General features: G+C 71.5%; 45 protein-coding genes and 2 pseudogenes (1 of these 47 only partly in view). 23 read left to right on the forward strand and 24 right to left on the reverse strand.

The window, feature by feature from the left end:
• Both CW359_RS07030 and CW359_RS07035 read right to left on the reverse strand, forming a co-directional pair.
• The coding region (locus CW359_RS07030; protein WP_157968503.1) for a maltotransferase domain-containing protein at nt 1-754 on the reverse strand (754 nt) is incomplete at its 3' end.
• Nucleotides 755-804: 50 nt separating this feature from the next.
• Complete coding sequence (locus CW359_RS07035; protein WP_105969232.1) at nt 805-1,101, reverse strand: DUF5133 domain-containing protein; 297 nt, start codon at nt 1,099-1,101, stop codon at nt 805-807.
• A 264-nt stretch (nt 1,102-1,365) separates the two neighbouring features.
• On the opposite strand from CW359_RS07035, the gene CW359_RS07040 reads away from it, so the two are divergent.
• On the forward strand, nt 1,366-1,872 hold the full coding sequence (locus CW359_RS07040; RefSeq protein ID WP_105968915.1) for a pep a2: 507 nt from the start codon (nt 1,366-1,368) through the stop codon (nt 1,870-1,872).
• A gap of 36 nt (nt 1,873-1,908) precedes the next feature.
• Here the strand turns inward: CW359_RS07040 and CW359_RS07045 are convergent, their stop codons facing one another.
• Entirely contained in the window at nt 1,909-2,724 is an 816-nt protein-coding gene (locus CW359_RS07045; RefSeq protein WP_198655120.1) for a VOC family protein, read from the reverse strand.
• 169 nt (nt 2,725-2,893) lie between these two features.
• Here CW359_RS07045 and CW359_RS07050 point away from each other — a divergent pair, with 169 nt between their 5' ends.
• Nucleotides 2,894-3,253 (forward strand): ANTAR domain-containing protein, encoded by a 360-nt coding sequence (locus CW359_RS07050; RefSeq protein ID WP_105968917.1) that lies wholly within the window; start codon nt 2,894-2,896, stop codon nt 3,251-3,253.
• A 25-nt stretch (nt 3,254-3,278) separates the two neighbouring features.
• Here the strand turns inward: CW359_RS07050 and CW359_RS07055 are convergent, their stop codons facing one another.
• Nucleotides 3,279-4,211, reverse strand: coding sequence for a SigB/SigF/SigG family RNA polymerase sigma factor (locus CW359_RS07055; protein ID WP_408647459.1), 933 nt, complete (start codon nt 4,209-4,211; stop codon nt 3,279-3,281).
• A gap of 240 nt (nt 4,212-4,451) precedes the next feature.
• Between CW359_RS07055 and CW359_RS07060 the strand changes: the two genes are divergently transcribed.
• The 4 genes from CW359_RS07060 to CW359_RS07075 all read left to right on the forward strand — a co-directional run bounded on the left by CW359_RS07060 (nt 4,452) and on the right by CW359_RS07075 (nt 7,389).
• The gene (locus CW359_RS07060) at nt 4,452-4,907 is read left to right on the forward strand and encodes a MarR family winged helix-turn-helix transcriptional regulator (RefSeq protein WP_105968918.1); all 456 of its coding nucleotides are present in this window, start codon (nt 4,452-4,454) and stop codon (nt 4,905-4,907) included.
• Nucleotides 4,908-4,972: 65 nt separating this feature from the next.
• The gene (locus tag CW359_RS07065; protein WP_105969233.1) at nt 4,973-5,818 is read left to right on the forward strand and encodes an ATP-binding cassette domain-containing protein; all 846 of its coding nucleotides are present in this window, start codon (nt 4,973-4,975) and stop codon (nt 5,816-5,818) included.
• Complete coding sequence (locus tag CW359_RS07070) at nt 5,778-6,629, forward strand: ABC transporter permease (RefSeq protein WP_105968919.1); 852 nt, start codon at nt 5,778-5,780, stop codon at nt 6,627-6,629. Before CW359_RS07065 ends, CW359_RS07070 begins: the two co-directional genes overlap by 41 nt.
• Before the next feature lie 202 nt (nt 6,630-6,831).
• Entirely contained in the window at nt 6,832-7,389 is a 558-nt protein-coding gene (locus CW359_RS07075; RefSeq protein WP_105968920.1) for a hypothetical protein, read from the forward strand.
• Nucleotides 7,390-7,424: 35 nt separating this feature from the next.
• On the opposite strand, the gene hemC is transcribed toward CW359_RS07075, so the two are convergent.
• A complete protein-coding gene (hemC, locus tag CW359_RS07080) occupies nt 7,425-8,360 on the reverse strand; it encodes a hydroxymethylbilane synthase (protein ID WP_105968921.1) in 936 nt (311 codons plus the stop codon).
• A gap of 229 nt (nt 8,361-8,589) precedes the next feature.
• Between hemC and CW359_RS46310 the strand changes: the two are divergent.
• A pseudogene (locus tag CW359_RS46310) lies at nt 8,590-9,035 on the forward strand (cytochrome P450); the annotation flags it as partial.
• Between the two features lie 28 nt (nt 9,036-9,063).
• Here CW359_RS46310 and CW359_RS07090 read toward each other — a convergent pair.
• Nucleotides 9,064-10,113 (reverse strand): zinc-dependent alcohol dehydrogenase, encoded by a 1,050-nt coding sequence (locus CW359_RS07090; protein WP_105968922.1) that lies wholly within the window; start codon nt 10,111-10,113, stop codon nt 9,064-9,066.
• Nucleotides 10,114-10,525: 412 nt separating this feature from the next.
• Between CW359_RS07090 and CW359_RS07095 the strand changes: the two genes are divergently transcribed.
• The 5 genes and pseudogenes from CW359_RS07095 to CW359_RS07115 all read left to right on the forward strand — a co-directional run bounded on the left by CW359_RS07095 (nt 10,526) and on the right by CW359_RS07115 (nt 13,062).
• Complete coding sequence (locus CW359_RS07095) at nt 10,526-11,053, forward strand: MarR family winged helix-turn-helix transcriptional regulator (protein ID WP_105968923.1); 528 nt, start codon at nt 10,526-10,528, stop codon at nt 11,051-11,053.
• Nucleotides 11,054-11,176: 123 nt separating this feature from the next.
• Nucleotides 11,177-11,887 carry a response regulator transcription factor gene (locus CW359_RS07100; RefSeq protein ID WP_232838265.1) on the forward strand — a complete coding sequence of 237 codons (711 nt, stop codon included), beginning with the start codon at nt 11,177-11,179 and terminating at the stop codon, nt 11,885-11,887.
• Between the two features lie 102 nt (nt 11,888-11,989).
• Nucleotides 11,990-12,187 (forward strand): ferredoxin, encoded by a 198-nt coding sequence (locus CW359_RS07105; RefSeq protein ID WP_105969234.1) that lies wholly within the window; start codon nt 11,990-11,992, stop codon nt 12,185-12,187.
• Nucleotides 12,188-12,195: 8 nt separating this feature from the next.
• Nucleotides 12,196-12,354: pseudogene (locus CW359_RS07110) on the forward strand (NAD(P)/FAD-dependent oxidoreductase); the annotation flags it as partial.
• 150 nt (nt 12,355-12,504) lie between these two features.
• Nucleotides 12,505-13,062: a MarR family winged helix-turn-helix transcriptional regulator gene (locus tag CW359_RS07115; RefSeq protein WP_105969235.1), complete on the forward strand. Its 558-nt coding sequence runs from the start codon at nt 12,505-12,507 to the stop codon at nt 13,060-13,062.
• 45 nt (nt 13,063-13,107) lie between these two features.
• On the opposite strand, the gene CW359_RS07120 is transcribed toward CW359_RS07115, so the two are convergent.
• Both CW359_RS07120 and CW359_RS07125 read right to left on the reverse strand, forming a co-directional pair.
• A complete protein-coding gene (locus CW359_RS07120; protein WP_105968925.1) occupies nt 13,108-14,814 on the reverse strand; it encodes an MGH1-like glycoside hydrolase domain-containing protein in 1,707 nt (568 codons plus the stop codon).
• A 107-nt stretch (nt 14,815-14,921) separates the two neighbouring features.
• A complete protein-coding gene (locus tag CW359_RS07125; RefSeq protein ID WP_105968926.1) occupies nt 14,922-15,695 on the reverse strand; it encodes an SDR family oxidoreductase in 774 nt (257 codons plus the stop codon).
• 122 nt (nt 15,696-15,817) lie between these two features.
• Here CW359_RS07125 and CW359_RS07130 point away from each other — a divergent pair, with 122 nt between their 5' ends.
• The 4 genes from CW359_RS07130 to CW359_RS07145 all read left to right on the forward strand — a co-directional run bounded on the left by CW359_RS07130 (nt 15,818) and on the right by CW359_RS07145 (nt 19,950).
• The gene (locus CW359_RS07130; RefSeq protein ID WP_105969236.1) at nt 15,818-16,525 is read left to right on the forward strand and encodes a TetR/AcrR family transcriptional regulator; all 708 of its coding nucleotides are present in this window, start codon (nt 15,818-15,820) and stop codon (nt 16,523-16,525) included.
• A gap of 84 nt (nt 16,526-16,609) precedes the next feature.
• Nucleotides 16,610-16,990: a DoxX family protein gene (locus CW359_RS07135; protein WP_105968927.1), complete on the forward strand. Its 381-nt coding sequence runs from the start codon at nt 16,610-16,612 to the stop codon at nt 16,988-16,990.
• Nucleotides 16,987-17,454, forward strand: a complete 468-nt coding sequence (locus tag CW359_RS07140; protein WP_105968928.1) for a peroxiredoxin — start codon at nt 16,987-16,989, stop codon at nt 17,452-17,454. The genes CW359_RS07135 and CW359_RS07140 overlap by 4 nt, the downstream gene beginning before the upstream one ends.
• 129 nt (nt 17,455-17,583) lie before the next feature.
• Nucleotides 17,584-19,950 carry an ATP-binding SpoIIE family protein phosphatase gene (locus tag CW359_RS07145; protein ID WP_105968929.1) on the forward strand — a complete coding sequence of 789 codons (2,367 nt, stop codon included), beginning with the start codon at nt 17,584-17,586 and terminating at the stop codon, nt 19,948-19,950.
• Nucleotides 19,951-19,980: 30 nt separating this feature from the next.
• Here CW359_RS07145 and CW359_RS07150 read toward each other — a convergent pair whose 3' ends face one another.
• The 3 genes from CW359_RS07150 to CW359_RS07160 all read right to left on the reverse strand — a co-directional run bounded on the left by CW359_RS07150 (nt 19,981) and on the right by CW359_RS07160 (nt 22,564).
• The gene (locus tag CW359_RS07150) at nt 19,981-20,415 is read right to left on the reverse strand and encodes a cupin domain-containing protein (RefSeq protein ID WP_105968930.1); all 435 of its coding nucleotides are present in this window, start codon (nt 20,413-20,415) and stop codon (nt 19,981-19,983) included.
• A gap of 180 nt (nt 20,416-20,595) precedes the next feature.
• The gene (locus CW359_RS07155; protein WP_232838266.1) at nt 20,596-22,077 is read right to left on the reverse strand and encodes an MFS transporter; all 1,482 of its coding nucleotides are present in this window, start codon (nt 22,075-22,077) and stop codon (nt 20,596-20,598) included.
• A gap of 64 nt (nt 22,078-22,141) precedes the next feature.
• Nucleotides 22,142-22,564, reverse strand: a complete 423-nt coding sequence (locus CW359_RS07160; protein ID WP_105968931.1) for a DUF3291 domain-containing protein — start codon at nt 22,562-22,564, stop codon at nt 22,142-22,144.
• A 130-nt stretch (nt 22,565-22,694) separates the two neighbouring features.
• Between CW359_RS07160 and CW359_RS07165 the strand changes: the two genes are divergently transcribed.
• Nucleotides 22,695-23,324: a MerR family transcriptional regulator gene (locus CW359_RS07165; RefSeq protein WP_105968932.1), complete on the forward strand. Its 630-nt coding sequence runs from the start codon at nt 22,695-22,697 to the stop codon at nt 23,322-23,324.
• 9 nt (nt 23,325-23,333) lie between these two features.
• Here the strand turns inward: CW359_RS07165 and CW359_RS07170 are convergent, their stop codons facing one another.
• The 10 genes from CW359_RS07170 to CW359_RS07215 form a co-directional block, all read right to left on the reverse strand.
• The gene (locus CW359_RS07170) at nt 23,334-24,620 is read right to left on the reverse strand and encodes an NAD(P)/FAD-dependent oxidoreductase (RefSeq protein ID WP_105968933.1); all 1,287 of its coding nucleotides are present in this window, start codon (nt 24,618-24,620) and stop codon (nt 23,334-23,336) included.
• Between the two features lie 59 nt (nt 24,621-24,679).
• Nucleotides 24,680-25,390 (reverse strand): 4'-phosphopantetheinyl transferase family protein, encoded by a 711-nt coding sequence (locus CW359_RS07175; protein WP_105968934.1) that lies wholly within the window; start codon nt 25,388-25,390, stop codon nt 24,680-24,682.
• Nucleotides 25,391-25,402: 12 nt separating this feature from the next.
• Nucleotides 25,403-27,193: an acyl-CoA dehydrogenase family protein gene (locus CW359_RS07180; RefSeq protein WP_198655121.1), complete on the reverse strand. Its 1,791-nt coding sequence runs from the start codon at nt 27,191-27,193 to the stop codon at nt 25,403-25,405.
• A gap of 14 nt (nt 27,194-27,207) precedes the next feature.
• Nucleotides 27,208-28,956: an acyl-CoA dehydrogenase family protein gene (locus CW359_RS07185; protein WP_105968935.1), complete on the reverse strand. Its 1,749-nt coding sequence runs from the start codon at nt 28,954-28,956 to the stop codon at nt 27,208-27,210.
• Nucleotides 28,953-30,569, reverse strand: coding sequence for a PfaD family polyunsaturated fatty acid/polyketide biosynthesis protein (locus CW359_RS07190; protein ID WP_105968936.1), 1,617 nt, complete (start codon nt 30,567-30,569; stop codon nt 28,953-28,955). Before CW359_RS07190 ends, CW359_RS07185 begins: the two co-directional genes overlap by 4 nt.
• A 26-nt stretch (nt 30,570-30,595) precedes the next feature.
• Nucleotides 30,596-37,978 carry a beta-ketoacyl synthase N-terminal-like domain-containing protein gene (locus tag CW359_RS07195; RefSeq protein WP_105968937.1) on the reverse strand — a complete coding sequence of 2,461 codons (7,383 nt, stop codon included), beginning with the start codon at nt 37,976-37,978 and terminating at the stop codon, nt 30,596-30,598.
• 85 nt (nt 37,979-38,063) lie between these two features.
• On the reverse strand, nt 38,064-45,026 hold the full coding sequence (locus CW359_RS07200) for a type I polyketide synthase (protein WP_105968938.1): 6,963 nt from the start codon (nt 45,024-45,026) through the stop codon (nt 38,064-38,066).
• Nucleotides 45,027-45,166: 140 nt separating this feature from the next.
• Complete coding sequence (locus CW359_RS07205) at nt 45,167-46,048, reverse strand: thioesterase domain-containing protein (RefSeq protein ID WP_105968939.1); 882 nt, start codon at nt 46,046-46,048, stop codon at nt 45,167-45,169.
• On the reverse strand, nt 46,032-46,298 hold the full coding sequence (locus tag CW359_RS07210) for an acyl carrier protein (RefSeq protein ID WP_105968940.1): 267 nt from the start codon (nt 46,296-46,298) through the stop codon (nt 46,032-46,034). The genes CW359_RS07205 and CW359_RS07210 overlap by 17 nt, the downstream gene beginning before the upstream one ends.
• Before the next feature lie 406 nt (nt 46,299-46,704).
• Nucleotides 46,705-47,541, reverse strand: coding sequence for a helix-turn-helix transcriptional regulator (locus CW359_RS07215; RefSeq protein WP_232838267.1), 837 nt, complete (start codon nt 47,539-47,541; stop codon nt 46,705-46,707).
• Nucleotides 47,542-47,745: 204 nt separating this feature from the next.
• On the opposite strand from CW359_RS07215, the gene CW359_RS07220 reads away from it, so the two are divergent.
• On the forward strand, nt 47,746-48,534 hold the full coding sequence (locus tag CW359_RS07220; RefSeq protein ID WP_105968942.1) for an IclR family transcriptional regulator: 789 nt from the start codon (nt 47,746-47,748) through the stop codon (nt 48,532-48,534).
• Between the two features lie 160 nt (nt 48,535-48,694).
• Nucleotides 48,695-49,693 carry a TauD/TfdA dioxygenase family protein gene (locus CW359_RS07225; RefSeq protein ID WP_105968943.1) on the forward strand — a complete coding sequence of 333 codons (999 nt, stop codon included), beginning with the start codon at nt 48,695-48,697 and terminating at the stop codon, nt 49,691-49,693.
• 7 nt (nt 49,694-49,700) lie between these two features.
• On the opposite strand, the gene CW359_RS07230 is transcribed toward CW359_RS07225, so the two are convergent.
• Genes CW359_RS07230 through CW359_RS07240 form a run of 3 tightly spaced genes read right to left on the reverse strand, consistent with a single transcriptional unit; the run spans nt 49,701 to nt 53,302 of the window.
• Entirely contained in the window at nt 49,701-50,771 is a 1,071-nt protein-coding gene (locus tag CW359_RS07230; protein WP_105968944.1) for an LLM class flavin-dependent oxidoreductase, read from the reverse strand.
• 30 nt (nt 50,772-50,801) lie between these two features.
• Entirely contained in the window at nt 50,802-52,358 is a 1,557-nt protein-coding gene (locus CW359_RS07235) for a metallophosphoesterase family protein (protein WP_105968945.1), read from the reverse strand.
• 20 nt (nt 52,359-52,378) lie between these two features.
• Nucleotides 52,379-53,302 carry an MHYT domain-containing protein gene (locus CW359_RS07240; RefSeq protein ID WP_105968946.1) on the reverse strand — a complete coding sequence of 308 codons (924 nt, stop codon included), beginning with the start codon at nt 53,300-53,302 and terminating at the stop codon, nt 52,379-52,381.
• A gap of 278 nt (nt 53,303-53,580) precedes the next feature.
• On the opposite strand from CW359_RS07240, the gene CW359_RS07245 reads away from it, so the two are divergent.
• From CW359_RS07245 to CW359_RS07260, 4 genes are all read left to right on the forward strand, one after another.
• Nucleotides 53,581-54,681: a substrate-binding domain-containing protein gene (locus CW359_RS07245; RefSeq protein ID WP_105968947.1), complete on the forward strand. Its 1,101-nt coding sequence runs from the start codon at nt 53,581-53,583 to the stop codon at nt 54,679-54,681.
• 160 nt (nt 54,682-54,841) lie between these two features.
• The gene (locus CW359_RS07250; RefSeq protein WP_232838268.1) at nt 54,842-56,137 is read left to right on the forward strand and encodes an ABC transporter substrate-binding protein; all 1,296 of its coding nucleotides are present in this window, start codon (nt 54,842-54,844) and stop codon (nt 56,135-56,137) included.
• Nucleotides 56,138-56,193: 56 nt separating this feature from the next.
• Nucleotides 56,194-57,183 (forward strand): carbohydrate ABC transporter permease, encoded by a 990-nt coding sequence (locus CW359_RS07255; RefSeq protein WP_105968949.1) that lies wholly within the window; start codon nt 56,194-56,196, stop codon nt 57,181-57,183.
• A protein-coding gene (locus CW359_RS07260) for a carbohydrate ABC transporter permease (protein WP_105968950.1) crosses the window boundary here: on the forward strand, nt 57,180-57,531 show its beginning. It continues 512 nt past the right edge of the window; 352 of the gene's 864 nt are visible here — the first part of the coding sequence; its start codon is at nt 57,180-57,182; the stop codon falls past the right edge of the window. Before CW359_RS07255 ends, CW359_RS07260 begins: the two co-directional genes overlap by 4 nt.

Raw genomic sequence — 57,531 nt, forward strand, 5'->3', positions numbered from 1 at the left:
GGAAGGTGTGCCCGATGGGGTGGATCGGGGGGAGGTAGAGGACGTCGAAGCCCATCGCGGCGATGGCGGGCAGCCTGCGGACGGCTGTCCGGAACGTGCCGTGAGGCTCCTCGGCAGTGCCCTCGGAACGGGGGAAGAACTCGTACCAGGCCCCGTACAACGCCCGCTCCCGCTCCACGACCAGCGGCAAGGTGTCGGACGCGGTGACCAGCTCCCGCAGCGGATACCGGCGCAGCACCTTCTCCACCGCCGGCGTCAGCGCGGGCCCGAGGCGGTTCGCCACCGGGAGCGAGTCGTCGCCCAGGGCCCGCGCTGCGGCCAGTACGACAGCCCGGCCCGCCTTCCGTGGCACACCCTCGGCGGCACGCTCGTACAGGAGCGCGCCCTCCTCCAGCACCAGACCCGTGTCGATCCCGGCCGGGATCTTGATGCCCGCGTGGTGGCGCCAGGTGGTGATCGGGTCGCCCCACGCCTCGACCCGGTAGGTCCACCGGCCCGTCGCGTCCGGGGTGACGTCCGCGCCCCAGCGGTCGGTGCCCGGGGCGAGTTCGCGCATCGGTGTCCAGGGGCCCGGGCGGCCCTCCGGGTCGCACAGCACGACGTTCGCGCCGACCGCATCATGGCCCTCACGGAAGACCGTCGCGGTGACCTGGAAGGTCTCTCCCGCGACGGCCTTCGCCGGGCGCCGGCCGGCCTCGACGGCCGGGCACACGTCCCGGATCGGGATGCGGCCGATGGCCGGGGTCGGGCTCATGGGTCTCACCTCTGCCGTGCTCGGGGTCGGGGCGGGAGTCGCGGGCGGGGCTATCCCCCTGCGGTGCTGCGCTGGGCGACCGGGGGAACATGCCCGGCGAAACGGTCCGTGTGGGTCCAGCCGGCCTGTTCACGGAGGTAGGCGACCAGGCTCGTACGGAGATAGCGCTCGGCGGCGTGCGCGGCCTCCCGCGCGCACCGCTTCCCCATCAGCACGCACAGGGTGTAGCCCGAGTCCTCGAAACTGTCGCGCGCCGAACGGTCGGACGGGGCCGCGAGCATGACACGTTCCCACGCCCGGTACTTGTTCAACTGCCGGGCGACCTCGGCTTTGGCGGGCAAGAGCATGGTGCTGGTCACCTTCCTGTGACTGCTTCTGCTTCTTCTGCTGCTTGTACTCGTACCTGTGCTTCTTCTTCCGGCTTGTGCGGTGAGAACTTCACTCATGGTGCACGCGCGACGACCCAGCGTCTTGTTGGGTCTTCAACCACCACAGAGGTCGCTCGTGTTGCACGAATGGACTAGCGCTCCCACTCTGGAGCTGACTCAGAAGCGAACAGTGCTCACGCTTCGCGTTCGGCAGCGTGGGTCCGCCGTGAGGAGCCAACGACGATGAAGACCGCATCGCCCTGCTACTACCACCTCGACGTGGAGGTCTGTCCCGAACGGGTCGGCCAGGTCGAACGCATCCTGGCCGCCCACCTCCGCCTCTGGGACCTGGAGCACCTGGTGGGACCCGTCTGCCATGGCACCGAGGTGCTGCTGCGTGCCATCGACGAGCACGCGACCGACAAGCGCGCGGTGATCGAGATGTGGTGGAACGGCCAGCACCTCATCACCGCCATCGCCGAGAACGACCGCGCCCTGCGCCCCGACCAGGAACTCCGCGGCTGTCTGGCGTGGATCGCCGCCCTGAGCGACGGCTGGGGCTGCTGTGCCACGGACACCGGTGCCAAGGTCATCTGGTTCTCCCGCCGGGCCCGCTCCTGCGAGGGCGTCCCCCTGATCCGGACCGGGCCCTCGCCGACCTTGCGGGAGGTGCGCCAGGTGCCGCGAGCGGTCCCGTCCTTCGCCGGTACGGCGGACCGGGCACAGGACGCCTTCGTGAACGTGCAGTAGGAACGGTCGGACACCGGGTCCGGGCGGCCGGCGGGCTCAGCGCGTGACGCGTGACGTCACCGTGAACTGGGCGCCGTCCGGATCGCGCAGCACCGCCTCGAACGGCCCCGAACCGGTGTCGTACCGCAGGACGCTGCCGCCGTTGTTCTCCGCGGCCTTGACACAGGCACCCACGTCCTCGACCGCGAAGTGGACCTGCCAGTGCGGGCGGATCGTCGGGTCCGGCGCCGCCTCCAGCGCGCCCGAGCCGATCCGGGCCACGACGTCGCCCCGGCTGCGCAGGACGACCTCGTCACCCTCGTAGTCGACCTCGCAGCAGCCGGGGCGGCCCGAGGCCCACTCCAGGATCTCGCCGTAGAAGATGGCCGAGTCGAAGGCGTCGCGGGTGTGCAGCCGGACGAACGCGGGGGCGGCGCGGCGCCAGGCCTCCCAGCCGGCCGGCAGTTCGCCCTCCCAGATGCCGAAGGTCGCCCCGTCCCGGTCGGCCAGCAGGGCGGCACGGCCGGGCGGGAAGGAGATCGGGCCGACCGCCGTCGTACCGCCGCGCTCGCGGGCCCGGCTCACCGCCTCGTCCGCGCTCGGCACCGCGAAGTACGGGATCCAGGCGACCGCGACCTGCCAGACGGAGGCCACCGCGGCGATCCCCGCGACCGGCGTGCCCTGCGCCAGTGCGACCCGGAAGCGGTCGCCCAGCCGGGCCGAACGCCACCGCCAGCCCAGTACGGCGCTGTAGAACGCCTCGGTGGCCCGCAGATCGCGGCTGGTCAGGCTCACCCAGCAGGGGGCGCCGAACTCGGAATGGGTCGAGACGGCGTCCGTCGCGCCGGTGGATGGTGTCGTGTCGTGGTTCATCGCCCTCGCGTCCTGGTTCCGTACACCGGCGGGCACCGGCCGGACACCAGTCTCCGGCCGAATCCCGTCCCGGTGCCTGTCGAGTACCCCGATCGGGGCTGTTGGCACCCGGCGGGCTCAGTGGCGACGATGGAGGGGCCAGCCCGGACGCGACGAACAGGAGGTGGCCATGCCGACGGACGGCGGCTCGACGGACGAAAGTTCGAAGGGTGACGGTTCCAGGGACGACGATCAGATCTTCGCGCTGCGGGCCGAGGTCGATCAGCTCAAGCAGGCCGTCACCTCGCACGCCGTCGTCGACCAGGCGATCGGCATGATGGTCGCGCTCGGGCGGGTCACCCCGGACCAGGGGTGGGAGGTGCTGAAGGAGGTCTCCCAGCACACGAACGTCAAGCTGCGCGCTGTCGCGGAGATGATCCTGATCTGGGGACGCGACGGGGACATGCCGTCCGGCATCCGGGCCGCGCTGGAGGACGCCCTCGACCGCCACGGACCGACCCAGATTCCGGGTGGCGGCGCGAACACGTAGCGCCTTTCCCGGCCGGAAGGGTGTTTCAATCCCGCCCCTTCGGTGACACCGAGGAGCAGGGCACGCCGGTGAACCGCTCCCGGGAGGGTTCGGCAGTGAGCCCGCCCCGCAGTCGCCCGGCCGCTGATGAATTGTCCGGGCGACTGCGGTGCTCGTCGCCGGGCCCGGGGTCGAGTTCCTCGCGGATGCGCGCACAGCAGGTGCTGAGCAGCCGGGAGACGTGCATCTGCGAGATGCCGAGCTGCCCGGCGATCCGGCTCTGCGTCATCCCGCGGAAGAACCGCAGGTAGAGGATGGTCCGCTCGCGCTCGGGCAGCGCCCGCAGACAGGGGCTGACGGCCGCGCGGTCGACGATCAGGTCGAACCCGGGATCGGCCCCGCCGACGGTGTCCGCGAGCGCGTACCCGTCCGTGCGCGGCAGCTCCGCCTCCAGCGACAGCACGGCGAAGCACTCCAGGGCCTCCATGCCCGTACGGACCTCGCTCTCGGTCAGCTCCGTGTACGCGGCGATCTCGGCGACGGTCGGGGGCCGGCCAGGGACGGTCGCGGACAGCTCCTTCGACGCGTTGCGCACCCGGTTGCGCAGATCCTGCACGCGGCGTGGCACGTGCAGTGCCCACAGGTGGTCGCGGAAGTGCCGCTTGATCTCGCCGGTGACGGTCGGCACGGCGTACGCCTCGAAGGCGGCGCCGCGCGCGGGGTCGTAGTGGTCGACCGCCTTGACGAGGCCGACCGCCGCGACCTGGTACAGGTCCTCCAGGGTCTCGCCGCGGCCCCGGAAGCGGACGGCGATCCGCTCCGACATGGGCAGCCAGGCCCGTACGAGGTCGTCGCGGAGGGCGTGCCGCTCGGGCCCCTCGGGCAGCCGGGCCAGGCGTTCGAACGCGGCGGCGGTGTCGGGGGCGTCGTCGTGGGGGTGGCGGTTCGTTCTCGGTGCAGTGCTCGTGGCGATGCGCATCGCGCGCACCTTCCTCCGTCGGCGCGGCTCTCAAGGACGTGCCTGCTGGCCGAAGCACTGCAAGGAAAATTCCCGCCCCCGGCAGCGTGGAAACAAATCGACATGAATCGCTACTAAACGGGTCTGTCCGGTCGCCGCATGCATGCGCGGCGGCACGGAACATGCGGCATGCACGTTCTTGACCCGGCCTTTCCTTCCCCGTTCCCCGAATACCTCTGACACAGAGCTAATCTCGGCCCTGTGGAACCAGCGAACTTCGCCGACGAACTGGCCGACGCGCTTGTCGGAGTGCAGCGGCTGATCCGGCGCCGACTGCGCGGCGGGACGAGCGTGCCCCGGCTGCGGGGCGCCGAGGTCGAGCTGCTGCGCCTGGTCATGGACCGGCCCGGCATCGGGATCTCGGACGCGGCCAGGGAGCTGTACCTCGCGGGCAACTCCGTGTCGACGCTCGTCAACCAGCTGGTCAAGGACGGTTATCTGATCCGGGGCACGGACCCGGCCGACCGGCGGGCCGCCCGCCTGCTGACCACCCCGGCGGCCGAGGCCCGCCTGAGGGACTGGCGGGAGCGACGCACCGCGCTCGTCCGACGGCAGGTGGCGCGTCTCGACGACGCCGACCGGGACGCCCTGCGCGCCGCGCTCCCTGCCCTGCGGAAGCTGGCCCGGAACCTGCGCGAGGAGACGGAGGAGACGTGACGTACGACAGGCTCACCAAGGCCGACAGGCTCACCGAAGCCGGCGGGAGCGCCGAGGTCGGTGACATCGCCGAGAGCCGGGAAGCCGTCAGCTGTACCGGACTCGTGTACGCCTTCGGTGACACCAACGCCGTCGACGGACTCGACCTGAGCGTCCGCGAGGGCGAGGTGTTCGGCCTCCTCGGGCCCAACGGCGCGGGCAAGACCACCGCCATCCGCTGTGTCACCACACTCCTGCCGGTACCAGTCGGCATGGTCCGCGTCTTCGGGAACGACGCCGCCGGGGACCGGATGGCGGTGCGCCGGCTGCTCGGCTACGTACCGCAGCAGCTGTCCGCCGACTCCGGGCTGACCGGACGCGAGAACGTTGTCCTGTTCGCCCGGGTCTTCGACGTCCCGCGCCGCGAACGCGCCGAACGGGTCGGCCAGGCGCTCGCGGCGGTCGGGCTCAGCGACGCCGCCGACCGGCTCGCCGGGACGTACTCCGGTGGCATGGTGCGCCGGCTCGAACTGGCCCAGGCGCTGGTCAGCGCGCCCCGGCTGCTCATCCTCGACGAACCCACCATCGGGCTCGACCCCATCGCCAGGACCGGCGTGTGGGAGCACATCGACGCCGTGCGCGCCGCCACCGGCATGACGGTCCTGGTCACCACGCACTACATGGACGAGGCCGACCAGTACTGCGACCGCGTCGCCCTGATGCACCACGGCCGCATCCGCGCCCTCGGCACCCCCGACGAACTCCGGGCGGGACTCGGCGAACGGCGCCGGGCCGAGGGCGCGTCCGACACCGCACCGCCGCCCACGCTGGAGGACGTCTTCCGGGACATCGCCGGCAGCGGCCTCGACGAACGGTCAGGAGACTTCCGCGATGTCCGCAGCACCCGCCGCACCGCTTCCCGCGTCGGCTGACCCCGCCGCCCGCAACCTCCTGCTCGTACCGCCCACGCCCCGAACGGGCTGGCGGCTGCTGCCCGCCAGGGTCGGCGCCATGTGCGCCGTCGAGCTGCAGAAACTCCGCCACGACCGCACCGAGCTGTACACCCGGGCCATCCAGCCCGCCCTCTGGCTGCTGATCTTCGGCGAGACCTTCACCCGGATCAGGGCGATACCGACCGGCGGCATCCCCTACCTCGACTATCTGGCGCCCGGCATCATCGCCCAGTCCGCGATGTTCATCGCCATCTTCTACGGCATCATGATCATCTGGGAGCGGGACGCCGGCATCCTCACCAAGCTCCTCGTCACCCCCACCCCGCGCGCGGCCCTCGTCACCGGCAAGGCCTTCGCGGCCGGGGTGAAGGCGCTCATCCAGGCCGTCGTCGTGATCGTCATCGCGGCCCTGCTCGGCGTGGCCATGACCTGGAACCCGCTCAAGCTGCTCGGCGTCGCGGCGGCCGTCGTCCTCGGCTCCGCCTTCTTCTCCTGCCTGTCGATGACGATCGCCGGGATCGTCCTCACCCGCGACCGTCTGATGGGCATCGGCCAGGCCATCACCATGCCGCTCTTCTTCGGCTCCAACGCCCTCTACCCGGTCAGCGTGATGCCCGGCTGGCTCCAGACGATCAGCCGGATCAACCCGCTCAGCTACCAGGTGAACGCCCTGCGCGGACTCCTCCTCGGTACGCCGTCCAACCTCCTCGTCGACTTCGGGGTGCTGCTCGTCGCAGCCGCCCTGAGCATCGTGGCGGCCTCCTCGCTCCTCGGTCGGCTGGCCCGCTGAACACCGGTCACGACCTTGCACCGGAACGTGATGTGCGGCACGCGGCCACCGTGTGTGGGACGGCTCTTCGGCGGATTTCCGCTGCACACCGCTTGATCAGTGATCAAGGGGGCGAATTCGCTGGCCACAGCGCATTCCGCTCATTTGACTGTGCGCCGGGCACAAGGATAGGAAGCAGCCATCCGAGGTCGAGAGGTGGACTGTGCGCGAGCCGAACGTGGTCGGGGACTGGCATGAGTACGACGAGCATGCCGGCCTGCGTGTCCGCGTCCACCGTCTGCTGGCGGCCGAACCGCCGCGCGGACGCGACGACGCAGCCGACGGCCTGACCTATTTCAGCCTCCGGGTCACCGTCGAGAACCGTGGCGACCGGCACTACGGCGTCCACCTGGAGGACGGCCAGATCGACGTCCGGGTCGGCCCCGACGGCGAGGGCGCCTTCATCGACTGGCGGAACTCGCAGTTCATCGAGGGCTTCGACGTCCACCCGCTGCGCCGCGCCACGGCCGTCCTGTACGCCGCCGGCCCCGAAGCCGCCCTGACGCAGGTGGACGTACAGATCCAGCTGCGGGTCGAGGAGGAGTGGACCGCCCGGCACCTGTGGGCGGGCGGGATCGGCCTCCCCGAGGACTTCACCGGCACCGGCGCCCACCATGGCACCGCCCGGGACGGCGTGGCCGTACAGGCCAGCGACTTCCTGAAGGCCCAGCGGGAACTCAGGGAGCAGCGGGACCAGAAGGGCCAGACGGAACCCACCTGAGCGGCCCGCCGCTCGCCCCCGGCTCTCAGTGCCTCTCAGTGCGCGATGTCGTCGATCAGCTCGCGCGCGCCCTGCCGCAGCAGCGCCACCGCCACCGACGTGCCGAGCGTGGCCGGGTCGAGACGGCCCGCCCATTCGTGGGCGTTCAGCTGGACCTTGCCGTCCGGGGTGAACACACAGGCGCGCAGCGAGAGTTCGCCGCTGCGGGACACGCGCGCGTACCCGGCGATCGGGCTGTTGCAGTGGCCCTGGAGGACGTGCAGGAACATTCGTTCGGCCGTCGCCTCGCGCCAGGTGTCCGGGTCGCCGAGGCCGCTGACCGCGTCGATCACCTCGGTGTCGCCCTCGCGGCACTGGAGGGCGAGGATGCCCGCGCCGATCGGCGGCATCATCGTCTCGGGGGAGAGGACCTCGCTGGCCACGTCCATCCGGCCGATGCGCTCCAGCCCGGCCACGGCGAGCAGCAGGGCGTCCGCCTCGCCGGCCGCGAGCTTCTCCAGCCGCCGGTTGGCGTTGCCGCGGAACGGCACGCACTCCAGGTGCGGGTGGGAGGCGGCCAGCTGGGCGATGCGGCGCACCGAGGACGTACCGATCCGGGTGCCGTCAGGCAGCTCGTCCAGGGTCAGGCCGCCCGGGTGGATCAGGGCGTCGCGGATGTCGTCCCGCTTGAGGAACGCGGCGAACATCGTGCCCTTGGGCAGCGGCCGGTCGGCGGGCACGTCCTTGACGCAGTGCACCGCGAGATCGGCCTCACCGGCGAGCAGCGCGGCGTCGACCTCCTTGGTGAACGCCCCCTTGCCCTCGACCTGGGACAGATCGCCCATCCACTTGTCGCCGGTCGTCTTCACGGGGACGACCTCGGTGCGCGTGTGCGGATGGACGACGGCCAGTTCGGCACGTACCCGCTCCACCTGGGCCAGGGCCATGGGCGAGTCGCGGGAGACGATACGGATCAGTTCAGGGACGGACATGCCGACACGATAGACCCTCAGAAGCCCCCTCCCGCTCCGAATCCGTCGCTTCGCCGCGGGAGTCCGCACCCGGCCCGGCAGCCACCAGCCGCCCCGCAAGGGCCTTCGCGAGGACCGGGCTCCCCGAGCGAACGGTTTCCGTCGAGTTTGGACCGGTGTCTCCGACCGCCGGGTCGGCGGGGCGGCCGGCCAGGGCTCCGACCCGGCGACCCCCTCCGGCCTGGTCGGCCGGATCGAGGCGGGCGAGTCGACCCGCGACGAGGCGGACCGGTTGGGCTTCCTGCTGCTGATCGCCGGCCACGAGACCACCGCCGACATGAGCGCCCTCGGCACCCTCGCCCTGCTCCGGCACCCGGGCCGGCTCGCCCTGCCGCGCGACCCGGACGACCCGAAGCCGGTCACTTCAGCGGTCGAGGAACTGCTGCGCTGCCTCAACATCGCCCACGGCGGACGGCGCCGCGCGGCCCTGGCGGACATCGGGTTCGCGGCAGCGCCTTCGCCTTCGGGGTCCACCAGTGCCTGGGCCGGCCGCCGGCCAGGCTGGAGCTGGAGATCGTCCACGGCACGCCGTACCGCCGTATCCCCGCCCTGCGCCTGGCCACCGGCCTGGAGAACATCGCCTTCAAGCACGACGGACCGGTGTACGGGGTCCACGGACTCCCCGTCGAGTGGTGACCCGCCGTACCGGTCGCCGCCCCGACCGCTAGAGGTCGTTCTGCCCGTCGAAGGTGACGACGACCTTCTCGGCCGCGCCGGGGGTGAGGGCGAGGGTGAAGGCGGTGTCGACCTCGTCGAAGGGGACGCGGTGGCTGATGAGCTTGGCGAAGCGCTCGTGGTGCTCGACGAGTTCGGGGGTGACCTCGAAGATCTCGGTGGGGTAGCCCTGCGAGGCGATGAGGGTCAGCTCGCTGCGGAGCATGCCGCCGAGGTCGATCTGGTCGGACTTCTTCTGTACGGCGACCATGACGAGCTTCGCCTTCCACTTCGCGGAGTCGACCACGGTCTGGATGACGGCGGGTGCGCCGGCGGCGTCGATGTAGATGTCGGTGCCCGGCCGGGGCTGGCCCAGCGCGTTGGCGGCCTGGCCGTGCAGCTCGGTCAGCCGTTCGGTGACGTTCTCGGTCCTGGAGTTGATGACGGCGTCGGCGCCGACGGCGAGGGCGGTCTCCAGGCGCTCGGGGATGACGTCGGCGACGACGACGTGCTTGACGCCGCGCAGCTTGAGCCAGATGGTGGCGCCGAGGCCGATGGGTCCGGCGCCGAAGACGATCACGGTGTCCTCGGGCGTGGCCTCGGAGCGGTTGACGCAGTGCCGGGCCACCGCCATCGGCTCGTTGAGGGACGCGATGTCGAAGGGGACGGTCTCGGGGAACACGGTGACGGTCCTGCCCACCTCGCAGTCGTCGAGGAGCAGGTACTCGCTCATCGCGCCGTGCTCGCCGCCGCAGCCGATGATCCCGGACGACACCCCCTGCGGATTCACGACCACCCGGTCACCCGCCTTGAGGCCCGTGACCTCCGCGCCGACCTCCACGACCTCACCGGCCGGCTCGTGGCCGAGCGGGATGGAGACCATCGACCCGTCGGGACCGAGCGGGCTCCCGCCGATGTGCACGAAGAACGTGTCGGTGCCGCAGATGCCGCAGGCGCGGACCCGCATCAGGACGTCCTTGGGCCCGGGCACCGGACGCTCGACCTCGACGACCTCGATCTTGCCCTGGGGGCCGGTCTTGACGGACTTCATGGTGGTCATGGGATGGCTCGCCTTCTGCGTAGGGAATCGCTGTTCGGGTGGGGGAGATCCAAGGGTCGGGGCCGCTCGCCCCGATGTGCCGAGGGCGCGCGGGGCGGCATCGGCCGAACCTTCCGTCTCCAGGTGTCCCGAGCCCGGCACCGGACGGGGGGAGTTGTCCGGTGCCGGGCCCGTGGACTGCGCCGATCCCCGTCCCCACGGGTTCGACGCGGCGGGGCCTCCTCCGCTCAAGGCGGCCCCGGTCGGGGGGGTCGTGCGGTTCCGAGGAATCCGACGAGCCGTTTTGCTTGAGTAAGGCAAGCACATGTGAATTACTTGAGTCAAGCAAGCTAAATCGACCAGTCGCCGATCGCGGCGAGGGGAGTGGGTAATTTTGCTTGAGTCACGCAAGCAGAATGCTAGGGTGGCGCGCATGCCCAGACCACCGTCAGCGGAAGTCCCCGCTCCGGCGGCGACCGACGTGGCCGAGATCGACCGCAATCTCAACCGGATGGCTCATCTGGCCAACCACGCCAGAGAGCACGGACGGCTGAGAGAGCTGGCCGGCATCCCGCTGGAGCGCTCCGCCGTGGTGCTCCTGCGCCAGATCGCCGACTCCGAACCCCTGCGCCCGGGGGAGCTGGCGAACCTGCTGGCCGTGGAGGCCTCGCACATCACCCGACAGGTGCAGCGCCTCCAGGACGCCGGTTACGTCACCCGCGTACCCGACCCCGTCGACCGCCGTGCCCAGCGCATCCGGCTCACCGCGGCGGGCGAGGAGGCGGTCGGCCGCATCCGTGCGGTCAAGTGCCGGTCCATGCGGATGGCACTGGAGGACTGGTCACCCCAGGAACTCCGGCGCCTGGCCGCCTTCGTCGACCGGATGGTCGACGACCTCCTCGCGTACGCCATCGCCTCGGACGGCGGCCGTGAGACCGCCGTACCCCACCGCACCCCCTGACCGCACCGGGCGGCACCGGGCGTCCCCCGCCCGCCTTGCCGTCCGGTCCCGCCGGACGGCCGGCCACGGGGCTCGCGCAGTCGTCAGGACGGGAAGCGTGGAACCAACATGAACGGTCCTTCCATGGTGAGCAGCAGCGACGAACCGGCGCCGGTCCAGGACGGCGGACAGCACATCCTGGTCGTCGCCGGTGATCCCGCGACCGTCGAGCTGCTGTCCACGACCCTGGAACTGGCGGGCTACCTGGTAGCCGTCGCCTACTCCGGGACCGAGGCCCTGAGCCGACTCGGCGGCTTCCGCTTCGACCTCGTGGTCCTCGACCTGACTCTGCCGGACCTGGACGTCCTGGCCCGCCGGCACCGCGTCACCGGCGAACGTCCCGCCGTCCTCTTCCTGGCCCCCGCCGACTCCCTGGGCATGCTGCTGACGGCGATGGGCCGGGCCGGCCAGGACTACGTGACCACCCCGCTGCGCATCGCCGAGGTGCTGGTCCGCGTCCAGGTACTGCTGCGCGCCTGGAGCCCGGCCCGGCGGCTGAGGGTGCTGTCGTACGGCGACCTGGCCCTGGACGACGCCAGCTGCGAGGCGCGCAGGGGGCCGCGTCCGCTCGAACTGACCCCGGCGGAGTACCGGCTGCTGCGCCATCTGCTGGTCAACTCCGGAAAGGTGCTGTCGAAGGAGCAGATCGCCGGGCACGTCTGGGGCGAGTACCGGGGCGGCAACGCGATCGAACAGCTCGTCTCCCGGCTGCGCCGCAAGGTGAACCAGGAACGCCCGGCGCTGATCCACACCCGCCGGGGCTTCGGCTACTGGCTCGGCAGCCCCACCCCGTGACCCGCAACGGCCACCGGCCACCGGGATCGCGAGACGTACGACCCGACCGACCGCGCACGACGAGGAACTACCCGACGACGAACTCGGAGCGCCGACATGACCATGCGTGTGGAACTCGACGAACCGAAGTGCGTCGCCTCGGGCCAGTGTGTGATGGCCTCGCCGGAGGTCTTCGACCAGCGCGACGAGGACGGCATCGCCGTCGTCCTGGAGGAGACCCCCGGGGACGGACTCCTCGACGGCGTCCAGGAAGCCGTCGCCATCTGCCCGGCGGCGGCCATCCGGCTGGTCGAGCGGTGAGGCGGATCCTGGACGACGGTCCGGTCTGCGACGAGTGCTGCGCGGCGGCCCCCTATGTGTACGCGGCCGGTGATGTGGCCCGCAATCTCCTCGCCCCGGACGCCCGCAGGCCCTTCGCGCCCGTGCCCTACTTCTGGTCCGACCAGTACGTCATGTTCCTGGCCGCCTAGCGCACGGCGACCGGCTGGTGGGCGTCCTGGTGGGAGCCGACCCGGTGGTGGTCGGCCGAGGTGCGGCGGTCGCTCGGCGGCCGTGACGGCGGACTGCCGGCAAACCAATTTAGTTGAGTTACGCAACGAGATGGTAAAGTGGAGGCCATGTCCACACCGCCACCCAAAACCGCTCCCGCCCCGAAGGATGTGGCCGAGATCGAGCGAGCTCTCACCCGCATCTCCTATCTGGTCAGCCGTGCCCGACAGCACGACCGTCTGATGGCGGTCGCCGGAGTGCCGCTCGACCGGGCCGCCACCGCGCTGCTGCGGCAGATCGCCGACTCGGAACCGATGCGCCCGGGCGAACTCGCCAACCGGCTCGCGGTCGAGGCCTCCCATGTCACCCGCCAGGTGCAGCAGCTCCAGAAGGCCGGTTACGTCACGCGCGTGCCCGACCCCGACGACCGCCGTGCCCAGCGCATCGAGCTGACCGCCACGGGCGAGGACGCCGTCGAGCGCATCCGGGAGGCGAGTATTCGAGGGATGCGGATGGCCCTCGGCAACTGGTCCGCCGAGGAACTCCAGCAACTCGCCGGCCTCTTCCACCGGATGGTCGACGACTTCCTCGCCTACTCCTTCGAGGAGGAGGGCGAGCCGACCGACGCGACCGAGGGGGCCGCAGCGGGCGGGACGGGCGTCGTCCAGTCGGTGCCCAGTACCTGACGCACCACCCCATGCCGTGTCGCACCGTCCCCGCGGTGCGATCGGCTACTCCCCATCGAGTCCTTCGAGCCCTTCGAGTACCAGCTCGACCGTATGGCGGCCCCTTCCGGCCGCGCTGAGAACCGGGGCGCCCGGCCGGCCGTCCACCGTGCAGGAGCGCACCCGGTTCCCCGCGCCGCTCAGCGTGATGTCCAGCGTCAGGTCCCGCCAGCGCAGGCCGTGCAGCCGGACCGGACCCCAGTGCCGGGGCAGGCACGGTCTCAGCCGCACGGTGTCCGCCGAGTGCACCAGGCCGACCATCCCCTCATGGATCAGGCGCAGATACGCGGTCGCCGACCAGGTCTGGTGCGGTTGTGAGACGAAGTGCTCGGGTCTGCCGCTCGCACCGCTCTGCCAGCCCCCGTCGACTTTTCCGCTCACCGAGTCGTACACCTCGTAGAAGTCGCCCCCGCTGCCGGTGACGAGGTCCGCGAAGGTCTCCACGGCCCGCGCGAACTCCTCGGTCCGTCCTGCCATGGCCGCCGCCAGCCCGTACAGGCCGTGCACCATCGGCCACACCATCACGTTGTGCCGCCCCGGACGGCTCGCGCCGAACCGGGCGAAGTGCGGCCAGACGTTCACGATGCCGTGCGGCTGCCAGTGCGCGCCGGCCAGGAGCTGCCGCGCCCGCCGCTCGTCGGCCACCCCCAGCAGCACCGCGAGGGCCAGCCCGGCGCCCTCCTGCGAGGTGTCGACCCGCCCCGCGAACGGCCCGCTCCCGTGCACCAGATACGCGTACGTCCCCGCTTCCGGCCGCCACAGCTGCCGGTCTACCGCCGCCCGCAGCCGCCCGGCCGACGTCCGCCACGCCTCGGCCTCCTCCGGTCTGCCCAGGGCGTCGGCCATGGCCGCCAGCGCTGTCCGGGCGCCGTAGTACAGGCAGTTGGTCGACAGGCACATCAGGTCGGCGGCGTGCGGATGGTCCAGGACGAAGGACGAGCGGACCTCCGGGGCGGAGGGCGGCTCGGGATAGCCGGAGATCCCGTCGTTCATGAACCCCGGCCCCCGGAAGAGCCCGTACGCAGCGTCGAAACTGTGCTTCTCGCGCTCCCTCATCGTGTGCACGGACGTCTCGTACGCCTTGGCCAGGAAGTCCCCGTCGTCGGTGACCAGATGGTGGTGCCGGGCGGCCACGATCCACACGACCTGGTCCCACCACTGGTTGTCCTGCTGCACGACCAGCCCGCCCGGCCCCCGGTCCACCACCGACCACAGGGTGTTGCGCCCGACGTCCGGTGCCAGCAGCGAGGCCGCGCTCCAGGCGTTGACGGCCGCGTCCCGGGTCCACCGCTGGGGCGTCGGATAGCCCGCCCCGGCCCGCACCAGGGTGCCGGGAGGGTCGGTGAGCAGTCCGGCCCTGTCGTAGACCGCCGGATCCGCCGCGATGGTGTTGCGGTCGGTCATGTCCGTGAGCGCGGAGGCGTAGAGCCTGCCGAGCCGTTGCTGGGTGGTCGGGTCGTCGAAGGCGAGTGAGGGCATGGTGTCCCCGATCTGCGGGATCACTGCACGGGCACGGGTAGGGGTCATGGTGCGGGTGGGGGCGCTGGTCGGGGCCGGTGGCGGTGCTTGTACCGGGGTGCGGGTTGGTGCCGGGGCCGCGCCGACTGCCGCCGCCGTGAGCGCCGTACCGCTCGCGGCCTTGAGGAACCTCCGTCGGTGGAGCGGGCCTCCGCCGCCGGCCCGGTCGCCGGTGTCCTGCTCCGCAGCCGTCATGGTCGTTCCTCTCCGCGCCCCGTGAGCCCTGTGACTCCCGGAGCCTGGAGAACGACGGCCCGGCGCGGTCGGTGACGCGGTGGTGCCGGTCGTACGCGGGCGGCGGATCAGACGATGCCTCCGTTCGCGCGCAGCACCTGGCCGTTCACCCAGTGGCCGGTCGGGCCGACCAGGAAGGCGACCACCGAGGCGATGTCCTGGGGTGTGCCCAGGCGCTCCAGCGGGGGCTGGGCGGCCAGGCGGGCGACGGTCTCCTCGTCCTTGCCGTCGAGGAACAGGTCGGTGGCCGTCGGTCCGGGCGCGACCGCGTTCACCGTGATGTCCCGGCCGCGCAGCTCCCGGGCGAGGATCAGGGTGAGGGCCTCGACTGCGCCCTTGCTCGCCGCGTAGGCGCCGTACCCCGGGAAGGACAGCCCGAGGACCGAGGTCGAGAAGTTGACGAGCGCGCCGCCCGGCCGCAGTCGGCGTGCCGCTTCGCGGTCGACGACGAACGTGCCCCGGATGTTGGTGCGGTGGACGGCGTCCAGCTCGTCCAGGTCGAGGTCCGCTATCGGGGACAGGGCCATGCGGCCGGCGGCGTTGACGACGGCGTCGACACCGCCGTACGTGCTCTCCGCCAGCTCGAACAGGGCGCTCACGTCGGACTCGTCGGCGACGTCCGCGCGGGCGGGGAGCGCGGTGCCGCCGGCGGTCACGATGTCGCGTACGACATCCTCCGCGGCCTCCTTGCTGCCCGCGTAGCCGACCACCACGGCGAAGCCGTCGGCGGCGAGCTGCCGGGCGACCTGACGGCCTATGCCGCGCGAGCCGCCGGTGACGATCGCGACGCGCGGGCCGGTGGTGGGGCGGTCGGAGTGGGTGGAGCCTGGCTGGCTGGTCATGACGGTTTCCTTCCCATTGCTTCGTAGCGACGCTACGGCCGACTCGTATCGACGGTATCACGGAATCGTAGCGATGTTAAGAGTTGCTCGTAACGGCGCTACGGATGGCGTACCGTGAACGCATGGACGCGAGAGAGAAGATCCTGGACGCCGCCACGGAACTGCTGGCCGGAGCCCCCGCCGCCGATGTCTCGACGCGCGCCGTGTGCGAGGCCGCGGGTGTCGGGGCGCCGATGCTCTACCGGCTCTTCGGCGACAAGGCGGGGCTGCTCGCCGCCGTGGTCGACCGGGGATTCGAGCAGTACCTCGCCTCCAAGCGCGCCGCCCGCCCCAGCGCCGACCCGGTCGCCGACCTCAAGCGCGGCTGGGACAACCACATGCGGTTCGCGCTGGACCACCCGAATCACTACCGCCTGATGTACTCGCCCGAGCTGACCGCACCCCCCGCCGCCGCCAAGGAGGCCCACGCCCTGCTGCACGGCGTGCTGGAGCGGTGCGCGGCGGCCGGAGTGCTGACCGTGCCTCCGGAGGCCGCCACCCGGGTCGTCATGGCGGCGAACGTCGGTGCGGCCCTGTCCATGCTCACCAGACCCGAGCAGTACCCCGACATCCGGTTCGCCGCCCGGCTGCGCGACTCGGTGATCGACTCCCTCACCCGCACCGCCGGCGAACCGCACGACTCCGGCCCGGGGAGCGCCGTACCGGCGGCGGCGGCCACCCTCGCGGCCCGGCTGCGCGCCGAACCCCCGCAGCGGCTCACCGCGGTGGAGGCGGCCCTGCTCCAGCAGTGGCTGGGCACCCTGGCCGACTCCGGCGAGCCCCCGGCCTGACCTCGGGCGGCGGTCGAACACCCGCCTCCCCAGCGTCTTTTACCGTCCAGTAGGATCGCCCGGCACACCATCCGAGGAGGAAGCGTGTCCGGCTCCCAACGCTCACCCCTGCTGCTCGCCGGTCTGCTGGCCGCAGCCGGTGTCACCCACTTCGTCGCGCCCCGCACCTACGACGCGATCGTGCCGCGAGCACTGCCGGGCACGCCCAGGACCTGGACGTACGCCAGTGGTGTCGCCGAACTCGCGCTGGCGGCCGGGGTGGCGCTGCCGCGCACCCGGCGGGTCGCCGCGCTCGCCACGGCGGGCTTCTTCGTCGGGGTGTTCCCGGCCAACGTGAAGATGGCCGTCGACTGGCGAAACCGGCCCGCAGCCCTGCGGGCCGGTGCCATCGGGCGGCTGCCGCTCCAGGTGCCGCTCGTCCTGTGGGCACGCAGTGTCGCGAAGAACGGAGAGGGCCGGTCATGACACGCAAGCTGAACGTCGGCGACAAGATCGAGGACTTCGAACTGCCCGACGAGAGCGGAGCGCCCCGCAAGCTCTCCGAACTCCTCGCCGACGGGCCGATCGTCCTCTTCTTCTATCCCGCCGCCCTGACGCCCGGCTGCACCGCCGAGGCCTGCCACTTCCGGGACCTGGCCGCCGAGTTCGCCGCCGTCGGCGCCCGGCCGGTCGGGATCAGCGGGGACTCGGTCGACCGCCAGCAGGAGTTCGCGCAGAGCCACACCCTCGGCATGCCCCTGTTGTCGGACGCCGACGGGAAGGTCCGCGAGCTGTTCGGGGTGAAGCGCGGCTTCTCGATGATGCCCACCAAGCGGGTCACCTTCGTCATAGCCCAGGACCGCACGGTCCTGGAGGTCGTGACGAGCGAACTGCGCATGAACACCCACGCGGACCGCGCCCTCGAAGCCCTCCGCGCGCACCGGGGCTGACCTCCCCGCGCGCGGGACGTTCCCCGGCCGTCCCTCCCGTCCCGCGGAAGGACAGGTTCCGCGCGACAGGTGTGCCGAGGTCGTCCATCTGGGTTGATGCCAGGGGGCCCAGGGACCATCCTGGGGCGTATGAAACAAGTCGCCGCCGCGGTGATCGTCGATGCCCGAGGCATGGTGACGGGATGGAGCGAGGGTGCCCGGCGGTTGACGGGACACCCGGCCGAAGCGGTCGTAGGACACCCGGCCGCCGCACTGCTCGCCGAGCCCCTGCCGCCGACGGCCGTGACCGAGCTGGCCGGAGTGGTCGCGCTCCGCCACCGGGACGGCCGCCGCGTCGAACTCGCCGTCAGCGCGTGCCCCGTACAGGGCGAGGACGGCGAGGCGCGCGGGTACGTCGTCACCGCGCTCCCCGAACCGGCCGCCCCCGAACCGCCGTCGGCCGCGCCGGGATCCGCCCTCATCGAGCGCGTCGTCCAGCAGGCATCCGTGTCCCTGTCCGCCTTCGACGCGGACCAGCGGTACCTGTGGCTCAACGGCGCCGCCAGCGAACTGATGGGCATCGAGGAGCAGGCCCTGGTCGGACGGTTCTACGCGGACCGGAACGCCATTCCCGACGACCGGATCAGCACGGGATTCCTGATCAACCTGCGCGAGGTCGTCCGCACCGGCCGGCCCGCACGCTACGAGACCTTCGGCAAGGACGCGGACGACGGCCGGGAACACGCCTGGAGCCTTGAGATGTGGCCGGTGCGTGACGAACTGGGCGCCGTCACCTCGGTGGGCATCGCCGCCTTCGACAGCAGCGAGGAGCACTGGGCCCGCCGGCGGCTCGCCCTGCTCAACGAGGCCGCCACCGCCGTCGGGACCACCCTCGACGTCGTCCGCACCGCCGAGGAACTCGTCGAACTGGCCGTCCCCCGCTTCGCCGACTTCGTCAGCGTGGACCTCCTCGACTGGGTGCTCGGCGCGGACGAGCCGCCGAGGGCCGCCGACGAGATCGTGCTGCGCCGGGTCGCCCACGGCTCCGTCACCGAGGGCACCCCCGAGGCCGTCATCCCGCTCGGCGCGACGGACACCTATCCGCCGTTCACCCCGCCCGTCCGCGCGATGGCGGAGGGCCGGGCGCTGCTCGGCCGGGCAGGCGAGCGGGCGTTCGACGAATGGGTGGCCGAGCGCAACGCCCGCGAACCCGTCGGCCGCGAGTTCCGCAAGGGCGTCCACTCCATGGTCACCGTGCCCCTGCGGGCCCGCGGCACCACGCTGGGCGTCGCCGTCTTCCTGCGCATCGCCTGCCCCGACCCCTACACGGAGGACGACGTCGTCCTCGCCGAGGAACTGGCCAGCCGCGCCGCCGTCTGCGTCGACAACGCCCGCCGGTTCGCCCGGGAACGCACCACCGCGCTCGCCCTCCAGCACAGCCTGCTGCCCCGGGGACTGCCCGGCCAGGCGGCCGTCGAGATCGCCCACCGCTATCTGCCGTGCGGGTCGGTGGCCGGGATCGGCGGCGACTGGTTCGACGTCATCCCGCTGTCCGGCAGCCGGGTCGCCCTCTGCGTCGGCGACGTCGTCGGCCACGGCATCCAGTCCTCCGCGACCATGGGACGGCTGCGTACGGCCGTACGGACCCTCGCGGACGTCGACCTCCCGCCCGACGAACTCCTCACCCACCTCGACGACCTGGTCACCCACCTGGCCGACGAGGAGGACGGCGACGACGTCGCAGAACTGGGCGCCACCTGCCTCTACGCCGTCTACGACCCGGTCTCGCGCCGACTGACCCTCGCCTCCGCAGGACACCCGCCGCCCGCCTTCGTACCGCCCGGCGGTGTCGCCGAGCTGATCGAGGTGGCGGCCGGACCGCCGCTCGGCGTCGGCGGTCTGCCCTTCGAGGCGACCGAGCTGAAACTGCCCGAGGGATCTCTCCTCGCCCTCTACACGGACGGCCTGATCGAGGACCGCGACCGGGACATCGACCACGCCACCGCCGAGCTGTGCCGCGCCCTCGACCTGCCCGGCGCCTCCCTCGACACCGTGTGCGACGCGGTCCTCAAGGCCGTACTGCCCGAACAGCCGGGCGACGACGTGGCCCTGCTGCTCGCCCGTACGCACGCCCTGGGCACCGGGCGGGTGGCCACCTGGGACCTTCCGCAGGACCCCGCGCACGTGGCCGTCGCCCGTCAGGGGGCGATGGAACAACTGGCCGCCTGGGGACTGGAGGAGGAGGCCTTCGTCACCGAACTCGTCGTCAGCGAGTTGGTGACCAACGCGATCCGGTACGGCGAACCGCCCATCCAGCTCCGGCTGATCCGGGACCGCGCCCTCATCGTCGAGGTCTCGGACGGCAGTTCGACCTCACCGCATCTGCGCCGGGCGCACGCCTACGACGAGGGCGGCCGTGGTCTGCTGCTCGTCGCCCAGCTCACCCAGCGCTGGGGCAGCCGGCAGACGGGCACGGGCAAGACGATCTGGGCGGAGCAGCCGCTGCCGGCCGAGTGATCCGCCCGGCCGGCCCGGTTCAGCGGTCGGTCACTCGAAGTCGCAGCCGGGGTTCGGCGCGTCCTCGGAGAAGGGCGAGCCGTGCGGCAGCACGTACAGGACGTCGAGGACCACGGGTGTGCTGCCGAGGTTGCGGCCGATGTGGACGTTGCCCGGGCCGGCCGGTTCGGTGATGGTGCTGCCCTTCGGATACACCCCGTCGGAGGCGCAGGTCGAGTCGAAGTGACTGAGGGTGCCCTGCTTGACGATGCCGTAGAGCGGGCCGTCGTGGTAGTGCCAGCCGGTGGCCTGACCTGCGGGGATGGTGATCTCGCGCAGGGTGTAGTCGGTGCCGCCGATGGTCTTCTGGGCGATGATCACACCGGAGACTCCCGGACCCGGCGGAGTCGCCTGGGCGGTGCCGCCGAGGAGGACCGCGGTGACGGTCACGGCTCCGGCGGTGGCGGTGCGAAGCAGGTTGCGCATGGTGTGGGGCTCCTCAAGGAAGAGAAGTGAGCGCGCCATGACATCTCGACGTGATCGTAGGGGGCACGGCGCCCGGCCGAAAGAGGGGAGCCGTCCACCGGACGGGTCGCGCCGGTGACCGCCCGTCCGTCACGTACGGGCAGTCACCGGCGCCGGGGAGAGGGGGCCGGGGCGGGGTGCTCAGGCCCGCTCGGCCACCGCCCCGGCCGGAACCGGGGTCGCCTCCTCCGCCGCTTCCGGCCGGGGCCGGCGCGGAATCCCCAGCGCGCACAGCGCGCCCGCGAACACCACGGCGACGCCGACCCACACCGCCGGGTGCAGCCCGTCCACGAACTGCTGCGGCGAACCCGTGGAGCCGTGCGCCACGAACACCGTGCTCAGTACGGCGATCCCGAGCGCCCCGCCGATCTCCCGGACGGTGGTGTTGGCACCGGACGCCTTGCCCGCGTGCTCACGGCTGACCGAGCCCAGCACGACCGCCGCCGTCGGCGCGAACACGAAGCCCATGCCGATCCCGGCCACGATCATCGGCCCGACCAGCGAGGAGTACGGCGTGTCGATGCCCGCGACCAGGTTGATCCAGCCGAGCCCGACGCCCTGGAGGAAGAGGCCCAGCGCCATCAGCCGGCCGCCGCCCACCTTGTCGGTGAGGAGACCCGCGACGGGCGCCACGAACATCGGCATCAGCGTCCAGGCGAGGGTGCGGACGCCCGCCTCGAACGGGGTGCGCGGCGGCACGATCTGGAGGTACTGGGCGAGCAGGAAGAGCGAACCGAAGACCCCGAAGTACATCGCCGCCGACACGATGTTGGTGAGGGTGAACGCCCGCACCTTGTAGAAGGACAGCGGCAGCATCGGTTGCGCGACCCGGGACTCCCAGGCGACGAACACCGCGAGCAGCACCGCGCCCGCGCCGAACGCGCCGAGCACCTCGGCCGAGGTCCAGCCGTCCGTCTCGCCGTTCACGATGCCCCACACCAGGGCGAACAGCCCGGCGGCGGCCAGCACCATGCCGACCAGGTCGAGCCGGACCCCCGGCAGCGAACTCTCGCGGAGCGTCAGCAGGATCAGCGGTACGGCGACGATGCCCACCGGCACGTTGATCCAGAAGATCCACCGCCAGTCCAGCCCGTCGACCACCGCACCGCCCACCACGGGTCCCATCGCGACGGCGAGACCGCTGACGCCCGACCACAGACCGAGCGCCAGCCCGCGCAGCCGGTCCGGGACCGCCTGCGACAACAGGGTCAGCGACAGCGGCATCACGGCCGCCGCGCCGAAGCCCTGCACCGTACGGAACGTGATCAGCTGCGCGCTGGTGTCGGCGAGACCGCAGCCGACCGAGGCCAGCGTGAAGACGACGATGCCGATCACGAAGACCGAGCGGCGGCCGAAGCGGTCACCGAGCGCGGCTCCCGTCATCAGCAGACAGGCGAAGCTGAGCACGTAGGCGTTGACGAACCACTGGAGCTGCTGGGTGTCCGCCTTCAGATCGACGGCCAGGGTGTGCAGGGCGGTCGAGACGACCAGGTTGTCGAGCGCGACCATGAACATGGGCACGCTGCACGCGACGATCGCGAGCCACAGCGGCACACGCCGGCCCTCGGCCGGCGGCGCGACGGCCGCGTCCTCCACGACCGGGTTCTCTTCGGACAGCGTCATGGCGGGGGAGTCTCCTTGGCGGGGAACGGGGTGGGGGAGGGAGAAGGAGGAGGGGGAGGGCGGTTCAGACGGCCGGGGTTCCGCCGTCAGCGTCCGCGCGCTCCTGGGCTGCCAGCCGCTCGCGCGCGTCCGACCAGTCGATGGGCAGGCCCGCCGACGGCGTCTCCCAGAAGGTGAAGACCGAGCGGTCCATCGTCGAGCGCAGACCGGCCATGACCGACTTGTGCGGCTCGGTGCGCGCGTACGTGTAGAGGGCCTGCTTGTCCTCCCAGGCCGACAGCGTCCAGAACGTGCGTTTGAGCGGCTGGGCGATCAGCGAGGCGCCGTACGCGCCCGGCGCGCTCTTGACCTGCTTCCACGCGGCGAGGGACCGCAGGAAGAAGCGGGGTACGTCGCTCAGCGAGCGGACCTCGAGGCGGGACGCCATGACGTACGCCGTCGCGTCCGGAGCGGGCTTGTTGACCTTGGTCCAAGGCAGGGTGGGCATGGCGGGCGGCCTTCTTCTGGGAGGCGAGTCGGACTTCTGGGAGGCAGGGCGAAGCGAGGGCGTTCTTGGATACCTCCACTATCCATGTTAGACAGTAGAGGTATCCAATGACCAGAGCGGAGCCCGACCGATGCGCATGTCCGAGCTGAGCCGTCGCAGTGGCGCCTCCGTCACGACGATCAAGTACTACCTCCGCGAAGGGCTCCTCCCGGCCGGCCGTCAGCTCTCGGCGACCCAGGCCGAGTACGACGAGAACCATCTGCGCAGACTCCGGCTGATCCGCGCCCTCATCGGCGTACGGGGCCTGTCCGTCAGCACCACCCGGGAGGTGCTGGGCGCTCTCGCCGAGGACACCGACGACACCCACCGCCTCCTGGGGCTCACCCTCGGGGCGATCCGGCTGGCCGACGAGGCGGAGCCGGACTCACCGGAACCGGCCGAAGTCGACGCGCTGATCGAGGAGTTGGACTGGAACGTGCACGGTTCCGCACCCGCCCGCGCCACCCTCGCGGAGACCCTCGCCGCACTGCGCACCCTCGGCTCCCCCCTGGACTGGCGGGTGCTCCTGCCGTACGCCCGGCTGGCCGAGCAGACCGCGGTCCTCGACCTCGACCAACTGGACGGCATCGAGGACCCGTTGGAGGTCGCCGAACGCGCCCTCCTGCTCACCGTCCTCCTGGAGCCTGCGCTGCTGGCGCTGCGGCGCATGGCCCAGGAGAACGAGTCGGCCAGGCGGCACGCGGACGCCACCGGCAACTGACCTGACCTGTCAGCCCAGTTCGCGCAGCAGCTGTGCCGCCGCCTCCTTGCCCGCGGAGAACGCGGCCTCGTGCGAGCCGATCTGGTCGTGGTACTGCTGCTTGGAGTGGAAGTACGAACCGCACAGCTTGACCCGGGGGCCCTCGTTGACCTCGTAGATGGTCTGCTGGGCGCGGCGCATCGCCATGTCGAGGACGGGGTGTTCGTAGGGGAAGGTGCGGATGACCGTGTCCTCGGCGACGGCCAGCGGGTAGTCGAGGGTGACGAAGTAGTCGGTCTCCGACTCGAAGCCGTGCAGCTTGTTCATGTAGTAGGCGACGTACGTGCGTGGCTTGCCGTCGATCGTCACCTTGCCGTAGTTCCACGCCTCCCACCGGGACCGGTCCGCCGGCATCACGGTCGGATCGGTGTGCAGGATCACCGTGGAGGCGTTGTAGCGCAGCGGCGCCAGCAGTTCGCGCTGGCGGTCGGTGGGGTTCTCCAGCAGGGCGCGGGTCACATCGGCGTGCGTGGCGAGGACGGCGTGGTCGAAGCGCTCGGAGCCGGCGGCGGTACGGACGGTGACACCGTCCGCGTCCTGGTGGACGCCGGTGACCGGCTCGGACAGCCGTACCTTCGGGTCGATCGCCGCGAGTGCCTTGCGGACGTAGGAGATCGAACCGCCGCCCACGGTGCGCCAGTCCACGCGCCGGCCGCCGAGGCCGCTCTCGTCGTGGGCCATGTAGAAGGCGATCACGGTCGTGGCCGGCATCTCCCAGACCAGCTCGGCGGGCACCGACCACACCGCGCTGCACAGCAGGATGAAGTAGCCGTACCGGAACTCCTGGCTGTAGCCGCCCCGGTCGAGGTACTCGCCCATCGGCATGTCGGTGCGCTTGCGGAAGAAGTCCCGGCGCCCCTCCTCGTGGAAGCGGCGGGCCTCGCGCCAGATGGTGTGGAACGACTCGGGATAGCGGGCGCGCACCTCCTCCTCCGGCAGGTCCATCTCCTCGCTGCCGAACTGGGTGCCCTCGGTGAGGTCGAAGAAGTTGAAGCCGCTGAGCAACTGCTTGGACTCGACGCCGAGTTCGTCGAGGAAGCCGCTGAGGTTGGGGTAGGCGGGGCGGTTGAAGACGACGAACGCGGTGTCGATGCCCAGGACCCGGCCCGCGTCCTCCACCTCGACGGTGTTGGCGTGGCCGCCGTAGTGGTCCTCGCGTTCGAACAGGGTGATCTCGGCGTGCTCGCGCAGGGCGTAGGCGGCGGAGAGGCCGGCGACGCCACCGCCGACGACGGCGATGCTGGGCTTGGCGGACATCGGGGCTCCTTGGGATCGGGCGATCGGTGGGTCGGTGGGTCGGTGGGGCGGGCGAACGGTCAGTCGCCGAGGGTGGTGGTGAACAGTCCGCCCGGGGCGCCGCCCTCGGCGGCCACGGCGACCACATGGCCCGGACTCGGGTGGATCAGGTCGAACTGCCAGCGGTCGTCGGCCGGTTGGGGCTGGTCCGTGTCGTACAGACGGATGTGTCCACCGGTCAGACCGGTGAAGGCGATCGTCGACAGGTCGCGCCGCAGCCCGGTGCCGAGCGCCTTCAGATACGCCTCCTTGAGAACCCAGTAGGCGGCGATGTGGCCGGGGCGGTCGGCGTCCGGGACGGTGGCCAGTTCGGTGCGCTCGCGGTCGGCGAAGAATCGGGGGAGGTGGGCGACCGCGTCGGCGCCCGCAGGGGAGCGTTCGGCATCCACCCCGCAGGTCCGGCCGCCGTCGGTGACCACGCAGGCGGTCAGCCCGTCGGTGTGGGAGAGATTGAAGCGCAGCCGGTGGTCCGTGGACGGTTCCGGCTCCGGTCGGCCGTCCGAAGTGGTGTGGAAACGCCAGGAGTTGAGGGGGCGGCCGGTACGGGAGCTGAGCGCGTGCCGGGCCAGCAGTCGGGCCGCCAGCCTGCGGCGCCGTTCGCGCGGTGCGAGGACGCGCTCGCACCGCGCGCGCTCGGCCGGGTCGAGCAGGGCCGGACCGCCGGTGCGGGCGATGAACGCGTCGGCAGCCGAGTCCGGCAGCAGCCACAGATGGCGGTCGGGGGTCGGCATCGGGTCCGCCGGTCAGAGTCCGGCGGCGGGCAGGTCGCCGCGCTCGGCGAGCGGGAACTGCCAGTACGAGAACAGCCGGTTCCGCCGGTGCAGTTGGCGCAGCACCCGCATCACGTCGTCGACCACGGCGGCGTCGGTCACGGCTTCGTGCGGGTGCACATGCCGTCGTACGCGCTCCAGTTGGAGGAGGAGCAGGGCGCCGCTGGGCAGCGGGTCGTCGAGCGCCGGGGTGGAGTGGACGTAGGTGAGCACGCAGGCGGCGGTGGCGTGCAGGAGGCAGTACTCCTTGGCCAGGTCGAAGAGTTCGGCGGACTGGCCGTACTCGCGGCCGAGCGCCGCCTTGAGCGAGGCGACACGTTCCGCCAACGAGGCCGCTCCGGCGAGGAGTTGCTCGGCGGTGTCCGCCGCCCGGGTCAGCCAGTCCCGTTCGTGCGGCTTGGCCTCCTCGGCCATCTTGCGCAGGTGGACGAGTGCGGTGGGTGCGGCGAGGAGGGCGTCGTCGCGGCCCCGGCTGTACAACTCCTGGTCCCAGGGCCGGTACAGCGGCAGCTCGCGGTCGACGCCGAAGAGGACGGCCGCGCGCTCGGCGGCCTCGTCGCGCAGTGCCTGATCGGCTGTCGCGGCCGTGCCGAGGAGGCCTTCGAGCTGGAGCGCGAGGTTCTTGAGGTTCACGACGGTGTTGCCGTCGGCGAAGTTGGCGACCGGCAGATCACGCATCATCTTCTGGTGGATCGCGTAGTGCGGGTGGTCGCGCAGGTAAAAGCGCGCGCCGAGGACGACGTTGAGCTGGGCGAAGGTGCGCTCCAGGAGCGTCGGCACGAAGTACTTGACGACCGACGACCACACACTGGTCTGCTCCGGCACGACCTGCAGCGCCCGGACCGCGCCCAGGCTGACCGCGTCGGCGACCATCAGATCCGCGAAGCACTCCACCAACTGGCGCCGGGAGTAAGGGACATCGCTGACCGTACGGCCGAAGACCGTCCGCTGCTCGGTGAAGTCGAGGGTGACGCGCAGGCCGGTGTCCACGGCGGAGAGCGCGATGCCGCTGATGAGGGCGCGGGCCGTCTGGGAGGTCTTGAGCGCGATCTCCAGGCCCTGTCCCTCGCGGCCGATCAGCGCGGAGTCCGGCACGAAGACCCGGTCGAGGCGGAAGCCGCTCATGTCGAGCCCGCGCAGGCCGTGCATGCGCTCGCGCGGCAGCTCGTCCACGGCTCCGGCGGGGGTCTGCCGCTTGTCGAGGACGAAGACGGAGTAGCCGCCCGGGCCGCCCCGGGGGTCGGTGCGGGCGTGGACGCTCAGCCCGTCGGCGACCCGGCCGTTGCCGATCAGCCACTTCTCGCCGGTGAGGAGATAGCCGCCCTCCGTCTTCTCGGCGGTCATCTCGTTGGCGAGCAGATCACTGCCGTGGCGGCGCTCGGACAGGCCCCAGGCATACCGGGTTCCGCGCTGGATGGCGTCCACCATGGCCCGCTTCTGGGCGTCGGTGCCCGCCACCCAGGCCGGCATGAAACTGAGGCTGGTGATGATGAACGCGGTCGCGGTGGTCGGGTCCCGGCGGGCGATCAGCCGCATCAGGTTGAAACCGATCTCCACGTCGCCCGCCTTGCCGCCCTGGGCGCGGGGCAGGGAGTGGTCCAGCGCGCCCCAGCGCTGGAGGAGGTTCACGAACTCGTAGGGGTAGTCCTCGCGTTCGTCGTATTCGAGGACGCGGCTGTACGGCATGCGGCTGGTCGGGTCGTGCGGGTCGCCCAGATGGCGTTCCAGCCGCGCGGCCAGCTCCGTGAGGTCCGACTTCGGCACGGGTTCTCCAACGGTCAGTGGGCGGTGGCCGGTTCGGGGTTCGGTGTCAGCTGTTCCGGGCGTGCGCAGAAGAGTTGGTTGCGGGTGTGGAGTCGCGTGGTGATGTCCAGGGCGGGGAGCAGGGCGGGGGCCTCTCGCCGGGGGTCGGTGCCGGTCGCTCTCGCGAGGAGGTAGGCGAGGGTGGCCGCGAGCCAGCGGGTATCGCCGGGAGGAGTGCCGAAGAGGGGGTAGGTGGGGTTGGCCCACCAGAGGAGGAGGGCGCAGGTGGCGGCGTGGAGGTAGGCGAAGCTGTCGGCTGCGTCTACCAGGCCTGTGTCTCGGTCGGCTGTCGCCATGTCTTCGGCGAGTTGGGTGAGAGTGGTGGTGAGGCGGGTGATGAGGGTTGCGGTTGTTTGGTCTGCTTGAGCGGTGAGTTGGGGTGCCAGGTCGAACAGGGCTTTGGTTATGGGGGAGTTGCCTCGGGCTGTGAGGTCCAGGTGTTCCGGGGCGTATGGGGGGAGGGGTTCTGTCAGGTCGAAGAGCCTGCGTATGGGTTGGTGCTCTTGGTGGGCGGGTGTCTCGCCGTCGTGGCTTGTCGCGCAGTTCCCCGCGCCCCTGAGGCCGATCTCCTGGACGAGAGTTGGTAGTTGGGCCGCGTATGCGCGCAGGTTTGCCAAGGTGCTGGTGTCTACGACCCTCACGATGGCCGCGTCGCGTTGGAGCTTCTGGAACAGGCCGTTGCCCGGGCCCTCCGTGCGGAGTACCGCGCGGGTTGCCAGAACCGTGGCGCAGCGGCGGAGTGCGTCGTCGGTGTTCTCCGCCACCACGTGCTTGGCGGCACAGCCCCAGACACTGAACACCTCCGGGAACACATGGATGCCCCGGGCAGCCGTCAGCGCCGTGACGTCCGCTGCCAGCAGCGCGGCCGATGCGATGGCCAACTCGCGTCTGGGGTACGGGGATTCGCTGACCGTCGTACGGCCGACCCGGCGGGCTGTCGCGAAGTCCAGGGTCAGGCGCAGGGCCGTGTCGGCGCAGCCGAGGCTGCCGGCCATGCTCATCACCCGGACCACCTGCTGGGCCTTCATCACCGACTCCAGCGCCTGGCCCTCGCGGCCCACCAACGCCTCGGCGGGGACCGGGAACCGGTCGAAGCGGAGGTGGGCGAAGTCGATGCCGCGCATTCCGGAGGCCGGAACGGCCGGGCCGCGCTCCACGTCTCCGGGCAGGTCGAGCAGTACCGCCGAGAACGCGCCCGGTCCGCGCTCGCCCGTCCGTGCCACGAGGTACAGCGCCTCGCAGCGGCGGCCCAGGCCCACCATCCACTTCTCGCCCGTCAACTCCCAGCCGTCAGCGGTCGGTTCGAGGCGGGCCGTGTTGGCGAGCAGGTCGCTGCCGTGGTCCGCCTCCGACAGGGCGAAGCCCACCGCGCCGCCCCTCGCGAGGATCTCCGCCGCGTGCTTCTGCTGCTCCGGCGAGCCGTGCAGCGCCAGACAGGTCGCCGCGGTGATCCCGAACATGGTGGCCGGCATGATGTTCAGGTCCCGGCGGGCGGCCGTGCGGACCAGGACCATGCTGTGCTCGAAGGACTCGAACCGTCCGCCCCACTCCTGCGGCAGGTAGTTGAGGTGGAAGCCCGCCTCACGCAACGCCCCGCTCAACTCCTCGGGGAACGCGTCCTGTTCGTCCCGGCGGACGGCCGCCGCGAAGCCGTACGGATTCTCCGCGTCGTACGGATCGCCCAGCAGCCGCTCGATCTCCTCGGCGGTCGGCGACGCGCTCATCGGGCCCCTTCCAGGGCCGCCTGCGGTTCCAGGGGAACGGGACGGTAGTCCGCCGCCGACGCCGGGATGCGTACGCCGGAGACGCGGAGTTGGGCCAGGCGGGTGTGGAAGGCGGCGCCGCGCATGAGGTGGTGGGCGACGTCCGCGACCCGGCGGTTGCCCGGGGCCTTGAGATAGCTGGCGGTGACCCAGTCGTTGAACGCGCCCATCGCCGGGCCGCACCACACCTGGTAGTCGAGGACCCGGTCCGGATCGCCGACCGTCGACCAGCGGGACGCCATGCCCAGGTACCAGCGGAACACCAGCGCCATCCGCCGCTTCGGGTTCTCGGCGGCGCGGGCCAGCTGTTCGGGGTCACGGCGGCCGAAGTAGCCGACGCACTCCTGCCAGACCTCCTCCAGCGGGCGGCGGATGATCTGTGTCTCCAGCCGGGCGCGCTCGCTGTCGGGCAGCGCCTCCAGGCCGTCGTACGTCTGGTACAGCTCGTACAGGCGCTTGGCGCGCATCGGGAACAGGGTGCCCTTCTTCAACACCTGTAGTTCCACGCCCATTTCGAACATGTCGGCCGCCGGCGCCATCTCGCAGTCGGCGATGCCCGCGTCCGCCAGCAGCGACTTCGTCGGCTTCGACGCGCCCGACTCCACGCACGACTGGTTGACCGAGCCGGTGACGACATAGGCGGCACCCATGGTGAACGCCGCCGCGACCGAGGAGGGACAGCCCAGGCCGCCCGCCGCGCCCACCCGGATGGGGGTGGGGTAGCGGTGGTCGTGCTGGACGGTGTCGCGCAGGCGGAGGATCGTCGGGAGGAGGGCGGTGAGCGGGCGGCGGTCGGTGTGGCCGCCCGAGTCGCCCTCGACCGTGATGTCGTCGGCCATCGGGACGTACTTCGCCAGGTCGGCCTGCTCCGCCGTGATCAGGCCCTGGTTGAGCAACGCGCTCACCACGGTCGCCGGCGCGGGGCGCATGAAACGTTCCGCCGTCTCCGGGCGGGAGATCTTCGCGATGAGACGGTGCGCGGCCACGACCTCTCCGGACGGGCCGCGCCGCAGACCGGCCAGGCGGTAGCGCACCACGTGCGGGCTGAGGCTCATGAAGGCCGACGCCTCCACGCACTGGACGCCGTGGCGGAGGAACAGCTCCACCGCCTCCCGTTCCAGGCGTTCCTCGCTCGGGCTGTGGATCAGATTGACGGCGTACGGCAGTCCCGGGATCTCGGCGGCGAACCGGGTGAGCGCCTTCTCGATGGTCTCGGGGAGCAGGCCTGCCGCCCCGTACGAGGCGAGGAAACCCTCTCTGGCCAGGGCGATCACCAGGTCGGCCGAGGCGATGCCGCCCGCCATCGCGCCCGCCATGTAGGCGTACCGCACGCCGTGCGCGGCCAGGAAGGCGGGCGAGCCGAGGGCGCGCGGGGGCAGTGGGCCGGCGGCGGCCAGCAGGGGGAGGCCGTCTCCCGGGGTCGGTCCGCCGCCGGAGACGGCGCCGATGCCGGCCGGGGTGCGGACGACGAAGGCGGGACGGTCGAGGTCGGCGAGGGACCGGTAGATGCCGGCCGGGTCGGTGCCGGGGCTGCCGTCTCCGTACCACCGCAGAGGAGTTGTCTGGGTGTGCATGGTCGGGGTCGTCTCCTCTGAGCCGGTCAGGCTGCCTGGTCGCGGATGGTGTCGGGGCTGACCTCGATGGCCACGTCGACGAGTTCGTAGATGCGCAGGCCCGGCTTCCACAGGTCGGCGTCCGCGATCACCACGAGGCGGTCGCCGTCCCGGCGGACCTCCTTGACGTGCACGTCGAACCTCAACTCCCCGTCGTGGCGCAGGATCTGGCCCCGGTACTTCCAGCTGGTGGGTACGTCCACGGCCAGGCCGAACCGGGGGTTCTCGATCCCCTCGGCCAGGCCCTGCTCCAGGACGAACAGGCGCATCCCCTGGAGGATCGCCTCCACGCCGAGCGAGCCGGGCATCACCGGGTCGCGGTGGAAGTGGCAGTCGAAGTACCACTCGTCGGACCGGACCTGGCGGTATCCGTGGAGGTATCCGGCGCCGTGCCTGCCGCCGTCCGCGACCAGGTCGACGTGGTCGACGAGGTGGTAGTGGCCGCCGGGAAGGTGCAGTCGGCCGCCGGTCCGGTCGGTGAACGCGGGTGCGTCGTCGGGGAGTTCGATACGGCGGACGCGGGCCGCGTCCGGCTTCTCCTGCTCGATCCAGGGGGCGACGTACGTGCCGTTGTCCAGGCCGACCTGGTTGGAGAGGGCGGCCTCGCTGAAGTACCCGAACAGGGACTCGCCGGTGTAGAAGACCTCGCCGTCGGCGGAGAGTTCGTACTTGAAGTTCTGAAGTACCGCACCGGATACGGCACTTGTCATCAGGAGGGTGGAGTGGTGCCGGATCGTCTTCCCCCGAAGGTCGATGTCCTTGACGTAGGTCGCTCTGCCGTCGAGGTTGCGGATCGAGTACTCGGTCTCCGGCTGCTTGAGGGTGGCGCCCAGGTAGTAGCCGTTGAGGATGGCCGCCTGGAGCGAGGTCTCCATCAGGACACAGTTGGGGAGGTGGGGGTGCGCGTTCTCGCGGTAGTACCAGGCGTCGGAAGGTGAGTCGTACTCCGTCACCATCTCGGCGCCGGGCTTCAACTCGCCTCGCGTGCCCGTGAGTTCCATGATGCGGTCCACGAACTGGAAGTCCCCGTTGGGGATGTACGGGGCCCGGCTCTCCTTGTACACGTCGAACTCGGGGCCCATCGCCGTGCCGAGGTCGCCCTTCGCGGCGTGCGCGAGGTGGAGTTCGTTGATCAGCGCGGGCTCGCCGGCGCGGTTGCGGCGGCCGAGGAACTCCGGGATGCCGCCGGGGCCCGCCCGGTACGGCGTACCGTCCTTCTCGCGGATCTGGATGCCGAAGTTGCGCATCCGGATCACCGCCTTGTCGCCCAGGTACACGAGGATGTCGGCGATCACGGAGGGGCGCGGCAGCAGCGTCAGCTCCATGACCTCGATCTCGTACCGGATCTCCCGGTGTTGGGGCGTGATCTGGCCGCGGACCTGCACCTCCGTCTCCAGCCCGACGATCGTCTGGAACCGGGCGTCGGGCAGTACCAGATGCATGCCCTGGTGGAGCAGATACGCCTGGAGGGTCTGGACGGCGCCCTCCGCCACCATCGACCCGGCCAGCACCGGGTCGTCGGGGAAGTGGCACTCGAAGTACCAGGCGTCCGGGTCCAGTTGCTTGTGCGCGGTGATCGCACCGAGGCCGCGCGGCCCGCCCGTACGGTCGATCAGGATGTCGTCGACCATGCGCAGTCGCGCGTCGGGCAGCCGCAGCGCCGGGTTGAGGCCGGCGTCCTGGGCGTGGTGCGGCCCGAACACCTCGCCGGGCCTGCCCGCCGCCAGCAACTCCAGGTCGGCGGCGGTGAGTCGGTTCTTCTCGGTGTCGGCCAGCGACTTGAAGGAGGTCCTGGTCAGCGCGGCGCGGCGCTTGCGGTCCCGTTCGGTGACGACGACACCCAACGGCGTGTCGAGTTCGGCCTGGGTGAAGAACCCGGCGCTGGCGTCCTTGAGTTCGAGGATCAGCTCGCCGTCGGCGTAGCAGAGGTAGCTGAAGAAGAAGAGGGTCGTGTCGCCCTGGCGGACGAAACGGTTGATCGAGATGTCGTAGCGCAGGGTCTGGCCGGTTCGCGGCAGGTCGCCGTGGAAGACGAGGGTGCTGTCGAGGAGCCGGTAGACCCGCTCGCCCTTGTTGCGGAAGTCGATGCCGAGATAGCTGATGAGCAGCAGGTCGCACTGCCCCGCCTCGATGGCCACGGCCGGCGGCACCCCGCCGTCCACCGCGTACCAGGCGTCCTTCGGCACGTCGTACTCGGTGCGGATGAAGGACGGTTCGTAGACGCCGGTCTCGGCCCGGAGGCCGGTGACGCGGGTGACGAAGTGGTACGGCGGTGCGGGCAGCCGGACGCGCTTCGCGTAGCCGTCGATGTCCGCGAAGTCGGGACCGAAGACGTCCGCGACGCGGCCGGTGGCGAAGGCGAGGAGCTGCTTCTCGTCCCAGATCACACCCGGGGGAGTGGGGAGTTGGGCGGGCTGGGGCGCGGCCTCGATGGCCGTGCGCGGGGGCGGGCCGCCGGTGAGCACGGGTGCGGGCGGCGGCGGGGTGAGGGGGATGGGCGCGGTGGGTGTCGTGACAGGCGCGGGCGCGGAGGTCTCGTCGAGCAGGGCCTCCGTGCGGGTGAGGGTGTTCTCCTGGAGGACGCGCTGGGTCTCCATCACCACCGAGTGCGTGGCCACCATCTGCTGCCGGATCTCTCGTACGAGATCGGCGGCGGGGTTTCCCGACGACCACTCGGCGGACGGGCCGGGGGTCGGGGCGGTGGCGGGGGCCGGGGTGCGGCCGGTGGGCGCGACGGAGGTGCGTGGCGGTGCCGGAACGGGCGCGGTCGGTTCCGTCCAGGGGAGGAAGGCGATCGGTTCGCCGTCGAAGGTGATGACCTCGACGTCGTCGAGGCTCGGGTCGGCGGGCATGGGGGCGGATACCTCCAGCGAGACGGCCGCCGTACGGGCGGGCTGGGCGTCCTTGACGTCAACTGCCGTGGGCACGGGCTCCGTTGAGCGGCGAGCGGGAGTCGCGTCGGCGTGTGCGGGGGTGGGGCGTGGCGCGGTGGCGAGGGCCGGTGCCGGCGAGGCCGCCGCCGCTGCCCGGGCCGCGATGCCCGCCGGGATCGGGGCGCCGCCGCCGACCGGCACCCGCAGCCGGGCCGCACGGGTGGTGGCCGTTTGCGGGTCCGGGCCGAGCAGCGCCGCCAGATCAACTGGCAGGCCGTGCGCGGCCAGTCGGGCCGCCAGTTGGGCCACGGAACGGGCGGCGGGGACACCGCGCCGGTCCACCGGCATCGCCACGTGCTCGGCGTCGCCGAGGGTGTCGTGCACCCAGCGGGTGCAGGTCGCGCCCGGACCGACCTCGACGAAGTACCGGAAACCGCGGTCGTACGCCGTGCGCACCAGACGCGGGAAGTCGATCGTGCCGCGCAGGGTCTGGGCGATGCGCCGGGCCACCTCCGACCGGTCCAGATCGGTGACCGAGCCGTAGTCGTACGCGCTGAAGAGGTCGAGGCCCAGGTCGTCCTTCGTGCCCGTCGGGTGGTCGTTGAGTTCGGCGAGGCCCGCCAACTCCCCGTCCACCACCGGGCAGTGCATCACCGAGCCGACGGGGGAGCGGGCCGACGGGCAGGCCAACTCCTCGATCAGCGAACGGCATTGAGCTGGCTCGCCCGCGATCACGGCCTCGCGCGGGGTGTTCACATGGGTCAGGAACACCTTGTCGTAGGGCGTGCCGGGGCGGGACAGCGCGGCCGTGACGCGGTCCGCCGACTCCAGCAGGACGAAGCTGCCCCACACCGCCTCGTCGGGCGTGTCCTCCGGCAGCCGCCACAGGTCGCGGACGGTGCGGCGGGGTCCGGACAGCCGGTCGCGGAACAGGGGAGTGGCGCTGATCCGGTCGTCGCGGCGCGCGGAGCGCTGCCAGCCGCCGGTGGCGAACAGCATGCTGCTCTCGCCGAGGCTGTAGCCGAACGCGCCCTGCGCCTTCACGCCGAGCAGTTCGCGTACGAGGTCGGTGTAGAGGATCGCGAAGGTGGTGCCGGTGGCGAGCATGAACGGGATGTCCTCGCCGAGCCTCCCCTCCAGCGCCATCAAGTCCCGTCGTTCAGGGGTTACTTGGGTACGCGGGTAGAGCTGGGCCGCGCGGAAGAGGCGGTCCGGGTCGGTGGCCTCGGCCTCGAAGGCGTCGAGGAGGGAGGGGAAGGCGCGGAAGAAGTCCTGGCCGAGACCCGGGTACGAGTTGAACGCCCCCGGGTAGACGAGCGCCACCTTCCCTTCCGGACCGATCGGCCGGGGCGCGAAGCAACTCCCCGCCGGGGTCGTCCACTCCTCGCCCTTCGCCGCCGCGCCCGGGAGATCGCGGGCCGCCGACTCCAGCTGGCTGCGCAGCTGTTCGGTGTCCCGGCCGACCAGGACGACCCGCAGCGCGCTGCCCGGCAGCCGTTCGGCGGCGGCCCGGCCGAGCCGGTACGGATCGGCGCCCTCGGCCAACAGCGCGAGATGCCGCCGCACTTCGGCGAGCAGCCCGTCGAGGTCCGGTGCGCCGAGCGGCAGCAGCACCGGGCCGCCGGCCTTGCGCCAGTCACTGCGGGCGACCTCGCCCCGCGTCCGGTCTGCGGACAGGACGACGTGCGCATGGGCGCCGTCCGAGCCGACGGCACTGACGGCCGCGTACCGGCGTACACCTTGGGCGGTGCGCAGCCAGGGCCGGGAGGCGTCCGGCACATGGAACGCGGACGCGGCGAAGTGGTCGACCAGCTCCGGCGCGGGCCGACGCCAGCCGGGCGTGCCGGGCACATAGGCGTGGTGCAGGCAGAGCACCGCTCTCAGCAGGCCCGCCATCGCGGCGGCGGTCTGGGTGTCGCCGAGCTGCGCCTTGGCGCTGCCGAGCGCGACCGTGCCGGAGCCGGCCGGGTACACCTGGGCCAGCGCCGCCAGTTCGGCCGCGTCCTGGCCGGGGGTGCCGCCCGCGTGGGCCTCGACGTAGCCGACGTCTGCGGGGCCGATGCCTGCGGCGGCCAGCGCCTGCCCGGCGGCTTCGGCGAGCGTGGCGGAATCCGCCTCCGGCAGCACACCGGCGACGGGTGCCGCGTGGCGAACGGCGACGGACTCGATGCGCGCGTAGGGGTTCCGCGTGCTCGGCCCCAGACCCGCAGCCTGCGCGGGACCCGTATCCGCGCCTGCTTCTGCCCGCCTGACGACAACAGCCCCCGCGCCCTCCCCGATCCGTCGCCCCCGCTGCCCCTCCCCGAAGCTCAACCCGGCCCCGGCGACCGGGTTTCCGTCGCGCAGCAGCAGGTTCTCCGGTGAGGCCGCGAGGTCCACCGCGCCCACCAGCACCGCCTCGACGCTCTCGTCCAGCAGCAGGAGTTGGGCGATCTGGAGTGCCTCGGCGGTGCCCGCGCCGTCCGACGAGACGGTGAAGGACGGGCCGGTGAGGTTCCACAGGGAGGAGATCCGGCTCGCCATGATGTTGCCGATGTAGCTCAACACCTCGTTGGCGACGATCGGTTCGTGGACGCCCTCCCGGGCAGCTGCGGCCAGCGCCGTGAGTTGATCCTCCGTCAGTTTCAGGCCCGCGTCGGCGTATGCGCGGCCGAGGAAGTCGCCGAGTCCGTAACGGGCCAGATGCAGATGGGCACTTGGCTCGATCTCCATCGCCACCACCACCGCGATCCGGCGCGGCTCGGGCGCCCTGCGGCCCGCCGGAACCGTCCGGTCGTACCCCGCGTCGCGCAGTGCCTCGTCGGCGACCTTCGACATCAGGGCGTGCTGGAGGTTGTAGTTGCGCAGGTCGGCCGGGGGGATGCGGTGGTCGGCCGGGTCGACGTCGATCCGGTCCACGAAGCCGCCCTCGGGGAGCGCCGAGCGGTTCAGCCCCGCCCGCTCCAGCGTCCCGCCGGTGGTGTCCTCCAGGCCGCGCCAGCGGTGTTCGGGCAGTGGGCGGAAGGCGTCCGTGCCGTCGTGCAGGGCGCGTTCGAGTGCGGGTACGTCCGCGAGGGTGCCGAAGTGGGCGCCGAGGCCGATGACGTCCAGGGCGGGCGGTACGACGGGCTCCGTGACCCCCGCCTCCACGGCGTCCGGCCGCTGGGAGAGGACGACATGGGCGTTCGTACCGCCGAAGCCGAACGCGGAGACCGCCGCCCGGCGCGGTCCCGGACCACGGTCGGGCCAGTCGCGGCCCGCGCGGACGACCGGAACCTCGCCCGCTGCCGGTGTGTTGAGCGGCTCGGCTATGCCGATCGTCGGCGGGAGATGTCCGTGCGCCATGGACAGGATTACCTTGAGGAGGCTGCTCAGCCCCGCCACCGTGAGCAGATGGCCGAGGTTGCCCTTCACCGAGCCGAGCGGGGGGACCGTGCCCCCGGCGCCGAACCAGGCGGCGACCGACTCCGCCTCCGTGCCGTCCCCTACGGGCGTCCCGGTGGCGTGGCACTCCAGGTAGTCGACCTGTTCGGGGCCGAAACCGGCCTGCGCGTAGGCGAGTTCGTAGGAGCTGAGCTGGCCCGTCGGGTTCGGTACGAGGAGATGGCGGCCGGCGCCGTCGTTCGACAGGCCGATGCCGTCGATCACGGCGTAGATCCGGTCGCCGTCCGCGACGGCGTCCGCGAGACGGCGTACGGCGACCATGCCGGCGCCCTGGCCGGTGAGGATGCCGGTGGAGCGGGCGTCGAAGGGCTGGCTGACGCCGTTCTGGGGGTAGGCGTGCAGGTCGGAGAAGGAGAGGTGGATGAGGGTGGGGTCGGGGGCGCACACCCCGCCCGCGAGCACCAAGTCGGCCTGTCCGGCGGCGAGATGGTCGCAGGCCAGCTTCAGCGCGTACAGGGCCGAGGAGCAGGCGGCGTCCAGCGCGTAACGGGGGCCGCCGAGGCCCAGGGCGGTGGCCGCCAGTCGGGCGGGGGCGCCGCTCACCCGGGCGTCGGCGGGGGACACGGTGGCCGGGTCGAGCAGCGGGCCCGGCGCGGGTGCGGGGTTGCCGGATCTGCGCAGGCCCTCAAGTACGGCCTCGTGGACCAGGGGCAGGCTGATGCGGGCCGAGGCAGGAGTGGGGAAGGAGTAGTCGCCGACCAACAGGCCGGTGCGGGCCAGGAGTTCCGGGCGGTCGGCGTGACCGCTGTCCCGCAGCGCCTCGCGGGCCACGTGCAGCGACCAGTGGAACACCCGGTCGAGGGCGGTGAGTTCCTCCGGGCGGAGACGGAAGCCGGTGGGGTCGAACTCGAAGCCGGTGACGAAGCCGCCCCGGACGCAGGTGATGGCGTGATCCGGGTCGGGGGCCTTCTTCGTGCCTTCGGCCGACCCGGGGGCGACGGGGCCGAAGACCTCCGGGCCGCCCTCCGTGCGGCTGTCGACGCCCGCGCGGAGGTTGTCCCAGAACGCGCCGGGAGTGTCCGCCCCGGGGAAGAGGCAGGAGATCCCGACGATCGCGAACTTGCTGGTGCTCATTGAGGCTGTTCCCTCCAGGGGGCCGGGGACCCGGCGGCGGCCGTGGAGGCCCGCCGCCGGGATGACCACCGGTCCGGTCGTCGGCTCAGCGGCTCGCGAACTTGGCGGCCAGCTGCGGGGTGGACACAAGGGAAACTCCTGTGAACCGAGTCAACACCCGGCCGCCGGGAGTGCACGCCGTCACTGTGAGCGCAGCGGACGTACGATTCCCGCTCCCGTTGCCGTTCACAGCGGCCGACTCCGGTTCCACCACCACGACGAACGGCTCCCCGTCCGGCAGCGCCTCGTACAGATCGACCCGAGCCACTCCCATCGGCAGACTCGCCGTGTCCCGGTGCAGCCGCATCCACACCAGCGCGGCCTGGAGCAGCAGATCGGCGGTGCCGGGCGCGTACCGGCCCGTTCCGAACGCGCCGCCCGCCGGCCGGTGCTCGGCCAGCGCGCACTCCAGGACCAACCGGTCCTCGCCCGACGCCAGCACTCGCCGCAGCCCGCGCAGCGACACCCCGTGGAACAGCGTGCCGTCGGCGTAGAACACCTGTGCGTCACTGCCGCCGCCCAGCGCGGGCAGCCCGGTCACCCGTCCCCGGGCCTCGGACCCGGACTCGTACCCGGCGTCGCCCAGGATCACCCGGGCCGCGTAGTGCGGCCGTACGGTGCCGTCGGCGTTCGTCGAGCGGATCGCGACGTCGGCCTCGGCGCCGTCGGGCGTCGGATCGACGGAGAGCTGGAAGGGCCGGCCGCCGCCGGCGCTGCCGTCCTCGTCGAAGACCACGCCCTTGTGCACCGCGAAGTCCCTGACCTGCGAGACCGTCCCACCGGTCAGCCGTTCCACCGCCCCCGCGGCCCAGCCGAGGGCGGCGGCGGCCGGCAGCACCGGCGCGTCACCGATCACATGGTCCGCGACGAGCGGATCGGTGATCAGGCCCGCGAGATCCCGCTCCAGTACGGCCGCCGACGTGGGCGCGACGGGCTCGCGCGCCGAGAGAGGGGTGGTCGGGCCGAGGACCGTGACCACGTCCCCCGCCCGCTCGGGGCCGAACTGCTCGGTGAACATCAGGGTCCCGGTCCCCACCGGGATCAGCGCGATGCCCCGCTCCTGGAACACCGCCTTGATCTGCGGCGACACCATGCCGCTGTCCCAGGCACCCCAGTTGAGGGCGGTCACATGGGCCTGCGGGTGGCTGCGCCGGAAGGCGGCGGCCCAGGCGTTGAGCACCTCGTTGGCCATCGCGTAGTCCGACTGCCCCCGGTTGCCGAAGAACCCGGCGACCGAGGAGAACAGCACCACGTGCCGCAGCTGTTCGGCGGGCAGCGCGGCCACCACCGAGCGCAGCCCGCCCAGCTTGACGGAGAAGACCCGGTCGATCTCGGCGGCCTTCTTCGCGGAGATCAGCTGGTCCGCGAGCACACCGGCCCCATGGACGACACCCGTGATCCGCTCCTGGTACGGGGCCAGCGCGGCGGCGGTCGCGGCGGCGTCGGCGATGTCCACGGCCAGGTACTCGACCTCGCTGCCCGCCGCCCGGATCTCCGCGAGCGTCGAACGCACCTCGCGCTCACCGATCACGGCCTGGTACAGCTGCTCGACCCGCTTCGGCGTCGGCTTCTCGCCCGCCCGCTTCAACTGGTCCACCGCTGCCGCCTTGAGCGCGGCGGCATCGGCAAGACCGCGCGCCCACTCGGGCTCCTCGCCGAGCGCAGTGCGGCCGAGGAGCAGCAGGCCGGGCCGGTTCGCGGCGGCCAGGGCCACTGTGCAGCGGGCGGTGATCCCGCGTCCGCCGCCGGTCACGACGAGCAGGTCGTCGGCGCCGAGGGCGGGGGGCGGAGTGGTCGGGCGGGTCGTGTCTCCGGGGGCGATCCCCGGTGCGGAGCCGAGGGTGAGGGCGACCCGGTGGGTTCCGTCGCGGCCCACCTGGACCGGGCCGGCCGCCGCGTCGTACACCTCCTCCAGGACCAGTTCCGCCGCCTCTGTCGAACCCAGAGCGGGGGTGAGATCGACGGCACGGCAGAACAGTTCGGGTGCCTCGACGGCGAGGGTCTTGACCAGGCCGCCGATGCCACCGGCGGGCACCGCGTCCTCACTCACGCCGCCCAGCCCGAAGGTTCCGTCGAGCCGGGTGACGGTGACGAACGCGGCCCGGTGACCGCTCGCGGCGGCCTTGGTGAGCGGGCCCACCGCGTGCTTGGCGACGAGCAGGGAGTGCGCCAGTCTGCGGACGCCCTCGGCCCACGGCAGCTCGTCCGCCGCAGCGAACCCGAGCACGAGATGCACCCGTTCGTCGCCCAACTCCTCGAAGCGGGTGGCGAGTTCACTCGCGCCCCAGCCGGTGAGGGGCAGGTCCGTCGCCCCGGTGACCCGCTGGGCGACGCCGGGCAGCCGCAGCACCCGTACCCGCCAGCCGGTCGAGACGAGCCGCGCGGCCGAGGCCTCGGCGACCGCACTGCCGTCGTCGACGACCACGGCGGCGGCGCCCAGCGGATAGGCGTCGACGAGCCGGTCCGGCGTCGGCAGCTCGGCGAGCGCCGCCTGCCCACGGCCGAGCGCGGGCGGCGCGGAGACGACAGCGGCCTTGGATGCCGGTCGAGACGCCTGCTCCCGGTCGGCCGGGCCCGCGACAGGAGCCGGGGAGCCGGCCGAAGGAGCGGAGGACGGGGCTTCGGACAGCCCGGCGACAAAGCCCACGATGTCGCCCAACGTCCGCAGTTCCGCGAGCTGTTCGGGCCCCACGGGCGTCGGGCTCGGGAACCGCTCCTGGAGGACGCCCATGATCTCCACCCGCTTGATGGAGTCGATGCCCAGGTCGGCCTCCACATCCATGCCGAGGTCCAGCATCTCGGCCGGGTAACCGGTCTTGGCGGCCACGACGTCGAGCAGGGCACCGCGCACGGCGTCACCGTCGACGGCAGGAGCCGCGGACGGGGCGGGAGTTGACGCCGAGGAGCCGGAACCGCCGTTCAGGCTCAGCATGAAGCCGACGATCTCGTTCAACGTGCGCAGTTCCGCGAGCTGTTCGGGTCCGACGGGGGTGGGGCTCGGGAAGCGTTCCTGGAGGACGCCCATGATCTCGACGCGCTTGATGGAGTCGATGCCCAGGTCGGCCTCGACGTCCATGTCCAGGTCCAGCGTCTCCGCCGGGTAGCCCGTCTTGTCCGACACGACTCCGAGCAGTACGTCCGCCACATCCTGGGCGCCGATCGCCGAGGCGGGCCGAGTCTGAACCAGGGCCTGCGCCTGGACCTGGACCTGAGGAACGAGGCTGCTCGAACCACCGAGGCTGAGCACGAAGCCGACGATCTCGTTCAACGTGCGCAGTTCCGCGAGTTGTTCGGGTCCGACGGGGGTGGGGCTCGGGAAGCGTTCCTGGAGGACGCCCATGATCTCGACGCGCTTGATGGAGTCGATGCCCAAGTCAGCCTCCACGTCCATGCCGAGGTCGAGCATCTCGGCCGGGTAGCCGGTCTTCTGCGACACGATGTCGAGAAGCGCCGCCTGTACGTCGTCCTCCGTGACGGCGGTCGACGGAGGCTCGGAAGCAACCGGGCCCGCAACAGGAGCAGGCGCAGGAGCAGGCGCAGTTGCGGGCGCGCGTGCAGGCAGGGCGACAGGCGGTGACTCGACGGCAGCCGCCACCGGGGCCACCGGGAGAGGGGCCGGCGCCGCGATCACGGGAGTGGCAGGTACCGCCGGAGCGGCCGGTGCCAGTGTGCCGATCTCCATCGCCGCCAGGTCCCGCAGGATCTCGTTGGCCCGCAGATGCGTACGCCCGATGGCCAGCCCGTGTTCCTTCACGGTGGCCACTCCGGGGATGACCGCGTCGACCCTGCCCTGCTCGTCGGCCCGCTCCAGGATGCCCATCAGCCGCTGGGCGCTGTTCAACTGGCCCTGGAGATAGTCGTCGTGCAGTGCCAGATGGTCGGCGATCAGTCCGGAGAGCCGGTCGGCGCCCGGGGCGGTGGTCCGGTCGAGTTCTTCCACAGGCTCGCTCTCCAGGGTGTGGGCGGCGGGAACGGGCGGCGCCACGGACGCCGACGGTTGGGCGACGGGCCGTACGGCGACCGCGGTCGAGGTGGCCACGGGCGCGGGCGAGGGCTGCGCCGAGGGCGTCAGGGGACCGCGCGCGATCACGGCGCCCGGCACCGGCACGGTCTCCCGACCGATGTGCACGGCACCGCCCCCGCCGCCATCCCCGTTCCGGTCCACGCCCGTCACCCGGTAGCCGTTCTCCAGAGCCTCCCGGTAGGCGTCCTTGCGGGCCTGCGGCACATGGTTGATGCCGTTGAGCGGCACCGTCATGCCCTTCACCGGCGGGACGGCCTCGGGCTCGGACACATACCGGTCGGCCGTGGCCAACGGCAGTCCGAGCACGACGAGTTGGGCGACGGCCCGCTTCAGCGCGGTGTCGGCGTCCCCGCCGCTGCCCGGGTCGAGCTGGACCGCGAAGTGCTCGCGCTCGCCGAGGATGCGGTGGACCAGCTGGGTCAGCACGCCCTTGGGGCCGAACTCGACGAACGTGCGGAAGCCCGCCGCGTACATCTCCTCGACCCGGTCGGCGAACTGCACCGGCTGCACGAGCTGGTCGACCAGCGTCCGCCGGTTGGCGTTGACGTCCGAACCGTAGGCGGCGCCGGGCGAGTTGGCGAACACCGGGCGGCGCGGCTCCAGGATGTGCGCGCCGGCCACCTGGCGGCCGAAGGCGTCCACCGCGTGGGCGACGAACGGCGTGTGGAAGGCCGCCGACACCGGCAGCCGCAGCGCCCGTATCCCGGCCGTGTCCGCCGCCTCCACCAGCCGCTCCACGGCGTCGGTCGCACCGCCGACCACCACCTGGTCCGGCGCGTTGCGGTTGCAGACGGTCAACCCGGGGTGGGCGGCGAGGAGTTGCTCCACCTGGGCGGCGGAGGCGGTCACCGCGGCCATCGCGCCGGGGTCGAAGCCGGGCTCGGCGGGCGGGGCCATCGCGGCGCCCCGTGCCCGGGCCAGCGCGAAGTACGTGTCGTCGTCGATCGCGCCGGCCGCCCACAGTGCCGCCAGTTCACCGAAGCTGTGGCCGAGGAACCCGTCGGCGTCGAAGCCCAGTTCGGCCAGATATCGGAAGTGACCGGCGGCCAGCGCGCCGATGGCGGGCTGGGCGTACTCCGTGCGGCGCAGCGCGCTCTCCTGGGCCGTGCGCGTCGCCTCGTCGAAGGCGGGCGGCGGGAACGCCACCCGGGACAGCGGGAGTTCGTGGTCGCCGAAGGCCGCGTTGGCCCGGTCGAAGGCCGCCCGCAGTGGGGGCAGCGCCAGGACCGCGGTCCGGCCCGGGGCGACGTACTGGCTGCCCTGGCCCGCGAAGAGCGCGGCCACCTTGCCGGTCGGGGCGGCGGACCGGCGGAAGTAGATCCCCTTGGGGTGGGTCCAGGAGTCGGCTTCGCCCCTGGCCCGCAGCTCGGCCGCCGCGAGGGTGCGCAGTTCGGCGAGTTCCTCCTCGGTGCGGGCCACCAGGGCGAGCCGCGGGTGGTTCGCCGGGGCCTGGCCCGGTCGGGACTCGGCTCCCCCTTCCAGCGCCCGTATCAGACTGTTCATGTCAGGCTCATGCCATGTATGAACTCGGCTGACCGGGAACATCACCCGAAGGTCGTCGCCGTCGCCGTGTTCCTCCATCACCAGATGGAAGTTGGTGCCGCCGAAGCCGAACGAGGAGACCCCGGCCCGGCGTTGCGGTCTGCGCGGGTCGCGGATCCACGGGCGGGTCCGGGTGCCGACGTAGAAGGGGCTCTGGGGCCAGTCGAGCGCCGGGTTCGGGGTGTCCACGTTGATCGTGGGCGGCAGCAGCTTGTGGTGCAGGGCCAGCGCCAGCTTGATCATGCCGGCCGCGCCGGCCGCCGCCTTGGTGTGGCCGATCTGCGACTTCACACTGCCGACCGCCGCGAACTGCCGTTCCTCGGTGTGCTGCGACACCACCGCCGACAGCGCCGACAGTTCGGTCGCCTCGCCGACCGCCGTGCCCGTGCCGTGCGCCTCGAACAGCTCGACCGAGGCGGGAGAGCAGTCCGCGTCCTCGTACGCGCGGCGCAGGGCGGCCATCTGGCCCTCCTTGCGCGGGGCGTAGATGGACTTGAAGCGGCCGTCGCTCGACGAACCGATGCCCCGGATCACCGCGTAGACGCGGTTGCCGTCCCGCTCGGCGTCCGAGAGCCGGCGCAGGGCCAGCATGCCGATGCCCTCGCCGATGAGGGTGCCGTCGGCGTTCTCGTCGAACGGGCGGATGTGGCCCGCCTTGGAGAACGCGGGCGTCTTGCTGAAGCACAGGTACATGAAGATGGTGTTCTCGGCGTCGCAGCCGCCCACCAGCATCATGTCCGAGCGCCGCTCCAGGAGTTCGCTGACCGCCGCCTTCACCGCGCCCAGCGAACTGGCGCAGGCCGCGTCGATCGTCATGTTGGTGCCGCCCAGGTCGAGGCGGTTGGCGATCCGCCCGGCCACCACGTTGCCCAGCATGCCGGGGAAGGAGTTCTCCTCCCAGGGCGCGAACGCCAGCTTGAACTTCTCCGCGATCTCGTCGGCGTCCCGGTCCGAGAGCCCGCAACTGCGCACGACCTCCTTGAGGACGGGCGTCTGGAGCCGGGCCGACAGCGGCTGGGTGAGCTGGTTGGCGCCGGTCACCCCGAGCACCACCCCGGTCCGCGAGGCGTCGTACCACTGCTGGTCGGAGCCCGCGTCCCGGAGCAGATCGCGGGCCACGACCAGGCTCAACAGCTGGAGGACGTCGGTGACTTCGAGGGTGTTGGGCGGAAGCCCGAACTCCAGCGGGTTGAACGGGACGGCCGGGATGAAGCCGCCCCGCTTCGAGTACGTCCGGTCGGGCGCGGTCGGGTCGGAGTCGTAGTGCTCGGCGACGTTCCAGTGGGTCTCGGGCACGTCCTCGATGCAGTCGGCGGCGGAGACCACGTTGTCCCAGAAGGCGCGCAGATCACGCGACTTGGGGTACAGCGCGGACAGCCCGACGATCGCGATGGGGTCCCGGGCCAGCCGGCGGTCGAGTTCGGAAGGATGCGAAGCGTTCACGGGAGGCTCTCTTGGTCGGACGGCGGGGGAGGATCGCCCCGCAGCGGTTCGGAGGAACTGCGCATGACGTACGAGAGAACGAAGCAGAGGTGGCAGCGGAAAGGGTGAGAGAAGCCGTGGGGGGCGAGAGGGGGCGTCGGTCAGGAGGCCCGGAGCAGCGGTGCGATCACGCCGAGGGAGTCCGCACGGGTGAGCATCGTGTAGTGGTCGCCCGGACAGCGGTGAGCGGTGAGGCCGTGGGGGGCGAGCGGGCGCCAGCCGAGCGTGGGGTCGGCCGGGACCAGGCTGCGTTCGGGCTGCACCAGCGTCACGGGCAGCGGGGCGGTTCCGGGGTGGTGCGGTGCCGTCAGCCGGTTGTTGCGCAACAGGCCGTCGACGTAGGTGTCGTAGAGCTTGCGCAGCCCCGGCAGCGGGGTGTCCGGCAGCAGTGCGCCGGAGGCGGTCGCGGCGTCGAGGACCGCGGTGAGCCCGTCGTCGGTGCCGCAGCCGGCCAGCCGGTCCAGGTCCAGGGGTACGGGCCTGCCGCGCTTGGCGCCCAGGTACATGGCGAACCAGCTGAGCAGCAGCTCGGGGCGCAGCGCGTCGTCGGGCTGCTTGTACTCCTCGACGGGGGCGATGCTGTCCAGCACCACCAGACGCCCGGGCCGTCGCTCGGCCGGCATCAGCCGGGTCGCCGCCAGCGCGAGCACCCCGCCGAAGGACCAGCCGGCCAGGGTCCAACTCCCGTCCGTGGCAGCGCCGTTCTCCTGCCGGGACCGCTCCAGCGCGGCCAGCAGCAGGGCCGCCAGGTCCTCCACGGTGGTCGCCGCCCGGCCACCGGTGAGCGCCGCTTCCGCGTACTCGGGGACCGCGCCCAGGTCGAGCACCGTGAGCCCGGTGCCGTCCGGCAGGGCGCCCGCGAGGCCCTCGTACACCTCGACGGAGAGGGCGCCCGGATGGACGACGTACACCGTGGACCCGCCGGGGACGGCGGGGCGGAAGGCGCGGGCGACCGGCGGTGGACCCTTACGCGGTGGCCGCACGACGGCCGCACTCCTCGGCTATGTAGGCCGCCAGGTCCTTCACGGTCGGGTGGTACCAGAGCGTCGTCGTGCTCAGCTCGAAACCGAGCCAGTTCTCCATCTCGCCGGCGAGGATGAGCGCCTCGGTCGAGTCGAGATCGAGTTCGTCGAAGTACACCTCGGGCGAGACCTCGCCCGTCGCCACGCCCATCCGGTGGGCGATCTTCTCGATCAGCCAGTCCTGGGCCTCACGAGCGGTCACTACGGCCATGGTGTGTCGTCCTTCCCTGTGGCGCGCGCCCGGCGGGACCCGGGGCGCGAGCGGATGGTGAATACGCCTGCCCGGCATCAATGGGGGACCGGGTACGGAAATGGTCGATACGGACGGCAGTGATTTGTGACTGACTTCACGCGGAGTGCGGCAGAGAACAACCCGTCAGTAGACAGGTGCAGTAGGAATCCGGTCTCTTTGGTCCAGACATGCGCTTCCACATGAAAGGAGCTGCGTTCGGGAGTGGCCGCCCGAAGCATGCAGGCCACAGTCTTGCCAGTTGACTGAATCTTGGACAACCACTCTTCCGGAGAGTGGAAAGAAATCGTGGTTTACGGGCGTAGAACGCGAGGCGGAATGTGTTACCGGCGGGTGAACTTTCGGCCGGTGACTTCGTCGGCGGCCTCTAATCCCGTGGTCCGGCACCCCGCCGGAAAGCGCCGGGTGTCATATTCACCCGACGTATGAAGAACTTCCCGAAGTTCGTGACTTCGGTGAATCCGAGCTGGCGGGCGATGCTGCCGACGGGCAGATCCGTGTGCACCAGCAGACGCTTCGCCTCCAGGGCGACCCGGGCGTCGATGAGGTCCTTCGTGGTGGTGCCGGCGACGCTGCGGCAGGCCCGCGAGAGGGTGCGGGGCGTGCAGTTGAGCGCGGCGGCGTAGTCCTCGACCAGCCGCGTCTTGCGGTAGGAGTCCTCCAGCTCGCGGCGGAAACGCAGGAAGAGTTCGCCGTTCTCGCCGGCCGGGCTGCCGCTGTGCTGCTGGTCCGCGCGGTGGCTGCGGCACATCTGGTCGATGTGGAGCAGGGCGACCGCCAGCAGATGCTTCAGGAGATCCTCGCCCAGGCCCTCGTCGGGCCGCTCGAACTCCTCGCGGAGCAGGGCGAGCACCCGCCGGAAGGTGCCCAGTTCGTCGTCGGTGAGTTGCCAGTGGGAGGGCCGCAGGACGTCGTCGAGCATCCCCATGTGGGCTCGCAGCCGCAACGGGAACGTCTCGGTGAACATCACCAGACAGGCCTCCATGTCCGAGGGCAACTCGAACTGGATCACCTGGTTCGGCCTGATCCACAACAGGGAACCCACCCGGGAGGGGTAGGGCGTGGAGTCGATCGTGAAGGCGCCGGTACCCTCTTCGACCAGCACGATCTGGTGGAAGTCGAGCCGGTGCGGGGTGGCGGTGAAGTCCACGAGACCCGCCTCGCGGATCTTGTCCCGCACCTCGCTCAGGGTGGTCATGGCCATGCCCACTCCGGGTCTGCAGACGGGGGTGTAGGGGACTACCGGTATCGGTAACGAAGCGAAATCGACCATGAGCGTTCCGGAATCGACCTTTCTCGGGCTCCTTTAAAAATCAATGATAGGTGTGGCCGCCCGTTGCTGGATCACTCCGGCGCATGCACGAGCAACAATCCCCACACGATGTGCAGGTGAAGGGAAGTAGACGGGATGACCACCCACCCCGGCGCCCCCGAGCGCTCGGTTGTCGACCGGACGCTCAGCATCCTCGGCGTCTTCGACCGCGACAACCGCACCCTGACGCTGAGCGACATCAGCCGCCGCTCAGGTCTTCCGGTCGCCACGGTCCATCGCATCGTCAACAAGCTCCACGGCTGGGGTGCGCTGGAACGAAGAGAGGAGGGCGGTTACAGCATCGGTCTGCGACTGTGGGAGACGGCGACGCTGGCCCCCCGCTACTCGGGCCTCGCCGAGGCCGCGCAGCCGCACCTCGTCGACCTCCACGCCCAGTGCGGCGGCGCGGCGGTCCTCGCCCTGCGGGACGGGACGGAGAGCGTCTGCATCTCCTTCCTCTCCAACGACGCCGCTCTCACGGCCCATTGGGGCGACCCCGGCCGCCGGCTCCCGCTGCACGTCACCGCGGTGGGCCTGGTCCTGCTGGCCAACGCGGGCGCCGGACTGCAGGACGAGATCTGCGCAGGCCCGCTGCGCGCGTACACCGCCGCCACGATCACCGACGGCACCACCCTGCGCAACTGCCTCAACAAGTCCCGGCGCGAGGGGTACACGATGGTCCGCGGCACCCTGCGCGAGGGCCGCGGCGCCATCGCGGCCCCGGTACGCAACGCACGCGGCACCGTCGTGGCGGCGGTCGGCATCGTGAGCCCGGTGGACATGCTCCAGCCGTCCCGCCTGACCCCCCTGATCCTGGCCACGGCGGAGGCGGTCTCCCAGCACGACCGGACGGAGGGCTGGCGGATGGCGGGGGTGGGGGCATAGCCCCCGGCCCAGAGGGGCGCGGGGCTGCGTCGATCTACAACTCCGCCGTGTGGGCGCGACCGGCCACGACGCATCCGTGGACGACACACAAGGCTCCCGGCGGAGCCCCTACGCTCAGGTGAGGCCGACGAACCACACCGCCCCCACGATCGGAGCGTGCATGACGACGGATCGGACCACGAACGGCGAAGTGCCGCCCACGGCAAGGGAGTCGGGGTCACCCACCGCCGACGTGAAGGTGAGTCCGGTCGCCGGGCACATCGGCGCCGAGATCTCCGGCGTCGACCTGACCGAACCCCTGAACGACACCGTGGTCGCCACGATCAGGGCGGCCGTCCTGCGCTGGAAGGTGGTTTTCTTCCGCGACCAGCGGCTGGACCACGCCGCCCACCTCGCGTTCGCCCGCCGCTTCGGCGACCCCGTCGTCCTCCGCCGCCGCGGCGGCGCCTCACCGCCCGACTTCCCCGAGGTCGAGACGACCGCCGACCGCCTCGAACTCGGCGGACGCTACGGCATGGAGCACACCGAGTGGCTGGAACGCCGCCGCCACTCCCTGCTGCGCGGCTGGCACTGCGACCACGGCGCCCGTATCGACCCGCCCGCCGCGACCGTCCTGCGCGCCGAGACCGTACCGCCGTACGGCGGCGACACCACCTGGTCCAACCTGGCCGCCGCGTACGCCGGACTCTCCGCGCCCGTACGGGAGTTCGTGGACGGACTGCGGGCCGAGCACCGGCTCGGCGTCGGCTACCAGTCGCGCCCCGGCGACGACGCGTACCTCCGGCACCTGCTCGACCACCAGGTCGCCTCCGTGCACCCGTTGGTCAGGGTCCACCCGGAGACGGGCGAGCGGGTGCTGTTCGTCAACGGCTACTACCTGGAGCAGATCGTGGACGTCTCCCGCGCGGAGAGCCGCCTGCTCCTGGAGCTGCTGCTCGAACAGGCGACCAGGCCCGAGTACACGGTCCGCTTCCGCTGGGAGCCCGGCAGCGTCGCCTTCTGGGACAACCGGGCCACCATCCACCTCGCCCCCAGCGACAACGCCCACCTCGGCCACCCCCGGGTCATGCACCGTGTGATGCTGACCGGCGACATCCCGGCCGGAGTGGACGGCAAGCCTTCGCAGCCGGTCACCGGCACCGCACCCGGGAGGTGGTGAGGGCGCCTCAGCCGGTGGCCGACGGCTGCCAGCCCAGAGCGGGCCCGAGCCGGGTCGCGATGTCGGTGAGGATCTGGACGTAGTCCTCGTGCTCGAAGGTGAACGGCAGCGCGAAGGCCACCTCGTCGATCTCCTGGAACGCGACGTGCGCGTACAGGCGTTCGGCGATCTCGGCCGATGTGCCGACGAGGTCCGGCGCGAACATCATGCGCGCCGGACCCTGCGGGCTCGCGGTCCTCGGCAGCCGCTTCGCCGCGTACTCCTCGTACCTCGCGCGCTGCCCGGGCGAGGCGCTGTCGGTCGGGATGACGACGAGCCCCTGGGAGACCCGGGCCCGCTCACCGTCCGGATGACGCTCACGGAAGGCCCGTACGTGCGACAACTGGATCGAGGCGAAGTCCGGCGACCCACCGCTGTCCCCACTTCCCCCGCTTGCCCCGCCCTCTTCGAGTCCTTCCGCCTTTACGACACTGCTGGTCAGGAAGTTCATCCCGTGCTCGCCGGCCCACTGCGCCGACCGCAGGCTCCCGCCGCCGTACCACAGCCGTCGCCCCAGCCCGGGGGAATGCGGCTGCACCCGGTCGGAGAACACCTCGAACCCCTCGACCCCGCTGAAGTCGGTGGCGGGCTTGCCGCGGACGAGGTCCAGGAGCCGCTGCACACGCTCGTAGCCGAAGTCCTCGGCGTCCGCCGTGTCGGGGTAGAGGGCGTCCTTGACCTGGTCGAAGTGCATCGGCGGGCCCACGCTCAGACCCGGGTTGAGCCGGCCGCCGGAGAGGATGTCGACGGTCGCCAGGTCCTCCGCGAGGCGCAGCGGGTTCTCCCAGCCCAGCGGGATGACCGCGGTGCCCAGCTCGATCCGCCGGGTGCGCTGCGAGGCCGCCGCGAGGACGGCGACGGGGGAGGAGATCCCGTACTGGAGATGGCGGTGGCGCAGCCACGCGCTGTCGAAGCCGAGCCGCTCACCCAGCTCGATGATCTCCAGCGTCGACTCGTGCCCGGCCCGAGGATCGTCCCCGTCGAACAGCCCGATGGTGAGAAAGCCCAGCTTGCGCAGGGGGTGAGAGGGGGACGGCACGGACTCCTCCAGCGGATGTCGTACGGACGTTCACACCCCGTCGATTGTGCCAGGCGGCCGGGTGAACGGGATCGTGACCTCGTCCTCGACCGGCGGATCCAGCTCCTGGCTGAGCAGGCCGGTCGCGGAGAAGCAGCGCAGCCGGACCGCCTCCGGGGAGACGTCGAAACGCAGGAAGCTCTTGAAGAAGGGCGGGCTGTACGTCGCCGAGCCGGGCGAGAAGAGCTGGGTGTACGTCTTGCGCACCGGGAGCCGCAGCCGCCGGGTGCGGTCGGGTCGGCCGGCCGTGCCCAGCAGACCGGCGACCAGCCGGACGCGCCGGGTGAGCCGGACGGGCTCGCTCAGGGAGCGCGTCGGACCGATGCCCAGGCGCTCGGCGATCACGGCCGCCGCCTCGGCCTCGGAGAGGGTGAAGAAGCGCTTGAGGTGCAGACGTCGGCCGTAGACCCTGCTGTAGAAGGCCAGTGAGTCGCCGCGCAGCGGATAGCAGCGGAAGTCGTCCTCGGTGACGTCGGCGACCGAGACGCGCTTGATGGTGTGCGTGGCGTGCGTGAAGGCCCCGCCGCCGCCCGAGACGACGTACTGGATCGTCCGGCCGTGCACGTCCACCGGATAGCGCTGGTAGTTGTGGATGTCGCCGCCTATCGCGGCCACGAAGTTGCGCTCCGGGTCGCGGACCAGGTCGTCGACCGTGCCGCCGCCGTCGATCGGGCAGGGGTGGTGCTCGCCGTCCACGTACAGGGGCGACCCGGTGACGAGGATCTTCGGGACCGGCCCGGCGGACACCTCCCGCAGCCAGCGGCCCTGTTCGGCGTCGAGCGTGCCCAGCAGACCGGTGTCGATGCCTATGATCCGCACGGGTCCGGCGTCGATCGCCCAGTACGGGCCCGGCTGTACCGCCTGTTGGGCCGGTGCGGGCCTCAACTTGGTCGCCTCCGCCAGGCGTTGCTCGTCCACCGCGCTCGGCCTGTGCCACAGGAGCCCGCGCAGCCAGGCCCGGGTGAGCGGGCGCGGCGCGGGTTCCGCCGGGAGGGGCGGGGCGTCGCAGAAGACGCGCATGAACCCGTTCAGGTCCTCGTACCAGTCGTGGTTGCCCGGTATCGCGTAGATGGGCGCCGGGTAGTCCTGGTAGGGGCGGAAGAACTTCGTGTTGTAGTCGTCGGTCGCCCCGACCGGGTAGATCACGTCACTGGCGAGCACGGTGAACGCGGTGTCCTGACCCACCTTCAGAAAGCCCGGGACGACGGCGTATTGGGGCGCGTCGCCCTCGCCGGTGTCGCCGATGACCATGAAGGAGAAGCGGTCCGGGTCGGCGCGCCGGACCACCTTGTCGGCGGGTGCGCCCGCGGCCGTGCGCTGCTCCGCCCAACGGCTCCGGGTCCGGCCCGTCGGGTCCCCGAACCAGGAGGCGAGCACGCCGTTGCGGGCGGGCCACAGTGTGCGGGGGTTCAGCCACGAGAGCTTCTCGACCCGGGCGGGCATCAACTCCCGGTAGGCGCCCGGCTCTTCGGCGCCCCAGCCGGCGCCCTCGGCGGTGTCGCGGGACGAGTGGGCGCGTACGGAATCGGCCCGTGATGAGTCAGCCATCGGGGCACCGTAGCAATGTCCTACAGTCGAAGATCCGTCCGGGGCGAGGTCCGCTGCCAACTCGGCTTCGGCCGACCCGTTTCCTGCCTCGGCTGTTGCCCTGTTTCCTGCCCCGACGGCTGTCCGAACGACTGACCCGCCGACTGCCTCGGGATCTGCCGGATCTGCCCCTCGGCCTGCTGCCGGGTGCCCTTCGCGCCCCATTCGCCGTCGCCGAGCACCAGCAGCGGGTCGAACATCACCACGACCGAGGCCAGCAGCAGGAAGATGGCCGGACCGATCAGCATCGGCAGCAGCAGCGAGGTCGGCGAGTCACCGGCCCAGGTCGCGCCGCCCGAGTCGTGCAGATGCACGCTGACGGCGGCCATGCCCGTGTAGTGCATCCCGCTGACGGCCACCCCCATCACCAGACTGGCCCCGAGGCTGGTCACGAAACCCCGGATGGACACGGCGGCCCACAGCGCGGCGGTCGCGGCGGCGACGGCGATCACCACGGAGAGGGCCACGGTCGCCGTGTCGTAGTGGATCTCGCCGTTCAGATGGAGCGCCGCCATACCGAGGTAGTGCATCGCGGCCACACCGAGACCGGTGATGACGCCCGCGACGGAGAGCGCGACCGGTGTGGCGCCGCGATAGCCGACGACGAACACACCGATACCGACGACGACTATCGCCACGGCGAGACTGATGACCGTGAGCCCGACGTCGTACCGGACCGCGGTCTCCTCGACCTGGAACCCGATCATCGCGATGAAATGCATCGTCCAGATGCCGCACCCGATGGCAGACGCCCCCAGCGCCAGCCAACCCGGCTTCCAGGACTCCTCGTTGAGCAGCGATCTGACCACGCAGCGCAGCCCCAGGGCGCTCCCCAGGCAGGCCATGATGTAGGCGGCAACCGGGGTGACGAACCCGTAACTGAATCCGTCAATTGTTCCTTGCATATGCCAAATCCCCCCGAGATACGCCATGTTGAGGGTGAAATTCTCGCTTCACGTGCGAGTAAAGCAAGGAGTTACCGCGAGTATCGGGTGAATATTTCTTGACTGAAGGTCAGGGGGCTGCGGAGAAGCCGATACCCGGGCGGAATCCCCTGTTCCGGTACGGGTGCTGCCGTCCGGCCCGCTGATCGCTATGCTGCGCGGCAAAGCGTTCAAACGAACATGACGAACACGACGAACACAACGAACACGGCGAACTCGACGAGTATGGAGCGAACGGTATGCGCGAGCCGGTCGAACTGAGGCGGCAGCGGATTCTGGCCGCCGTGCAGGCGCGCGGTTCGGCCCGGGTGACCGATCTCGCCGCCGAGCTGGAGGTCTCGGTGGTCACCGTCCGACGGGACGTGGAGGAACTCGCCCGCGAGGGCCGGCTCCGGCGCGGCCACGGCATCGCCCGCTCCACCCTCCCCGCACCGGCCGCCCCGCCCGGGCACGCCACGGCACCGGAGGACGGCGACACCGTCGCCCTGGTCGTCCCCGCCCGCCACTCCTACCTGTACGAGACCCTGCACGGCGCCCGCCCTCTGCTGGAGGAGGCCGGCGTACGCATCGCCCTGCACATCGCCCCGCAGGTCGCCGGCGCCGAACGCCCCCTGGTGGAGCGGGCGTTGGCGGACGGCGCCCGGGGTGTGCTGATCGCCCCGCGCTGGCGCACCCTCGCCGACGAGGAAGCCGACGCCAAGTGGCTGTGCGGGCTTGGCGTACCGACCGTCCTGATGGAGCGCAGGCCCCGCTCCGGCAGTGCGCTGCACGCCCTGGACTCGGTCTGCACCGACCACTGGTACGGCGCCCATCTGGCCGTCGAGCACCTGGTCGCCCTCGGCCACCGCAGGATCGTCTTCGCCACCCGCGACGACAGCCCGACCGCACGTGCCCTGCGCGCGGCGCTCACCGGGATCGCCGGGTCCCATCCCAAGCTCGACGCCTGGACCCTCACCCTCAGTTCGCCCGAAGCGGGCCCCGACCGCTCGGCCGGCGCGGACCGGCCGCCCGTCGACCTGCCCGGCGTCCTGCGTGAACTGGCCGCCACGGCCTGCGTACTGCACGGCGACGTGGACGCCCTGATGCTGGTCCAGGAGCTGGCCACGCACGGCGTCCGGGTGCCGGAGGACTGCTCGGTCGTCGCGTACGACGATGTGGTGGCCGCCCTCGGCAGCACCCCGCTCACCGCCGTGTCCCCGCCCAAGGGTGAGGTCGGCCGGGCCGCCGCCGAACTGCTCCTGCACCGGCTGGCGGACCCGCGCGGCGGCGGGGCGGCACCGGCGCGACGGATCGAGCTGCTGCCGGAGTTGAAGGTACGTGGGTCGACCCGGAGCGTGTAGCGAGCGATCGTTTGACCGCTTTATTTTCTTCTGATCGCTGTATTGACCGTTTCTGGTGGGCCGATCAGGATTCCCGTATCTCGATCGAACAGGACGGGAGGCACCCATGCCTGGTCGACGGAACCCACGTCGACGAAGTCGTCGGTCCGTGCTCACCGCGATGGCCGCATTACCGCTGGCGGGCACGGTGAACGCCTGCAGCGGGGGAGCGGACTCCGCCGCGCGCGCCACCGGCGGGAAAGTCACTCGCATCACCTTCTGGTCCGCGCTGCGCGGCAGCCAGGAGGTGGTGGACGCCTTCAACAGCACCCACGACAGCATCCAGGTCGACTACCAGCAGGTCCCGTCCGGCGGTCAGGGCGGCTACGCCAAGCTCAGCAACGCGGCCCGCGCGGGCAACGCCCCCGACGTGGCGACCATCGAATACCCGCAGGTGCCGGGATTCGCCATCGACGGCGTAGCCCGCGACCTCACCTCGATGGTCACCGACGAACTGCGCGCGAAACTGCTGCCGCAGGCTCTCGGCCTCACCACCTTCGAACAGCGCGTGTTCAGCGTTCCGTTGGACGTCGAACCGATGGTGATGCACTACCGCGCCGACCTGTTCGCCGAGCACGGCTTCGAAGTGCCGGGCACCTGGGCGGAGTTCGAGGAGCTGGCCCGCGCAGTCCGCCGTAAACTGCCCGGCCGTCGGCTGGTTCTCTTCCCCACGGACGGCGGCACCCAGTTCGCCGCCTACTCCTGGCAGGCCGGCGCCCAGTGGTTCGACACGGCGGGCGGTGCCTGGAACGTCTCCCTCGCCGACGCCCCCACCCGGCGCGTCGCCGCCTATTGGCAGCGCCTCATCGACGAGGACCTCGTCTTCGTGAACGCCGTGGAGAGCAGACAGTCCGACGCCCAGATCGCCGACGGACTGGTCCTCACCCGGCTCACCGGTGCCTGGGAGGCGGGCGCCCAGATGAAGGCGCGGCCCGCACAGGCGGGCCAGTGGCGGATCGCCCCGCTGCCCCAGTGGGAGATCGGCCGCCCGTCCGTCGGCACCCACGGCGGCTCCACCTTCGCGGTCACCAAGGACAGCCGACACCCGGAAGCCGCCCTGGAGTTCATCGCCTGGCAGGTCTCCCACCCCGACGCGCTGCGCGCCCGTCTCTCCAGCGGCACCAGCAGCCAGTACCCGGCCGCCTCCGCACTGGTCACCGTCGGCCGCGAGGCCTTCGACCGCACCTACTACGGCAACCAGGACATCTACACCCTCTTCGAGGAGGAGGCCCACAAGATCCGCGACGGCTGGGTCTGGGGCCCTCGCTTCACCGCCACCCAGCGGGTCATGCAGGACAACTTCGCGCGCGTCGGCGGCGGCCAGGGCTCCCTCATCGACTCCGTACGCGCGGCCCAGGACGGCACGATGCCCGACCTGAAGGCCCTCGGACTGGCGACCACGCAGCACAGCACATGAGCCGGAACCCCCACACGCTCCGCACGGTCCGCCGCCCGAAAGGCAGGTGACACCCCATGACCGCGACCACCCAGGCCCAGCCCACCGCGCCCGCCACCGCCTCCCGCGCCACCGTCCCGGCCTCGGCCCAGCGCGCCCGCAAGAGGGCCCGTCGAGGTCAACTCGCCGCGTGCGCAGTCCTGATGGCCCCCTTCTTCGCGCTCCTCGTCACCGTCTTCCTGATCCCCGTCGGCACGGCGATCTACCTGAGCTTCTTCAGCGACGACCAGCCAGGCCTCGGCTTCGGCCCCGAGCGCACGATCTTCGTCGGCCTGCGCAGCTACGCCGCAGTCCTCACCGACCCGACCTTCCTGTCCGGGCTCGCCACGGTCGCCCTGTACTGCCTGATCTACATCCCCCTGATGGTGATCGGCGCCCTGGCCCTGGCCCTGCTCCTCGACTCCGGCGTCGTACGCCTGCGCGCCTGGGCGCAGTTGGGCCTGTTCCTGCCGCACGCCGTGCCCGGCATCATCGCCGCCCTCATCTGGCTGTACCTCTACACACCCGGGATCAGCCCGGTGATCGACCTGTTCGCCAAGGCCGACATCACCATCGACTTCCTCGGCATCCACACCGTGCTCCCGTCGATCGTGAACATCGCCCTGTGGAGCAACCTTGGCTACAACATGGTCGTCTTCTACGCCGCCCTCCAGGCCGTTCCCCGGGAGGTCATCGAGGCGTCGGTGGTCGACGGCGCCGGGCCCGTCCGCACCGCACTCCAGGTCAAGACGCCCCTGGTCCGCACCTCGATCGTCATGGTCGCCATCTTCACCCTCATCTGGGCGCTGCAGCTGTTCACCGAGCCCATGCTGCTCAGCCAGTCCTCCCCGATGATCAACTCCCGTTTCTCGCCCAGCATGTACATCTACGACGCCGCCTTCACCCGCAACAACTACAGCCTCGCGGCAGCCGCCTCGGTCGTCCTGCTCGTCTGCACGATCGCCCTGTCCTACGGCGTGACCCGCTGGACCAGCCGCGCCAACACCCCCGAGGAGACGGCCCGATGAGCACCGGCGACAGCACCCTCATGCGCCCGCGCCTGCTCGGCCGGGCCACGGTCAACGCGGTCGTCGCGATCTCCGTCCTCTACACCCTGCTGCCAGTCCTGTGGCTGGTCCTGGCCGCCGGCAAGAACCGGGACGCGCTCTTCAGCAGCAACCTGCTGTCGCTGGGCGACTTCTCCTTCGTACAGAACGTCCGCGACCTGTTCGCGATGGACGACGGCCTGTACACCCGCTGGTACGGCAACAGCCTGCTGTACGCCGTCCTGGGCGCCGGAGTCGGCGCGTTGGTGAGCGTGGCCTGTGGCTACGCCTTCGACAAGTACGGCTTCCGGCACAAGGAGAAGCTGTTCG

It is taken from the genome of Streptomyces geranii (assembly GCF_002954775.1).
In the GTDB taxonomy this organism is placed as follows: Bacteria; Actinomycetota; Actinomycetes; order Streptomycetales; family Streptomycetaceae; genus Streptomyces; species Streptomyces geranii.

What these genes read in the sequence shown, in the direction of transcription:
- CW359_RS07035 (WP_105969232.1), bottom strand. Translation starts at nt 1,101, where the DNA reads ATGCTCTTGCCCGCCAAAGCCGAGGTCGCCCGGCAGTTGAACAAGTAC.
- CW359_RS07040 (WP_105968915.1), top strand. Translation starts at nt 1,366, where the DNA reads ATGAAGACCGCATCGCCCTGCTACTACCACCTCGACGTGGAGGTCTGT.
- CW359_RS07045 (WP_198655120.1), bottom strand. Translation starts at nt 2,724, where the DNA reads ATGAACCACGACACGACACCATCCACCGGCGCGACGGACGCCGTCTCG.
- CW359_RS07050 (WP_105968917.1), top strand. Translation starts at nt 2,894, where the DNA reads ATGCCGACGGACGGCGGCTCGACGGACGAAAGTTCGAAGGGTGACGGT.
- CW359_RS07055 (WP_408647459.1), bottom strand. Translation starts at nt 4,211, where the DNA reads ATGCGCATCGCCACGAGCACTGCACCGAGAACGAACCGCCACCCCCAC.
- CW359_RS07070 (WP_105968919.1), top strand. Translation starts at nt 5,778, where the DNA reads ATGTCCGCAGCACCCGCCGCACCGCTTCCCGCGTCGGCTGACCCCGCC.
- hemC (WP_105968921.1), bottom strand. Translation starts at nt 8,360, where the DNA reads ATGTCCGTCCCTGAACTGATCCGTATCGTCTCCCGCGACTCGCCCATG.
- CW359_RS07090 (WP_105968922.1), bottom strand. Translation starts at nt 10,113, where the DNA reads ATGACCACCATGAAGTCCGTCAAGACCGGCCCCCAGGGCAAGATCGAG.
- CW359_RS07095 (WP_105968923.1), top strand. Translation starts at nt 10,526, where the DNA reads ATGCCCAGACCACCGTCAGCGGAAGTCCCCGCTCCGGCGGCGACCGAC.
- CW359_RS07100 (WP_232838265.1), top strand. Translation starts at nt 11,177, where the DNA reads ATGGTGAGCAGCAGCGACGAACCGGCGCCGGTCCAGGACGGCGGACAG.
- CW359_RS07105 (WP_105969234.1), top strand. Translation starts at nt 11,990, where the DNA reads ATGCGTGTGGAACTCGACGAACCGAAGTGCGTCGCCTCGGGCCAGTGT.
- CW359_RS07115 (WP_105969235.1), top strand. Translation starts at nt 12,505, where the DNA reads ATGTCCACACCGCCACCCAAAACCGCTCCCGCCCCGAAGGATGTGGCC.
- CW359_RS07120 (WP_105968925.1), bottom strand. Translation starts at nt 14,814, where the DNA reads ATGACGGCTGCGGAGCAGGACACCGGCGACCGGGCCGGCGGCGGAGGC.
- CW359_RS07125 (WP_105968926.1), bottom strand. Translation starts at nt 15,695, where the DNA reads ATGACCAGCCAGCCAGGCTCCACCCACTCCGACCGCCCCACCACCGGC.
- CW359_RS07130 (WP_105969236.1), top strand. Translation starts at nt 15,818, where the DNA reads ATGGACGCGAGAGAGAAGATCCTGGACGCCGCCACGGAACTGCTGGCC.
- CW359_RS07140 (WP_105968928.1), top strand. Translation starts at nt 16,987, where the DNA reads ATGACACGCAAGCTGAACGTCGGCGACAAGATCGAGGACTTCGAACTG.
- CW359_RS07145 (WP_105968929.1), top strand. Translation starts at nt 17,584, where the DNA reads ATGAAACAAGTCGCCGCCGCGGTGATCGTCGATGCCCGAGGCATGGTG.
- CW359_RS07150 (WP_105968930.1), bottom strand. Translation starts at nt 20,415, where the DNA reads ATGCGCAACCTGCTTCGCACCGCCACCGCCGGAGCCGTGACCGTCACC.
- CW359_RS07155 (WP_232838266.1), bottom strand. Translation starts at nt 22,077, where the DNA reads ATGACGCTGTCCGAAGAGAACCCGGTCGTGGAGGACGCGGCCGTCGCG.
- CW359_RS07160 (WP_105968931.1), bottom strand. Translation starts at nt 22,564, where the DNA reads ATGCCCACCCTGCCTTGGACCAAGGTCAACAAGCCCGCTCCGGACGCG.
- CW359_RS07165 (WP_105968932.1), top strand. Translation starts at nt 22,695, where the DNA reads ATGCGCATGTCCGAGCTGAGCCGTCGCAGTGGCGCCTCCGTCACGACG.
- CW359_RS07170 (WP_105968933.1), bottom strand. Translation starts at nt 24,620, where the DNA reads ATGTCCGCCAAGCCCAGCATCGCCGTCGTCGGCGGTGGCGTCGCCGGC.
- CW359_RS07175 (WP_105968934.1), bottom strand. Translation starts at nt 25,390, where the DNA reads ATGCCGACCCCCGACCGCCATCTGTGGCTGCTGCCGGACTCGGCTGCC.
- CW359_RS07185 (WP_105968935.1), bottom strand. Translation starts at nt 28,956, where the DNA reads ATGAGCGCGTCGCCGACCGCCGAGGAGATCGAGCGGCTGCTGGGCGAT.
- CW359_RS07190 (WP_105968936.1), bottom strand. Translation starts at nt 30,569, where the DNA reads ATGCACACCCAGACAACTCCTCTGCGGTGGTACGGAGACGGCAGCCCC.
- CW359_RS07195 (WP_105968937.1), bottom strand. Translation starts at nt 37,978, where the DNA reads ATGAGCACCAGCAAGTTCGCGATCGTCGGGATCTCCTGCCTCTTCCCC.
- CW359_RS07210 (WP_105968940.1), bottom strand. Translation starts at nt 46,298, where the DNA reads ATGGCCGTAGTGACCGCTCGTGAGGCCCAGGACTGGCTGATCGAGAAG.
- CW359_RS07215 (WP_232838267.1), bottom strand. Translation starts at nt 47,541, where the DNA reads ATGGCCATGACCACCCTGAGCGAGGTGCGGGACAAGATCCGCGAGGCG.
- CW359_RS07220 (WP_105968942.1), top strand. Translation starts at nt 47,746, where the DNA reads ATGACCACCCACCCCGGCGCCCCCGAGCGCTCGGTTGTCGACCGGACG.
- CW359_RS07225 (WP_105968943.1), top strand. Translation starts at nt 48,695, where the DNA reads ATGACGACGGATCGGACCACGAACGGCGAAGTGCCGCCCACGGCAAGG.
- CW359_RS07235 (WP_105968945.1), bottom strand. Translation starts at nt 52,358, where the DNA reads ATGGCTGACTCATCACGGGCCGATTCCGTACGCGCCCACTCGTCCCGC.
- CW359_RS07240 (WP_105968946.1), bottom strand. Translation starts at nt 53,302, where the DNA reads ATGCAAGGAACAATTGACGGATTCAGTTACGGGTTCGTCACCCCGGTT.
- CW359_RS07245 (WP_105968947.1), top strand. Translation starts at nt 53,581, where the DNA reads ATGCGCGAGCCGGTCGAACTGAGGCGGCAGCGGATTCTGGCCGCCGTG.
- CW359_RS07250 (WP_232838268.1), top strand. Translation starts at nt 54,842, where the DNA reads ATGGCCGCATTACCGCTGGCGGGCACGGTGAACGCCTGCAGCGGGGGA.
- CW359_RS07255 (WP_105968949.1), top strand. Translation starts at nt 56,194, where the DNA reads ATGACCGCGACCACCCAGGCCCAGCCCACCGCGCCCGCCACCGCCTCC.